General features: G+C 73.1%; 53 protein-coding genes and 2 tRNA genes (2 of these 55 cut by a window edge). 43 read left to right on the forward strand and 12 right to left on the reverse strand.

Going from position 1 to position 57290, the window contains the following annotated elements:
• Window positions 1-432, forward strand: partial view of an ABC-F family ATP-binding cassette domain-containing protein gene (locus tag JQN72_RS00285; protein WP_204133150.1) — the final stretch only. 1395 nt of this gene lie to the left of the window's left edge; the window shows 432 of its 1827 coding nt (coding positions 1396-1827); its start codon lies beyond the left edge, outside the window; the stop codon is at window positions 430-432.
• Between the two features lie 86 nt (window positions 433-518).
• Here JQN72_RS00285 and JQN72_RS00290 read toward each other — a convergent pair whose 3' ends face one another.
• Window positions 519-1019, reverse strand: coding sequence for a MarR family winged helix-turn-helix transcriptional regulator (locus JQN72_RS00290; protein WP_204133151.1), 501 nt, complete (start codon window positions 1017-1019; stop codon window positions 519-521).
• Window positions 1020-1102: 83 nt separating this feature from the next.
• On the opposite strand from JQN72_RS00290, the gene JQN72_RS00295 reads away from it, so the two are divergent.
• On the forward strand, window positions 1103-1912 hold the full coding sequence (locus JQN72_RS00295; RefSeq protein WP_204133152.1) for a methyltransferase domain-containing protein: 810 nt from the start codon (window positions 1103-1105) through the stop codon (window positions 1910-1912).
• 13 nt (window positions 1913-1925) lie between these two features.
• Here JQN72_RS00295 and JQN72_RS00300 read toward each other — a convergent pair whose 3' ends face one another.
• Window positions 1926-2537 carry a TetR/AcrR family transcriptional regulator gene (locus JQN72_RS00300; RefSeq protein WP_204133234.1) on the reverse strand — a complete coding sequence of 204 codons (612 nt, stop codon included), beginning with the start codon at window positions 2535-2537 and terminating at the stop codon, window positions 1926-1928.
• A 264-nt stretch (window positions 2538-2801) separates the two neighbouring features.
• On the opposite strand from JQN72_RS00300, the gene JQN72_RS00305 reads away from it, so the two are divergent.
• The 4 genes from JQN72_RS00305 to JQN72_RS00320 all read left to right on the forward strand — a co-directional run bounded on the left by JQN72_RS00305 (window position 2802) and on the right by JQN72_RS00320 (window position 6028).
• A tRNA-Gln gene (locus JQN72_RS00305) sits at window positions 2802-2880 on the forward strand.
• Window positions 2881-3169: 289 nt separating this feature from the next.
• Window positions 3170-3427: a hypothetical protein gene (locus tag JQN72_RS00310; RefSeq protein ID WP_204133153.1), complete on the forward strand. Its 258-nt coding sequence runs from the start codon at window positions 3170-3172 to the stop codon at window positions 3425-3427.
• Window positions 3428-3548: 121 nt separating this feature from the next.
• On the forward strand, window positions 3549-5027 hold the full coding sequence (gene glmU / locus JQN72_RS00315) for a bifunctional UDP-N-acetylglucosamine diphosphorylase/glucosamine-1-phosphate N-acetyltransferase GlmU (protein WP_204133154.1): 1479 nt from the start codon (window positions 3549-3551) through the stop codon (window positions 5025-5027).
• Window positions 5024-6028: a ribose-phosphate diphosphokinase gene (locus tag JQN72_RS00320; protein ID WP_307812307.1), complete on the forward strand. Its 1005-nt coding sequence runs from the start codon at window positions 5024-5026 to the stop codon at window positions 6026-6028. The genes glmU and JQN72_RS00320 overlap by 4 nt, the downstream gene beginning before the upstream one ends.
• Window positions 6029-6043: 15 nt before the next feature.
• Here JQN72_RS00320 and JQN72_RS00325 read toward each other — a convergent pair whose 3' ends face one another.
• Complete coding sequence (locus JQN72_RS00325) at window positions 6044-6814, reverse strand: IclR family transcriptional regulator (RefSeq protein WP_204133155.1); 771 nt, start codon at window positions 6812-6814, stop codon at window positions 6044-6046.
• 121 nt (window positions 6815-6935) lie between these two features.
• Between JQN72_RS00325 and JQN72_RS00330 the strand changes: the two genes are divergently transcribed.
• Genes JQN72_RS00330 through JQN72_RS00355 form a run of 6 tightly spaced genes read left to right on the forward strand, consistent with a single transcriptional unit; the run spans window position 6936 to window position 15086 of the window.
• Window positions 6936-9098 (forward strand): malate synthase G, encoded by a 2163-nt coding sequence (locus tag JQN72_RS00330; RefSeq protein WP_204133156.1) that lies wholly within the window; start codon window positions 6936-6938, stop codon window positions 9096-9098.
• The gene (locus tag JQN72_RS00335) at window positions 9098-9520 is read left to right on the forward strand and encodes a heme-binding protein (protein ID WP_239099889.1); all 423 of its coding nucleotides are present in this window, start codon (window positions 9098-9100) and stop codon (window positions 9518-9520) included. Before JQN72_RS00330 ends, JQN72_RS00335 begins: the two co-directional genes overlap by 1 nt.
• A gap of 13 nt (window positions 9521-9533) precedes the next feature.
• A complete protein-coding gene (locus JQN72_RS00340) occupies window positions 9534-10997 on the forward strand; it encodes an FAD-binding oxidoreductase (protein ID WP_204133158.1) in 1464 nt (487 codons plus the stop codon).
• Window positions 10997-12244: an FAD-binding oxidoreductase gene (locus JQN72_RS00345; RefSeq protein WP_204133159.1), complete on the forward strand. Its 1248-nt coding sequence runs from the start codon at window positions 10997-10999 to the stop codon at window positions 12242-12244. The genes JQN72_RS00340 and JQN72_RS00345 overlap by 1 nt, the downstream gene beginning before the upstream one ends.
• Window positions 12244-13623 (forward strand): (Fe-S)-binding protein, encoded by a 1380-nt coding sequence (locus tag JQN72_RS00350; protein ID WP_204133160.1) that lies wholly within the window; start codon window positions 12244-12246, stop codon window positions 13621-13623. Before JQN72_RS00345 ends, JQN72_RS00350 begins: the two co-directional genes overlap by 1 nt.
• 2 nt (window positions 13624-13625) lie before the next feature.
• Window positions 13626-15086 carry an Nramp family divalent metal transporter gene (locus JQN72_RS00355; RefSeq protein ID WP_204133161.1) on the forward strand — a complete coding sequence of 487 codons (1461 nt, stop codon included), beginning with the start codon at window positions 13626-13628 and terminating at the stop codon, window positions 15084-15086.
• Window positions 15087-15133: 47 nt separating this feature from the next.
• Here JQN72_RS00355 and JQN72_RS00360 read toward each other — a convergent pair whose 3' ends face one another.
• Window positions 15134-15694, reverse strand: coding sequence for a CGNR zinc finger domain-containing protein (locus JQN72_RS00360; protein WP_204133162.1), 561 nt, complete (start codon window positions 15692-15694; stop codon window positions 15134-15136).
• Window positions 15695-15820: 126 nt separating this feature from the next.
• On the opposite strand from JQN72_RS00360, the gene JQN72_RS00365 reads away from it, so the two are divergent.
• The 6 genes from JQN72_RS00365 to JQN72_RS00390 all read left to right on the forward strand — a co-directional run bounded on the left by JQN72_RS00365 (window position 15821) and on the right by JQN72_RS00390 (window position 22204).
• Window positions 15821-16783 (forward strand): DMT family transporter, encoded by a 963-nt coding sequence (locus JQN72_RS00365; protein WP_204133163.1) that lies wholly within the window; start codon window positions 15821-15823, stop codon window positions 16781-16783.
• A gap of 201 nt (window positions 16784-16984) precedes the next feature.
• Complete coding sequence (locus JQN72_RS00370) at window positions 16985-17665, forward strand: 50S ribosomal protein L25/general stress protein Ctc (RefSeq protein ID WP_204133164.1); 681 nt, start codon at window positions 16985-16987, stop codon at window positions 17663-17665.
• Window positions 17666-17747: 82 nt separating this feature from the next.
• Window positions 17748-18350 carry an aminoacyl-tRNA hydrolase gene (gene pth / locus JQN72_RS00375; protein WP_204133165.1) on the forward strand — a complete coding sequence of 201 codons (603 nt, stop codon included), beginning with the start codon at window positions 17748-17750 and terminating at the stop codon, window positions 18348-18350.
• Between the two features lie 397 nt (window positions 18351-18747).
• Window positions 18748-20178 carry a sugar transferase gene (locus tag JQN72_RS00380; RefSeq protein WP_307812310.1) on the forward strand — a complete coding sequence of 477 codons (1431 nt, stop codon included), beginning with the start codon at window positions 18748-18750 and terminating at the stop codon, window positions 20176-20178.
• A 70-nt stretch (window positions 20179-20248) separates the two neighbouring features.
• Complete coding sequence (locus JQN72_RS00385; RefSeq protein WP_204133167.1) at window positions 20249-21271, forward strand: glycosyltransferase; 1023 nt, start codon at window positions 20249-20251, stop codon at window positions 21269-21271.
• Between the two features lie 3 nt (window positions 21272-21274).
• Window positions 21275-22204 (forward strand): sulfotransferase, encoded by a 930-nt coding sequence (locus JQN72_RS00390; protein WP_204133168.1) that lies wholly within the window; start codon window positions 21275-21277, stop codon window positions 22202-22204.
• A gap of 40 nt (window positions 22205-22244) precedes the next feature.
• On the opposite strand, the gene JQN72_RS00395 is transcribed toward JQN72_RS00390, so the two are convergent.
• Window positions 22245-23189: a glycosyltransferase family A protein gene (locus tag JQN72_RS00395; RefSeq protein WP_307812311.1), complete on the reverse strand. Its 945-nt coding sequence runs from the start codon at window positions 23187-23189 to the stop codon at window positions 22245-22247.
• 55 nt (window positions 23190-23244) lie between these two features.
• Window positions 23245-24246, reverse strand: a complete 1002-nt coding sequence (locus JQN72_RS00400; protein ID WP_204133169.1) for a hypothetical protein — start codon at window positions 24244-24246, stop codon at window positions 23245-23247.
• 99 nt (window positions 24247-24345) lie between these two features.
• Between JQN72_RS00400 and JQN72_RS00405 the strand changes: the two genes are divergently transcribed.
• The 9 genes from JQN72_RS00405 to JQN72_RS00445 all read left to right on the forward strand — a co-directional run bounded on the left by JQN72_RS00405 (window position 24346) and on the right by JQN72_RS00445 (window position 37496).
• Complete coding sequence (locus JQN72_RS00405) at window positions 24346-25905, forward strand: lipopolysaccharide biosynthesis protein (protein ID WP_204133170.1); 1560 nt, start codon at window positions 24346-24348, stop codon at window positions 25903-25905.
• 93 nt (window positions 25906-25998) lie between these two features.
• Window positions 25999-27486: an O-antigen ligase gene (locus JQN72_RS00410; protein WP_204133171.1), complete on the forward strand. Its 1488-nt coding sequence runs from the start codon at window positions 25999-26001 to the stop codon at window positions 27484-27486.
• Complete coding sequence (locus JQN72_RS00415; RefSeq protein WP_204133172.1) at window positions 27483-29624, forward strand: Wzz/FepE/Etk N-terminal domain-containing protein; 2142 nt, start codon at window positions 27483-27485, stop codon at window positions 29622-29624. Before JQN72_RS00410 ends, JQN72_RS00415 begins: the two co-directional genes overlap by 4 nt.
• A 1-nt stretch (window position 29625) precedes the next feature.
• Window positions 29626-30813 carry a hypothetical protein gene (locus tag JQN72_RS00420; protein ID WP_204133173.1) on the forward strand — a complete coding sequence of 396 codons (1188 nt, stop codon included), beginning with the start codon at window positions 29626-29628 and terminating at the stop codon, window positions 30811-30813.
• Window positions 30806-31675, forward strand: coding sequence for a sulfotransferase (locus JQN72_RS00425; RefSeq protein ID WP_204133174.1), 870 nt, complete (start codon window positions 30806-30808; stop codon window positions 31673-31675). The genes JQN72_RS00420 and JQN72_RS00425 overlap by 8 nt, the downstream gene beginning before the upstream one ends.
• 8 nt (window positions 31676-31683) lie before the next feature.
• Window positions 31684-32460, forward strand: coding sequence for a hypothetical protein (locus JQN72_RS00430; protein WP_204133175.1), 777 nt, complete (start codon window positions 31684-31686; stop codon window positions 32458-32460).
• Window positions 32457-33419, forward strand: coding sequence for a hypothetical protein (locus tag JQN72_RS00435; protein WP_204133176.1), 963 nt, complete (start codon window positions 32457-32459; stop codon window positions 33417-33419). The genes JQN72_RS00430 and JQN72_RS00435 overlap by 4 nt, the downstream gene beginning before the upstream one ends.
• Before the next feature lie 490 nt (window positions 33420-33909).
• Window positions 33910-36795, forward strand: a complete 2886-nt coding sequence (locus tag JQN72_RS00440) for a PKD domain-containing protein (RefSeq protein ID WP_204133177.1) — start codon at window positions 33910-33912, stop codon at window positions 36793-36795.
• Complete coding sequence (locus tag JQN72_RS00445; RefSeq protein ID WP_204133178.1) at window positions 36792-37496, forward strand: hypothetical protein; 705 nt, start codon at window positions 36792-36794, stop codon at window positions 37494-37496. Before JQN72_RS00440 ends, JQN72_RS00445 begins: the two co-directional genes overlap by 4 nt.
• Here JQN72_RS00445 and JQN72_RS00450 read toward each other — a convergent pair.
• On the reverse strand, window positions 37450-38346 hold the full coding sequence (locus JQN72_RS00450) for a glycosyl hydrolase (protein ID WP_204133179.1): 897 nt from the start codon (window positions 38344-38346) through the stop codon (window positions 37450-37452). The genes JQN72_RS00445 and JQN72_RS00450 overlap by 47 nt on opposite strands.
• 76 nt (window positions 38347-38422) lie before the next feature.
• On the opposite strand from JQN72_RS00450, the gene JQN72_RS00455 reads away from it, so the two are divergent.
• The 13 genes from JQN72_RS00455 to JQN72_RS00510 all read left to right on the forward strand — a co-directional run bounded on the left by JQN72_RS00455 (window position 38423) and on the right by JQN72_RS00510 (window position 51470).
• Complete coding sequence (locus JQN72_RS00455; protein ID WP_204133180.1) at window positions 38423-38764, forward strand: hypothetical protein; 342 nt, start codon at window positions 38423-38425, stop codon at window positions 38762-38764.
• A 383-nt stretch (window positions 38765-39147) separates the two neighbouring features.
• Entirely contained in the window at window positions 39148-42738 is a 3591-nt protein-coding gene (mfd, locus tag JQN72_RS00460; RefSeq protein ID WP_204133181.1) for a transcription-repair coupling factor, read from the forward strand.
• 11 nt (window positions 42739-42749) lie between these two features.
• On the forward strand, window positions 42750-43283 hold the full coding sequence (locus JQN72_RS18085) for a hypothetical protein (RefSeq protein WP_239099890.1): 534 nt from the start codon (window positions 42750-42752) through the stop codon (window positions 43281-43283).
• Window positions 43280-44230: a MazG family protein gene (locus JQN72_RS18090; RefSeq protein WP_307812313.1), complete on the forward strand. Its 951-nt coding sequence runs from the start codon at window positions 43280-43282 to the stop codon at window positions 44228-44230. The genes JQN72_RS18085 and JQN72_RS18090 overlap by 4 nt, the downstream gene beginning before the upstream one ends.
• Before the next feature lie 50 nt (window positions 44231-44280).
• Complete coding sequence (locus JQN72_RS00470; protein WP_204133183.1) at window positions 44281-45261, forward strand: carbohydrate kinase family protein; 981 nt, start codon at window positions 44281-44283, stop codon at window positions 45259-45261.
• Complete coding sequence (locus JQN72_RS00475) at window positions 45258-46187, forward strand: pseudouridine-5'-phosphate glycosidase (RefSeq protein ID WP_204133184.1); 930 nt, start codon at window positions 45258-45260, stop codon at window positions 46185-46187. The genes JQN72_RS00470 and JQN72_RS00475 overlap by 4 nt, the downstream gene beginning before the upstream one ends.
• A gap of 253 nt (window positions 46188-46440) precedes the next feature.
• Window positions 46441-47730: a phosphopyruvate hydratase gene (gene eno / locus JQN72_RS00480; protein ID WP_204133185.1), complete on the forward strand. Its 1290-nt coding sequence runs from the start codon at window positions 46441-46443 to the stop codon at window positions 47728-47730.
• Between the two features lie 156 nt (window positions 47731-47886).
• Entirely contained in the window at window positions 47887-48333 is a 447-nt protein-coding gene (locus tag JQN72_RS00485; protein WP_204133186.1) for a septum formation initiator family protein, read from the forward strand.
• Window positions 48330-48860, forward strand: a complete 531-nt coding sequence (locus JQN72_RS00490) for a DUF501 domain-containing protein (RefSeq protein WP_307812316.1) — start codon at window positions 48330-48332, stop codon at window positions 48858-48860. The genes JQN72_RS00485 and JQN72_RS00490 overlap by 4 nt, the downstream gene beginning before the upstream one ends.
• Window positions 48857-49804, forward strand: coding sequence for a Ppx/GppA phosphatase family protein (locus JQN72_RS00495; RefSeq protein ID WP_204133188.1), 948 nt, complete (start codon window positions 48857-48859; stop codon window positions 49802-49804). Before JQN72_RS00490 ends, JQN72_RS00495 begins: the two co-directional genes overlap by 4 nt.
• A gap of 86 nt (window positions 49805-49890) precedes the next feature.
• Window positions 49891-50223, forward strand: a complete 333-nt coding sequence (locus tag JQN72_RS00500) for a PadR family transcriptional regulator (protein ID WP_204133189.1) — start codon at window positions 49891-49893, stop codon at window positions 50221-50223.
• Entirely contained in the window at window positions 50220-51266 is a 1047-nt protein-coding gene (locus JQN72_RS00505) for a hypothetical protein (RefSeq protein WP_204133190.1), read from the forward strand. Before JQN72_RS00500 ends, JQN72_RS00505 begins: the two co-directional genes overlap by 4 nt.
• A gap of 129 nt (window positions 51267-51395) precedes the next feature.
• Window positions 51396-51470 (forward strand) — tRNA-Leu (locus tag JQN72_RS00510).
• 77 nt (window positions 51471-51547) lie between these two features.
• Here the strand turns inward: JQN72_RS00510 and JQN72_RS00515 are convergent.
• From JQN72_RS00515 to JQN72_RS00525, 3 genes are all read right to left on the reverse strand, one after another.
• On the reverse strand, window positions 51548-51829 hold the full coding sequence (locus JQN72_RS00515) for a hypothetical protein (RefSeq protein WP_204133191.1): 282 nt from the start codon (window positions 51827-51829) through the stop codon (window positions 51548-51550).
• Complete coding sequence (locus JQN72_RS00520; RefSeq protein ID WP_204133192.1) at window positions 51826-52338, reverse strand: hypothetical protein; 513 nt, start codon at window positions 52336-52338, stop codon at window positions 51826-51828. Before JQN72_RS00520 ends, JQN72_RS00515 begins: the two co-directional genes overlap by 4 nt.
• Window positions 52339-52405: 67 nt before the next feature.
• Window positions 52406-53065, reverse strand: a complete 660-nt coding sequence (locus JQN72_RS00525) for a DJ-1/PfpI family protein (protein ID WP_204133193.1) — start codon at window positions 53063-53065, stop codon at window positions 52406-52408.
• A 122-nt stretch (window positions 53066-53187) separates the two neighbouring features.
• Here JQN72_RS00525 and JQN72_RS00530 point away from each other — a divergent pair, with 122 nt between their 5' ends.
• The 3 genes from JQN72_RS00530 (at window position 53188) to JQN72_RS00540 (ending at window position 55569) form a co-directional block, all read left to right on the forward strand.
• On the forward strand, window positions 53188-54129 hold the full coding sequence (locus JQN72_RS00530; protein WP_204133194.1) for a GlxA family transcriptional regulator: 942 nt from the start codon (window positions 53188-53190) through the stop codon (window positions 54127-54129).
• Between the two features lie 211 nt (window positions 54130-54340).
• The gene (locus JQN72_RS00535) at window positions 54341-55231 is read left to right on the forward strand and encodes a Bax inhibitor-1/YccA family protein (RefSeq protein ID WP_239099893.1); all 891 of its coding nucleotides are present in this window, start codon (window positions 54341-54343) and stop codon (window positions 55229-55231) included.
• Window positions 55228-55569 carry a hypothetical protein gene (locus JQN72_RS00540; RefSeq protein WP_204133195.1) on the forward strand — a complete coding sequence of 114 codons (342 nt, stop codon included), beginning with the start codon at window positions 55228-55230 and terminating at the stop codon, window positions 55567-55569. Before JQN72_RS00535 ends, JQN72_RS00540 begins: the two co-directional genes overlap by 4 nt.
• A 25-nt stretch (window positions 55570-55594) precedes the next feature.
• Here the strand turns inward: JQN72_RS00540 and JQN72_RS00545 are convergent, their stop codons facing one another.
• Both JQN72_RS00545 and JQN72_RS00550 read right to left on the reverse strand, forming a co-directional pair.
• Window positions 55595-56818: an acetyl-CoA C-acetyltransferase gene (locus tag JQN72_RS00545; RefSeq protein ID WP_204133196.1), complete on the reverse strand. Its 1224-nt coding sequence runs from the start codon at window positions 56816-56818 to the stop codon at window positions 55595-55597.
• A 144-nt stretch (window positions 56819-56962) separates the two neighbouring features.
• Window positions 56963-57290: the 3' end of an SGNH/GDSL hydrolase family protein gene (locus JQN72_RS00550; protein WP_307812317.1), read on the reverse strand. It continues 671 nt past the right edge of the window; only the last 328 of its 999 coding nucleotides appear in the window; its start codon lies off the right edge, out of view — the gene reads right to left on this strand; it ends in the stop codon at window positions 56963-56965.

Here is a 57290-nt window from a genome sequence, read left to right on the forward strand (position 1 = left end):
GTCGTCGTCTCGCACGACCGGTACCTCCTCGAGCGGGTCTGCGACCGTCAGCTCGCGCTGCTCGGGGACGGCCGGCTGCGTGACCTGCCCGGCGGGGTCGAGGAGTACCTCCGGCTACGGCACGCGCTCGTCGAGGAGGGGGAGGGCTCCCGTCCGGCGACCGCGATGCCCTCCGTCCCGGCCCCGGCCCCGGCGCAGGCGGTGGACGGACCGACTCCCGCGCAGGCGAGGGAGGCCCGCAAGGTGATGGCTCGCGTCGAGAAGCAGCTGGCCAGGCTCACCGAGCGCGAGGAGCGGCTGCACGCAGCGATGGCCGACGCCGCGACCGACCACGGGAAGGTCCTCGAGCTGACTCGTGAGCTGCGTGAGGTCGGCGAGGAGAAGGACGCCCTCGAGCTCGAGTGGCTCGAGGCGGCCGACGTCGTCGGCTGACCGTCCACCCCGACCCCGGCTCCGTGGTCCGCCCGGGACGCGACGGCCCCCGCCCCGGAGCGCGGACGCCCGGAGCGGCCCGGGGGTCAGGTGCGCCCGGACTCGAAGGGGGTGAGCAGGCGGCGCAGCAGCGTCGACAGGACGGCCTGGTCGTCGTCGTCGAGCTCGGCGAGGAGCTCGCGCTCGCCGGCGAGCAGCTGGGCGAGGGCGTCGTCCACCGCGCTCATCCCCTCCTGGGTGAGCCGCACGAGGACGCCCCGGCGGTCGCCCGGGTCGGGGTGGCGCTCGACGAAGCCTCGGGCGGTGAGACGGTCGACACGGTTGGTCATCGTCCCGCTCGTCACGAGGGTCTCGGCGACAAGGTTGCCGGGGCTCAGCTCGTAGGGAGCCCCGGTGCGACGCAGCGCGGACAGGACGTCGAACTCCCAGCCCTCGAGCCCGGTGCCGGAGAAGGCGCGGCCGCGCGCGAGGTCGAGGCGGCGGGCGAGCCGGGAGACACGGGAGAGGACCTGGAGCGGGGAGACGTCGAGATCGGGTCGTTCTCGACGCCAGGCGGAGACGATACGGTCGACGTCGTCAGCGGACATGGCCGAATGCTACTCCTCGTCAAGTATCTTGACATCGAGATATATCGGATGCATGCTGGCGGGCGACATCGAGGAGGATGGCCATGCGGACCACGGTGAGCTGGGACCCGAGCGCCTACGGGCAGTTCGCTCAGGAGCGGTCGAGGCCGTTCGACGACCTCGTGTCGCGGGTCGGTGCGGACGAGCCCGGGATGGTCGTCGACCTCGGTTGCGGCAACGGTCCGATGACGCTGCTCCTGGCCGAGCGCTGGCCCCAGGCCCGGGTCGTCGGCATCGACTCCTCGGAGTCGATGCTGGAGGCTGCCCGGTCGCTGGACGCCCGGGACCGTGTCGAGTGGGTGCAGGCCGACCTGCGCGACTGGGACCCGGCGTCCCTCGGCGAGGCGCCCGACGTCATCGTCACGAGCTCCACGCTCCAGTGGGTCCCCGGGCACCTCGACCTCGTCGGCCCGTGGGTGGAGGCACTTGCCGACGACGGCTGGCTCGGGCTCCAGGTGCCGGGCAACTTCGACGCGCCGAGTCACTCCCTGATGCGGGAGATCGCGGCCGGACACCCGCGCGCAGGCGAGCTCACGGCGGCACTCGACGTGCCGTCGGTCGGTGAGCCGGCGACGTACCTGCGCCTCCTCGTCCGGCTTGGGTGTGCGGTCGACGCGTGGGAGACCACCTACCTCCACATCCTCGACCCCGACGCCCAGGACGAGAACCCGGTGCTGTCGTGGGTGACCGCGACCGGGCTGCGACCGGTGCTGGACCTCTTCGAGGACGACGACGACCGCGCCGCGTTCGTCGACCCCTACGCCGCGGCGCTCGCCGAGGCGTACCCGCGGTCGTCGGCCGGGGTGATCTTCCCGTTCCGCCGGGTCTTCGCCGTCGCGCACCGGGTCCGCTGAGGCGGCGTCGCGGTCAGCCCTGCTCGAGGGTCTCCGGGGTGAGCTCGGGCTTCGGCTCCAGGCCGGTGAGCCCGTTCCACGCGAGGTTGACGACGTGGGCCGCTACTTCGTGCTTCTTGAACTTGCGGTTGTCGAGCCACCACTGACCGGTGAGCGCCACCATCCCGACGAGCATCTGCGCGTACATGGGTGCGGCCTTGGGGTCGAGCGAGTGCTTCTTGAACTGGGCGGCGAGGATGTGGTCGACCTGGCTCGAGATGTCGCTCATCAGGCTCGCGAAGGAGCCGGTGGCCTGCCCGGCCGGGCTGTCCCGCACGAGGATCCGGAAGCCGTCGGTGTTGTGCTCGACGTAGTCGAGGAGCGCGAGGGCGGCGCGCTCGATGAGCTGGCGTGAGGTGCCGCCGGAGTCGAGGGCGTGCGTGACGCCACCGAGGAGGGCTTCGATCTCGCGGTCGACGACGACCGCGTAGAGCCCCTCCTTGCCGCCGAAGTGTTCGTAGACCACCGGCTTCGAGACGCCCGCAGAGGAGGCGATCTCCTCGATGGTGGCACCCTCGAAGCCCTTGTCGGCGAAGTGCTTCCGGCCGATGCCGATCAGCTGCTCGCGCCGTTCGCGGCCCGTCATGCGGGAGCGAGAGGCGCGGCTCTTCTTCCCCCCGTTGTGTTCGCTCACCCGCACATTGTGCCCCCGGGTGGTGGTCCGGTACGGGATGGGGTCGTGCGGCGCGTGGCCGTCCGATGGCCCGACGAGGGTGCGCGACATGCGGACGTCGGGCGCTCGCCGTCGGCATGTCGCGCGCCCTCGCCGGGTGGGTGGGCGGACTGCGGGCGGTCGGTCGGCGCGTGGTGCTGGACTACCCTCGACGGAGCCGCCCCGTGGGGGTGGCGGTCCCCGGTTGGTCTGCTGGCAGGGCCCGCCTGACTTTGAATCAGGACAAGCGACGTAGGTTCGATTCCTACCCGGGGAGCGGCAGCGGCCGAGCTGGCGAGGCCGTGCCGAGCCCCCGGGGAGGAATCTGGGGAGCGCCGGTCGGGGCGGCGACGGAGGAGCCGGGCCGACGGCGCGGCGCCTACCCGGGGAGCGGCAGCGGCCGAGCTGGCGAGGCCGTGCCGAGCCCCCGGGGAGGGATCCAGGGAGCGCCGACGAAAGGCCCGCATCCATCCCCGCCGGTCACGTTCCGCGAGATCGCATCGTCCGTTCGGACGATTTTGGTGGCATGATATCCGAAACGGACGGCATCGGCGGACGGAGATGGTATGGGCACCCAGATGGTCAACGAGGCGCTCCGCTGGATCTTCTGGGGGCTCCTCTACCTGGCCGTGACGCTGACCTCGATGGTGTTCTTCTTCGGTGTGCTCTCCGGCCACGTCTCCGGGCCGGTCCGCTGGGCCATGCTGGGCGTGTTCCTCTTCGGGATCGCCCTCGACATCCGGCAGAAGGTGCGTCGCCGCCGCGAGACCCCGAGGCGCCCGCCCGGTGGCGGCCACCTCGCACCGTCCCCGTCCCGGGTCTGAGCGTCGCAGCCCACCCGGGGCGGTGGCCCCGACGGGCGCGACGGCCGCGTCCGCAGCGGTGCCGTCGCGCCGGTACAGTGACGACGTCCGCTGCCGTCACCTCCTGCAGGAGACCCACCGCGTGAACGCGACCCCGGCCGCCGTCATCGTCCTCGCCGCAGGCGAGGGGACGCGGATGAAGTCCTCGACCCCCAAGGTCCTCCACCGCATCGGTGGGACCACGCTGCTCGGGCACGCCGTCCGGGCGGCCCGGGCCACCCGCGCCGAGCACGTCTCGGTGGTCGTGCGGCACGCACGGGACCGGGTCGTCGAGTTCTGCGCCGCGTTCGACGAGACGCTGGTCATCGCGGACCAGGACGACGTCAAGGGCACCGGCCGGGCGGTCGAGTGCGGGCTGGACGCCCTGCCGGCCGGGCTGTCCGGGACGGTGCTCGTCACGTACGGCGACGTCCCGCTGCTCTCCGGCGACACCCTCGTCGCGCTCACCGAGGCACACGCCGCGTCGGGTAGTGCGGTCTCCGTCGTCACGGCCCATCTCGACGACCCGACGGGCTACGGACGCGTCGTCCGCGACGCCGAGGGGCACGTGGCGCGGATCGTCGAGCAGAAGGACGCCAGCGAGGAGGAGCTCGCCCTCACCGAGATCAACTCCGGCATCTACGCGTTCGACGCCGCGATGCTGCGCGAGGCGCTCGCGCAGGTCGGCACCGACAACGCGCAGGGCGAGAAGTACCTCACCGACGTCGTCGGCATCGCCCGCGCTGCCGGGCGGGGCGTCAGCGCCCATGTCGTCGACGACCGCTGGCAGACCGAAGGCGTCAACGACCGGGTCCAGCTCGCCGCCCTCGGGGCGGAGCTCAACCGCCGCGTCTGCGAGCGGCACCAGCGGGCCGGGGTGACGATCGTCGACCCCGCCACGACGTGGGTCGACGTCGACGTCAGCATCGGCCAGGACACGACCGTGCTGCCCGGGACCCAGCTGCTCGGTGCGACGACCATCGGCGCCGGCGTGACGGTGGGCCCGGAGGTCACCCTCACCGACAGCGAGGTCGGGGACGGCGCCGAGGTCACCCGGGCCGTGGCGAACCTCGCCGTCATCGGTGCGGGCGCGACCGTCGGTCCCTACAGCTACCTGCGCCCGGGCACCCGGCTCGGGGCCGGCGGCAAGATCGGCGGTTTCGTCGAGACGAAGAACGCCGAGATCGGCGACGGCGCCAAGGTGCCGCACCTGACGTACGCCGGGGACGTGACGATCGGGGAGGGCGCGAACATCGGGGCCGGGACGATCTTCGCCAACTACGACGGGGTGGCGAAGCACCACTCGCGCATCGGCGCGCACAGCTTCGTCGGGTCGCACACCGTCGTCGTCAGCCCGGTGCAGGTGGCCGACGGGGCGTACGTCGCGGCCGGCAGCGCCCTGACGCAGGACGTCGAGCCCGGGCAGATCGCCGTCGCGCGGGCCCGTCAGCGCAACGTCGACGGCTGGGTCGAGCGCGCCCGGCCCGGTACCCGTACGGCCGACGCCGCGGCGCGAGCCGGGGCCGCCGTCGGCGCCGACGACACGGACGACCTGCCGACCCCGGAGGGCCCGAGCACGTGAGCAACGCCAACCGACCGCCGTCGGCCAACATCCGCAAGCGTCCGAAGAAGCAGCTCATGGTCTTCTCGGGGCGTGCCAACCCGGGGCTGGCGCAGGAGGTCGCCGCGCAGATCGGAACCGAGCTCGTCCCGACGAGCGCGTACGACTTCGCCAACGGCGAGATCTACGTCCGGTTCGAGGAGTCGGTGCGCGGGTCGGACGCCTTCGTCATCCAGAGCCACACGAGCCCGATCAACGAGAACATCATGGAGCACCTGCTCATGGTGGACGCGCTCAAGCGGGCCAGCGCCAAGCGGATCACCGTGGTCATGCCGTTCTACGGGTACGCGCGGCAGGACAAGAAGCACCGTGGCCGCGAGCCGATCAGCGCCCGGCTCGTGGCCGACCTCTTCAAGACGGCCGGTGCGGACCGGCTGATCTGCGTCGACCTGCACACCGACCAGATCCAGGGGTTCTTCGACGGCCCGGTCGACCACCTCATGGCGATCCCGGTGCTCTCGGAGTACGTCGCCCGTCGCTACGGCGGGGAGGACCTCGCGGTCGTCTCGCCGGACGCCGGACGGATCAAGGTGGCCGAGCAGTGGTCGAAGCGGCTCGGTGGCGCGCCGCTGGCCTTCATCCACAAGACCCGCGACATCAACCGGCCGAACGAGATGGTCGCCAACCGTGTGGTCGGTGACGTCGACGGCCGGGTCTGCGTGCTGGTCGACGACATGATCGACACCGCGGGGACCATCACGAAGGCGGCGGACGCTCTCAAGGACGCCGGCGCCAAGGACGTGATCATCGCCGCGACGCACGCGATCCTCTCGGACCCGGCGGTCGAGCGGCTGCAAGCGTGCTCGGCACGGGAGGTCATCGTGACGAACACGCTGCCGATCCCGGCGGAGCAGGAGTTCGACGGGCTGACGGTGCTGTCCATCGCGCCGCTGATCAGCGCGGCGGTCAAGGAGGTCTTCGAGGACGGCTCGGTGACGAGCCTCTTCGGCGGCCGGGCCTGACCGGTCCCCGGGGCGCTACCCCCCAGTGTGGTGGCCCTCGCCCAGGGCCGCCGCGGCACCGAGGATGAGCGGCACCGCACGCTCGACGAGCTCGTCGGTCATCCGGGTCACGGGCCCCGAGACCGAGAGGGCGAGCCAGGGGAGGGGGTCGCCGAGCGCGACCGCGACGCAGCGCACCCCGATCTCCTGCTCCTGGTCGTCGACGGCGTAGCCCCGCCTGCGGACCAGCTCGAGGTCGGCGAGCAGGGCGTCCTCGGTGACGAGGGTGTGCACGGTGCGTGGGGTCAGGCCGACCCGGCGGACGAGCTCGAGGGCGCGGTCGTCGGGCATCCGGGCCAGCATCGCCTTGCCCACGCCGGTGCTGTGCAGGTCGACCTGCCGGCCGACCTCGGTGAACATCCGCATGGTGTGACGCCCGGGGGCCTGTGCGACGTACTGGGCGTGCGCGCCGGAGAGCGTCGCGAGGTTGGCGGTCTCGCCGAGCGCGTCGACCAGCCGGGCCAGCACCGCCTCGGAACCGGCACCCGCGAGGGACCCGGCGGCGGTGCCCAACGGCACGAGACGGGAGCCCAGGGCGTAGCGGCGGTCCGGCGCCTGGCGCATGTACCCGCGCGAGACCAGGGTCCGCAGCAGCCGGTGCGTCGTGGGCACCGGCAAGCCCGATGCCGCGGCGATCTCACCGACGGAGAGCTGGCCCCCGTGCCGGGCGACGGTCTCGAGGACGTCGAGGGCGCGGTGCAGCGCCTGCACGCCGTCGGCCCGGGCCGACCGTCCGTCATCGTCCATGCGGGGTCCTTGCCTGTTGACACCTGGTCTGCGGCTGTCTAGTTTCGAGATACAGATTCAGTATTCCACGATACGAAACGTCGCACGAGCATTACCTGCGGGCGGCGGAGCAGGAGACGCGATGGAGCGGGTGACGGTCGGCGGGCTGCAGGTGGCGCCGGAGCTCCACCGGTTCGTCGTGGACGAGGCCCTGCCGGGCACCGGCCTGGACCCCGCCCGGTTCTGGGCAGGGCTCGCCTCGATCCTCGCGGACCTCGCCCCCCGGCAGCGCGAGCTGCTCGCCCGCCGCGACGAGCTCCAGCACCGGCTCGACGACTGGCACCGGGAGCACCCCGGCCGTCCCGACCCGCAGGCCTACGCAGCGTTCCTGCGCGAGATCGGCTACCTCCTCGACGAGCCCGAGCACGTGGAGGTGACGACCGACGGGGTGGACGACGAGGTGGCTCGCATCGCCGGCCCCCAGCTCGTGGTCCCGCTGCTCAACGCACGTTTCGCGACCAACGCCGTCAACGCTCGCTGGGGGTCGCTGTACGACGCTCTCTACGGCTCCGACGTCGTACCGCAGGACGGCGACCTCGCGCCGGGTGAGGAGTACAACACGACCCGCGGCGACGAGGTGATCCGCCGGGGCCGCGCCTTCCTCGACGAGCACTTCCCCCTCGAGGAGGGCTCGCACGCCGCCGCCGAACGCTACGCCGCGGACGACGACGGGCTCGCCGTGACCGCGAAGGGCGAGGTCCGACGGCTCGCCGACCCCGGCCAGTACGTGGGCCATCGCGGCGCCCCGGACGCCCCGGAGGCCGTCGTCCTCGTGCACCACGACCTGCACGTCGAGGTCCAGGTGGACCCGGAGGACCCGGTCGGGGCGAGCGACCGTGCCGGCGTCAAGGACCTGCTCCTGGAGTCGGCCGTCTCGACGATCATGGACCTCGAGGACTCGGTCGCCGCCGTCGACGCCGCCGACAAGGTGCTCGGCTACCGCAACTGGCTGCACCTGATGGACGGCACCCTCGCCGAGGAGGTCACCAAGGGCGGGGAGACCTTCACCCGGGCGATGGCCCCCGACCGCACGTGCACCGGGCCGGACGGCTCCGAGGTCGTGCTGCGGGGTCGCTCGCTGCTCTTCGTCCGCCAGGTCGGCCACCTCATGACGAGCGACGCGGTGCTCGACGCCGAGGGCCGGGAGGTGCCCGAGGGCATCCTCGACGCGGTGATGACCGCGCTGGGCAGCCTGCGTGACCTCCGGGGCGCGACCGAGCGGCAGAACTCGCGCACCGGCGCGATGTACGTCGTCAAGCCCAAGATGCACGGCCCCGACGAGGTGGCGCTCGCCGTCGAGGTCTTCGAACGCGTCGAGCGGCTGCTCGGCCTGGAGCCGCGGACGGTCAAGGTCGGCATCATGGACGAGGAGCGCCGCACGTCGCTCAACCTCAAGGCCTGCATCGAGCGGGCTCGCGACCGGGTCGTGTTCATCAACACCGGGTTCCTCGACCGGACCGGCGACGAGATCCACACCTCGATGCACGCCGGCCCGGTGGTCCGCAAGAACGCGATGAGGGGCACGACGTGGATCGAGGCCTACGAGGACCTCAACGTCGACATCGGCCTGGAGTGCGGGCTGCTCGGCCGGGCCCAGATCGGCAAGGGCATGTGGCCCGCCCCCGACTCCCTCGGGGCGATGGCGGAGACGAAGGTCGGGCACCCCCGGGCGGGCGCCAGCTGCGCGTGGGTGCCGTCGCCGACCGCGGCGACGGTCCACGCCCTGCACTACCACGAGGTCGACGTCCGGGCGGTGCAGGAGGAGCTGGCCGCCGCCGGTCGCCGCGGCCGGCGCGAGGACCTGCTCGTCGTCCCGCTCGGCGACCCGGACGGGTGGTCCGCCGAGGACCGCCAGGAGGAGCTCGACAACAACCTGCAGAGCCTGCTCGGCTACGTCGTGCGGTGGGTCGACGCAGGGGTCGGCTGCTCCAAGGTGCCCGACATCACGGGGGAGCCCCTCATGGAGGACCGGGCGACGTGCCGCATCTCCGCCCAGCACGTCGCGAACTGGCTCACCCACGGGGTCGTCGACGCGGAGCAGGTCGAGGAGACGCTGCGCCGGATGGCCGCCGTCGTCGACGAGCAGAACGCGGGGGCCGAGGGCTACGAGCCGATGGGCCCCACCTTCGACGGCCCGGCCTTCCGGGCCGCCTACGACCTCGTGTTCGAGGGAGTCGACCAGCCGAGCGGGTACACCGAGCCGATCCTGCACCGGCGCCGCCAGGAGAGGAAGGAGAGCCGATGATGGACCTGGAGACCGCACGCGGCATCGTCGCCGCTGCCCGGGCGCACGGCCGCGACGCCGGCCTGAAGCCGCTGACCGTCGTCGTCCTCGACGCCGGTGGCCACCTCGTCGCGGCCGAGCGGGAGGACGGCTCGTCCATCGGGCGCGTCCAGGTGGGCGTCGGCAAGGCCTACGGCGCCCTGGCGCTCGGGATGGGGTCGCGCGGGATCATGGCACGCGCCGAGCAGCAGGCGTACTTCGTCTCCTCGGTCACCTCGGCGCTGGGTGGCGCGCTCGTGCCGGTGCCGGGAGGTGTGCTCGTCACGGACGACACCGGAGCGGTGCTCGGCGCCGTGGGGGTGACCGGCGACACCTCCGACCACGACGAGGAGGCGGCGGTCGCCGGGATCACGGCCGTCGGGCTCCGGGCCCGGGTCGACTGAAGGGGCGGGGCCGATGACCAGAGGACTCGACGCCGTGGCCGACCTGGCGCGGCGTCTCCTCCCGGCCGACGCGGTGATCACCGACCGCGCCCGGCTCCGCACCTACGAGTGCGACGGGCTCGCCCACTACCGGGTGACCCCCGGGCTCGTCGTGGTCCCGCCCGACGCGGGGTCGCTCGCGGCGGTCGTCGCCGCGTGCAACGAGCACCGTGTGCCCTTCGTCGCCCGGGGTTCCGGGACCGGCCTCTCCGGTGGCGCGCTGCCGCACGCCGACGGAGTGCTGGTCGTGACCTCGCTGCTCCGTTCGATCCGGGAGGTCCGGCCCGAGGACCAGCGGGCCGTGGTCGAGCCCGGGGTCATCAACCTCGACGTCACGCGGGCGGCGACGCCCGGCGGGTACTACTACGCACCGGACCCCTCGAGCCAGCAGATCTGCTCCATCGGCGGCAACCTCGCCGAGAACTCCGGCGGCGCCCACTGCCTCAAGTACGGTTTCACGGCCAACCACGTGCTGTCGGCCGAGCTCGTCACCCCGCAGGGCGACATCGTGCGCCTGGGTACCGACGCGCCCGACGCCCCCGGGTACGACCTCCTCGGTGCGGTCATCGGCTCCGAGGGGACGCTCGGCGTGGTGACCGAGGCGACGCTGCGCCTGGTGCGCCTGCCGGAGGCGGTCCGCACCGTCCTCGTCGGCTTCGGGTCCACCGACCAGGCGGGTCACGCGACGTCGGCGATCATCGCCGCCGGGATCGTGCCGGCGGCCATCGAGATGATGGACGCCCTGGCCATCGAGGCGGCCGAGGCGGCGGTGCAGTGCGGCTACCCCGACGGGGCCGGCGCAGTGCTCGTCATCGAGCTCGACGGCCCGCAGGCCGAGGTCGAGGCCGAGTACGCGCAGGTCGAGCGGATCTGCCGGGAGCACGGAAGCACCGAGCAGCGGCTCGCGACCGACCCGGCGGACCGTGCGCTGATCTGGAAGGGGCGCAAGTCGGCCTTCGCGGCCGTCGGACGGATCAGCCCCGACTACATCGTCCAGGACGGTGTCATCCCGCGGACCGCCCTGCCCGAGGTGCTGCGGGCCATCGACGAGGTCTCGCGCAGCTCGGGCGTCCGGGTCGCCAACGTCTTCCACGCGGGGGACGGCAACCTCCACCCGCTGGTCCTCTTCGACGACGCCGTCCACGGGGCGGGGGAGGCGGCCGAGGAGGTCAGTGGCGCCATCCTCGACCTGTGCATCGAGCACGGCGGCTCGATCACCGGCGAGCACGGGGTGGGTGTCGACAAGGCGAAGTACATGCCGCGGATGTACGGCGAGGACGACCTCGACACCATGCAGCTGCTGCGGTGTGCCTTCGACCCCGACGGCATCGCCAACCCGGGCAAGGTGTTCCCGACGCCGCGCCTGTGCGGGGAGGTGCCCGGCCGGCGCAAGGGTGTCCACCCGGCGCAGGCGGCCGGTCTGGCCGAGGTCTTCTGATGGTCGCGACGGCCCTGGGGGAAGCGGCTCGCGCCGCGGTCGGCTCGGCGTGCGAGGTCAGGGAGGCGACCGGGGACGACGCGGTCGACGGCACACCCGCGGGGCTGGTGGCGCGGCCCGCCGACACGTCCGAGGTCGCGGAGGTGATGCGTGCCAGTGCCGCGCACGGCCTCAGCGTCGTCTCGCGGGGGGCCGGGACGAAGCTGGCGTGGTGCCCGCCGCCGGAGTCCGCCGACCTCGTGCTCGACCTGACCGCCATGGACCGGGTCCTCGACCACCAGGCGGGTGACCTCATCGTCGAGGCGGAGGCCGGCACACCTCTCGCCGCCGTGCGGTCCGTGGTCGGGGAGCAGGGCCAGCGTCTCGTGGTGGACGAGACGACGCCCGGGGCGACGGTGGGGGGCAGCCTGGCCGCACACGCCTCCGGGCCGGAGCGGATGCTCGCCGGGACCGCCCGCGACCTCCTCATCGGGATGACCGTCGTGCGCGCCGACGGTGTCGTCGCCCGGTCCGGCGGCCGGGTCGTGAAGAACGTCGCGGGCTACGACCTCGGCAAGCTGCTCGTCGGGTCGTTCGGCACGCTCGGTGTCATCACCCGGGCGACCTTCCGCCTCCATCCGGCCGCCGAGACGGAGCGCTGGGTCTCGGTTCCGGTGGCGGACGCCGACGCCGTGCACCGCCTCACCCATGCCGTGGTCCATGCGCAGGTCGTGCCCGCGGCGGTCGAGGTGGACCTCGGCGGTCCCGCACGCGACGCGGCCTCGGGGTCGTTCACGGTCCAGCTCGGGGGCCGGGCGACCGGTGTCACCCGGCGCGCGGACGCGGTGGCCCACCTCTTGGGCGGCGGCGCCGAGGTCGCGCAGAACGCCCCGGACGGCTGGGGGAGGTACCCCTGGGCGCCGGACGAGGTCGGGCTCAAGCTCACCTGCGTGCTGTCGGGGCTGCGCGACGTGGTCGCGGCGGCGGCCGGGGCCGGGGCACGGGTCCGCGGCTCGGCTGGTTCCGGCGTGCTGTACGCCGCGCTGCCCGTCACCGCCGCGGGCGGCGTCGTCGCCGCGGTGGACCGGCTGCGCGCCACCTGCGTCGCCCGTGGCGGGTCCGCGGTCGTCCTCCAGGCGCCACCGGACGTCGAGCGGTCGTGCGACCCGTGGGGCCCGGTCCCGGCCCTGGACCTGATGCGCCGGGTCAAGGAGCGCTTCGACCCCGACCGGCGGATGGCGCCGGGCCGGTTCGTGGGAGGGATCTGATGAGCACCGACCACCGCGACCAGCCGGATGCCCCCGCCACCGGGTCGGTCGTCGACGTCGACGGACCGGTCCCGGGCGGGGCGTTCGACGAGCACCACCCCCCGGACGCCGCCCTCGTCGGCGACTGCGTGCACTGCGGGTTCTGCCTGCCGACGTGCCCGACGTACGTGCTGTGGGGAGAGGAGATGGACTCCCCGCGCGGCCGGATCCACCTCATGAAGCAGGGCCTCGAGGGCGAGCCGATGACCGACTCGATGGTCGCGCACTGGGATGCCTGCCTGGGGTGCATGGCCTGCGTCACGGCCTGCCCGTCCGGGGTGCAGTACGACGTGCTCATCGAGCAGACCCGGGCCCAGGTCGAGCGGCGGCACGAGCGCGGCCGCGCCGACCGGGCGTTACGCAGCCTCGTCTTCGCGATCTTCCCCCACCCGCGCCGGCTGCGGCTGCTCCGTGGCCCGCTGCGGGCCCTGCAGGCCGCGGGCCTCGACCGGGCGCTGCGCCGGACCGGTCTGCTCGAGCGGCTCTCGCCGCAGCTCGCGGCGATGGAGGGGCTGGCGCCCCGGCTGGGCCGCGCCGAGCGCCTCCCGTCGTTCCTGCCCGCCCTGGGCGCGCGTCGCGGCGTCGTCGGACTCCTCACCGGCTGCGTGCAGGGCGCGTTCTTCCCCGGTGTCAACGCCGCCACCGCACGCGTGCTGCAGGCCGAGGGGCTCGACGTGGTGGTCCCGCGGGCGCAGGGGTGCTGCGGGGCGCTCTCGGCGCACAACGGGCGGGACGACGAGGCGCGCTCCTACGCCCGGGGCCTGGTGGACGCGTTCGACACCAGCGGCGTCGACCACGTCGTCGTCAACGCCGCGGGCTGCGGCTCGACGATGAAGGAGTACGCCGCGCTGCTCGCCGACGACCCCGAGTACGCCGAGCGGGCCCGGACCTTCGAGGCACGGGTGCGCGACGTCTCCGAGCTCCTCGACGAGCTCGGGCCGGTCGCGACCCGCCATCCGCTGGACGTCACCGTCGCCTACCACGACGCATGTCACCTCTCCCACGCGCAGGGAGTGCGGGCCCAGCCACGGCGCCTGCTGCAGGCCGTCCCGGGTCTGGAGCTCCGGGAGGTCGCCGAGGCCGAGCTGTGCTGCGGGTCGGCCGGGATCTACAACATCCTGAGCCCCGGCCCGGCCCGGGAGCTCGGCGACCGCAAGGCGGCGAACATCGTCGCGACCGGCGCCGACGTGCTCGTCACGGCCAACCCGGGATGCCTGATGCAGGTCGCCAGCGCCATCGAGCGCTCGGGGCACCCCATGCGGCTGCTGCACACCGTCGAGCTGCTCGACGCCTCGCTCCGGGGAGCAGGACTCCCCGGTCAACCGGACGAAGGAGTCTGACCATGGCCGAGACCGATCAGGTCGACAGGGGAGACCTGGCACACGAGCTGCCCAGCGCGCACGTCGAACCCGCGCGGTACGCCGACCTCCCCGAACCGGTGCCGCTGAAGAAGATCCTCGGGCCCAGCGTGCTGCTGCTGGCCGGCGCCATCGGGTCCGGTGAGTTCGTCCTCTGGCCCTACATCACCTCCCAGGTCGGCCTGACCCTCGTGTGGCTGACCCTCCTCGGCGTGACCACGCAGTACTTCCTCAACATGGAGATCGAGCGGTACACCCTGGCGACCGGGGAGACGGCGGTCACCGGCTTCACCCGGCTGTGGCGGCCGTGGGGCCTGCTCTTCATCGTCATGACCGTGGTCCCCTGGGCCTGGCCCGGCTGGGCGACCGGCGGCACCACCACGCTGAGCTTCGTGTTCGGCTTCTCGGCCGACGTCATCCCGTACCTGACCATCGGCGTGCTCGTGCTCATCGGTGCGGTGCTGACGGCCTCACCGGTCGTGTACCGGACCGTCGAGAAGATCCAGTTCTTCATGGTGGCGCTCATCGTGCTGTTCGTGCTCTACGCGATGCTCTTCCTCATCGGGGGCGAGGGCTACGCCGGGCTCGCCACGGGCTTCGTCTCCGTGGCGGAGATCCCCGACGGGATCGGCACGATCGGCACGGCGACCCTGCTCGGCGCGATCGCGTTCGCGGGCGCGGGCGGCGCGATGAACCTGGCCCAGTCGAACTGGATGCGCGACAAGGGCCTCGGGATGGGGGCCAGGCTGCCGAAGGTCGTCTCACCGTTCACCGGGGAGGAGATCGCGGCTCCGACGACGGGCTACTTCTTCAAGCGCGACCCGGAGAACATGCGGCGTTGGAACGCGTGGTGGAAGCTCGCGCACCGCGAGCAGTTCACGACGTTCTTCGTGATCGGCGCGGTGACACTGTTCGTCTTCATGGCGCTCACGTTCGTCACGGTCGACCAGGGGCTCTCCGAGGAGAGCTTCGACTTCATCAGGGTGCAGGGCGACGCGCTCGGCGACCTCCAGGGCGCCTGGCTGTCCACGGCGTTCTGGCTCATCGGAACCGTCGTGCTCTTCTCCACCAACCTCGCCGTGCTCGACATGGTCGGCCGGATCACCGCCGACATCCTCAAGACCGGGCCGCTGCGGAACAGCACGAGGTGGAGCGAGAGCAAGCTCTACTTCGCGGTCGTCTGGCTCGAGATCGCGTTCGGCTCGGTGATCCTGCTCTCCGGCATCACCCAGCCCGTCCTGCTGCTCGTCATCGCGTCCTCGCTCAACGGGATCGTGATGTTCGTGTACTCGGCGCTGCTCATCCAGCTCAACCGGTTCACGCTGCCGCGTGAGATCGGGCTGAAGGGCGGCCGGCTCGTCGTGCTCGGCTGGGCGGTGCTCTTCTACGGCGGGTTCTCCGTCGTCCTCGTCATCGACCAGGCGAAGACCCTGACCGGAGGCTGACGCGGCGAGGCGACCCCCGGTGCCGGGCGGCGCCGGGGTCGCCTCGGTCATCCCTCGGGCTGTCGCTGCTTGCGGGCGCGGTAGGCGGCGACGTTCGCCTTCGTCCCGCACGTCCCGTCGCAGAACTTGCGCGACCGGTTGCGGGAGAGGTCGACGTAGACGTCGTCGCAGTCGTCGGCGCTGCACACCTGGAGGCGGTCGCGCTCCCCGGCGCGGATGACGTCGACCATCGCCATCGCGACCTCGACGGCGACCCGGTCGGCGAAGGGGGCGTCGTCGTCGGTGGCGTGGATGTGCCAGCCCTGGTCGTCGTGCTCGACGAGCCGGGGGAGCGCGCTGCCCTCCGCGAGCAGGGCGTTGACCTCCGCGACCTGCTCCTCGAGCGGGGCGACCCAGACGCCGCGGACGCGCTCGCGGACCCGGTGCAGGTGCGCGACGTCGGCCTCGTCGTCCGGGATGCCTCCGGTCCACCCCCACTCCTCCATCCAGGCGAGGACGGAGGGCAGGTCGGGCAGCTCCTCCTCGCCGCTCGACCCGTGTCCCGGGGCGGTGTTGCACAGGACCGCCGTGTGGCGCAGGACGAGGTCGGTGTCATGGGTGAAAACCATGTTGACTCCTGACGTATTCGTGCTCTAGCGTCAGGGTCAACATACACAATGACTCCTTACACCAGGGGTGGCTGCGTGCCGCCTCGCCGGCCGGGGAGTGTCCGGAGGGAGGTTCGGATGGTCGAGATGGTCCGTCGCACGCTGGGTGTCGGTCTCGTGGCGATGCTGCTCGGCAGCTTCGCGTTCGGGACGTCGGGCCCGTTCGCCAAGTCGCTCATCGACAGCGGCTGGTCGCCCGGTGCCGTCGTCCTCGTGCGGATGGCCGGAGCCACGCTCCTGCTCCTGCCGGTCGGCCTCTGGACCATCCGGCAGGACCTGGGCGTCCTGCGCCGCGAGCTGGGGCTGCTCCTCTGGTACGGGCTGCTGGCCGTGGGTGCGGCCCAGCTCGGCTACTTCCAGGCCATCGAGCACCTCACCGTCGGGGTCGCGCTCCTCATCGAGTACCTCGGGATCGTCGTCGTCGTGCTCTGGGTCTGGATGCTCACCCGTCGGCGCCCCCACGTGCTGACGGCGGTGGGGGTCGTCCTCGCGGTCGTCGGCCTCGGCCTCGTCCTCGACCTCTCCGGCCGGTCGACCCCGTCGCTGGTCGGCGTCGCCTGGGCGGTCCTCGCGGCGGTCGGGCTCGCCGGGCACTACGTCCTCGCGGGGCGCGAGACGCATCTGCCGCCGCTCACGTTCGCCGGGGCCGGTCTTCTCGTCGGGTCGCTCGTGCTGCTGGCGCTCGGCACCCTCGGGATCATCGACCTGCGCGTCGGTGCCTCGGTCGTCGACCTCTCCGGGTCGGCCGTGCCGGCCTGGGTCTCGCTCGCCGAGCTCGTCCTCGTCGCCGCGGCGGCCGCCTACGTCCTCGGCGTGCTCGGCACACGGCACCTGGGGTCGACACTCGCGTCCTTCGTCGGGCTCACCGAGGTGATCTTCGCCGTCCTCGTCGCCTGGGTGGTCCTCGGCGAGCTCCCGGGTCCGTGGCAGCTCGCCGGCGGGGTCGTCATCCTCGGCGGGGTCCTCGCGGTCCGGCTCGGCGAGGCCCGCCACGAACGACGGCGGACCGGCGGTGCCGTCGATTTCGAGGTTCCGGCGCCGGTCGCCTAGACTCGCGGGGTTGCCTCGGCGAGGGACGTCGCACCGGACGAGGGAGTCCGGCAGCCAGAGTGGTGGCTCGACCGTCCGTGATCGACGCTGGCGGCAGGCGAGCCCTCCGGGCCTCGCGGGCCGTTCGTGCGCCGGTCCGGTGCCACGCCCCGCGTCGAGGACCGACACCCGTCCGTTCCCGAACCATTCCCAGGAGTTCCCGTGTCCACCGAGGTCACCCGGCTCGTCGTCGAGCAGCGCACGCAGTTCGGCAAGGGCGCAGCCCGCAAGATCCGCCGCGCCGACAAGATCCCCGCCGTCATGTACGGCCACGGCACGGCTCCCGTGCACATCACGCTGCCGGGCCACGAGGCGATGCTCGCGCTCAAGCACACCAACGCCCTGCTCACGCTCGTCATCGACGGCGAGGAGCACATGGCCCTGGCGAAGGACGTCCAGCGCGACCCCATCAAGCCGATCATCGAGCACGTCGACCTCGTCGTCGTGCGCAAGGGCGAGAAGGTCACCGTCGAGGTGGGTGTCCACGTCGAGGGCGAGGCCGCGCCGGAGACCGTCGTCACCACCGCCCTCACGACCCTCGAGGTCGAGGTCGAGGCGACGAACATCCCCGAGTGGGTCACCGTCTCCGTCGAGGGCTTCGAGGCCGGGACCCAGGTCCTCGCGGGCCAGGTCGAGCTCCCCGAGGGTGCCGAGCTCGTCACCGACCCCGAGTACCTGGTCGTCAACGTCACCCAGCAGCAGTCGCAGGAAGAGCTCGAGGCCGAGCTCGAGGACGCCGAGGCCGAGGCCGGCATCGAGCGCGAGGAGTCCGACGAGGAGGCCGCCGAGGGCGAGTCCGCCGAGGACGCCGGCGCCGAGGGCGAGTCCACGGACGAGTCCTGAGCGCTCCCGCTCCGCACGGGGCCCGGTCCGCCACGGACCGGGCCCCGTCGTGCGTCCCCGTCCGGATGGCAGGATCGGTCCCGTGAGCGACTCCGCACCCTGGCTCGTCGTCGGCCTCGGCAACCCGGGACCGCAGTACGCGGGCAACCGGCACAATGTCGGGGCCATGGTGGTCGAGGAGCTGGCCGGCCGCACCGGGACGAGCCTGCGCACCCACAAGGCCCGGGCCTCCGCGGCACAGGTCCGGGTCGGCACGGGACCCGGGGGAGTGCCCGGCCCGCGCGCCGTCCTCGCCGTCCCCGGCTGCTACATGAACGAGTCCGGCGGGCCGGTCAAGGCGTTGCTGTCGTTCTTCTCCGTGCCCGCCGAGCGGCTCGTCGTGGTCCACGACGAGCTCGACATCGACCCCGGGGTGGTCCGGCTCAAGCGCGGTGGGGGCGAAGGCGGGCACAACGGGCTGCGCTCGGTGAGCTCGGCGCTCGGGTCCCGGGACTACCACCGGGTGCGCGTCGGCATCGGCCGGCCGCCGGGCCGGATGGACCCCGCCGACTACGTGCTGCGCGACTTCTCACCGACCGAGCGCAAGGACCTGCCCTTCACCGTGGGGGACGCGGCCGACGCCGTCGAGCAGCTCGTCACCGTCGGCCTTCTCGAGGCGCAGCAGCGGGTGCACGCACCCCGTTGACCTGCGCGGTCCGGGAGGCCGTTCGGTGGGCGGCGACGGCCGTACGCGGCCGGGACCGCGGTGGGGGTGACCCCGGTGTGGTGCCTGCGCCGGGGCCGGGGTGGTGCCGCCACCACTATCCGGGGATGACGCTTCCGGGGGGCCGCACGTTGTGGCTACAGTGGCCGACATCCGTAGCGAGCGGTGCAGGGCCGTTCGTCACGGGAAGTACTGATGCAGGCGAGTCCCACCGCTTCCGAGCGGCGGTGTCCGGCCTGATATAGCGCTTCGAACTCCATCGATTGCAGGGGTCGACGGTTCGATGAGTATTACTCAGAGCGTTGGCGCGCGCCCGTGGACACCTCCACGTCAGCGCCGAGCTCACATTGACCTGGCCGCATACGGCCATGCCCGGGTCGTGCACGGGCTCGCCGCCTGGGAGCGGCGTCACCACCTCAGGGCCTTCGGGCTCGACATCCTCGCCGCGGTCGCCGCCGTCGTGGGTGCTCTCGTCGGGCGCGACGCGCTCCTCGGGTCGCACGCGGTCCTCGACGACCCGTCCACGCCGTTGCGCGGGGCGCTGCTCGTGGCGGCCTGGCCGCTGCTGCTCGCCCGGCACGGTGGGTACGCGTCGCGGTACGTCGGCGCGGGCACGGAGGAGTACCGGGCCGTGACCCGGGCCGCCCTCGCGCTCGTCGCGCTCGTCGCGTTCATGTCGTACGCGCTGAAGCTCGAGTTCTCGCGCGGAGTGCTCCTCCTGGCGGTGCCGGTCATGGCGGGTGCGACGCTCGTGCTGCGCTGGATGCTGCGCCGCCGGCTGGCGGCCGCCCGCGAGAGGGGCAGGTTCCTCAGGCCCACCGTGCTCGTCGGTGAGGCGCACGCGGTCCGGGACGTCCTCCAGCGCATCGGCGCTGATCCCCGGACCACCGGGATGCGGGTGTCCGGGGTGTGCGTCAGCGACCCCCACGACCCCGTCCTGGCCAGCGACGAGTTCGTCGGGGTCCCCGTCCTCGGGGACGAGGCCTCGGCGGTCGAGGCCGTCGAACGGGTCGGTGCCGAGGCGGTCGCCGTCGCGAGCAGCCCGACGATGTCGGGCCACGCGCTGCGGCGGCTCGGCTGGGCGCTGGAGCAGAGGGACGTCGACCTGCTCGTCGCCCCGGGCGTGGTCGAGGTCGCGGGGCCGCGGCTCACGATGCGCCGCGCGGCCGGGCTCCCGCTGCTGCACGTCGAGCGTCCCGTGCTCAGCGGGATCCGGTACGGCCTGAAGCTCGCCGGCGACCGCGTGCTCGCCGCGACCGCGCTCCTCGTGATGTCGCCGCTCTTCCTCCTCGTCGCGCTGCTGGTCAGGCTCGACTCCCGCGGACCGGCGTTCTTCCGCCAGGACAGGGTCGGTGAGGGCGGACGCATGTTCTCGATGCTCAAGTTCCGCACCATGGTCCCGGACGCGGAGGCCCGCCTGGAGCAGATGCGCGAGGGGCACGACGGCAACGCCGTGTTGTTCAAGCGGCGCAAGGACCCTCGTGTCACCCGGGTCGGGGCGTTCCTACGGCGGTTCTCGATCGACGAGCTCCCGCAGCTGTTCAACGTCGTGCGCGGCGAGATGTCACTGGTGGGTCCGCGGCCTCCGCTGACCCGCGAGGTCGACGAGTACGAGAACGACGTCGTCCGCCGCCTCCGGGTGCGGCCGGGCATGACCGGCCTGTGGCAGGTGTCGGGGCGCAGCGACCTCTCGTGGGTCGACTCGGTCCGTCTCGACCTCTGGTACGTCGACAACTGGTCACTCGCGCTCGACGCCCAGATCCTGCTCCGCACGGCCAAGGCGGTCCTGCGCGGGCAGGGGGCCTACTGATGCGCATCCCTCCCCAGGTCGCCGTGTCGCGGCGTCTCCCCTCCTGACCGGCAGAAGGACGAGTTCCCCCATGTACCACCGCACCCCCCACCGGGGCCGCAGGGCCTTCGGCTCCGGCGACGGCCCCACCCTCCTCGTCGCGTCCACGGGCGGCCACCTCGAGGAGATGGTCCGGCTGCGCGAGCGGATGGGCCCCCAGCTCGGCGAGGTCGAGTGGGCCACGTTCGACGACGACCAGTCGCGCGGGGTGCTCCACGGGGAGGTCGTCCACCACGTCGCGTACATCCCTCCCCGCGGCTACCGGGAGCTGCTCCGCGCGGGCCTTCCCACCATCCGGATGCTGCGGCGCGGGGGCTACCGCGCCATCGTGTCCACCGGCGCCGGTGTCGCGCTGCCGTTCTTCGCGGCCGGGCGGGCGCTCGGCATCCCGTGCCACTACATCGAGAGCGCCGCACGGGCCGACAAGCCGAGCCTCACCGGATCGCTCGCCGAGCACATCCCGGGTGTCCGGCTGTACAGCCAGTACGAGACCCTCGCAACGGGCCGGTGGAGCTACGCCGGGTCGCTGTTCGACGGCTACGAGGCGGAGAGCGCGCAGGCGGCACCCCGGGGTGACCGCGGCGCGCAACGGGTCGTCGTGTCCCTCGGCACGATGCGCACCTACGGCTTCCGACGCGCGGTGGAGCGGCTCGTCGAGACCCTCCCGGAGGTCACCTCGGCCGACGCCGAGGTGCTCTGGCAGACCGGTGCCACCGACCTCGCCGGCCTCGGGGTCCGGGGACGCGGCCTCATCCCGGCCGACGAGCTACGGGCGGCGGTGGCCGAGGCCGACCTCGTCGTCGCCCACGGCGGCATCGGCTCGGCACTCATGGCCTTGGACTCCGGGCACGCACCCGTCCTCCTGCCTCGTCGGGCCCGGCACCACGAGCACGTCGACGACCACCAGTCCTACATCTGCCAGGCGCTCGACGCGCGCGGCATCGCCGTCGGCCGCGAGGTCTCCGACCTCGGGGTCGAGGACCTGTGGCGGGCCTACAACACCCGGGTCGGGGTCAGCGGCGACCCCGCCCCTCTCACCTTGAAGGTGGCGTAGCAGATGGGAGTCGACACGATGGTGGAACCGGTCCGGATGCGGCACCCCGTGCGTGGGCTCGCCCCGGTGCTCGTCACCGGCATGCCCCGGTCCGGCACGACCTGGCTCGCCCGGCTGCTCGCGCAGGCCCCGGGTGCCGCGATGACCGGCCGGGAGCCGATGAACCCCCGTGGTCGCCAGTACGCCCTGGGCGGGACGCTCGAGGGCTGGGCCCGGCTGTGCGAGCCCACGCCGCTCCAGGAGCGCACACTGCGCCGTGCCTACCGGGGGACGACGCCGTTCGTCTACAGCCGGTACGGGGTGCGTCAGTCGGCCGCCCTCCTTCCCGGGACGCGGCGGATCGTCAAGGACCCGTTCGCCCTCCTCTCGATGCCTGCCGTGCACGCGGCCACCGGGGCACGGCCGGTCCTCATCCACCGGCACCCCGGGGCGATGCTCACGAGCTACCGGCGGATGGGATGGCTGCCCGACCTCGAGGAGCTCGCCCCGATCGTCGCCCGCTACGAGGCGCAGCGCGATCCGGAGGACCCCGTGGTTCCTCGTCTGCCCGCGGACGCCGCGGCCGACAGCGCGACGGCCATGGGGTGGTTCTGGGCGGCGCTGTACGCCATGGCCCTCGCCGACCTCCGGCACGTCCCGAACGTCGTCGTCGTCGCCCACGAGGACGTCGCGAGCGACATCGCGGTCTGCCGGGCGCTGCACTCCGAGCTCGCGCTCCCGTGGGGCTCGGCTGCCGCTGCCGAGCTGGCGCGCAAGGGCACCGGCCGGGTCACGAGCACCGGGCTGCACAACTTCGAGCGTCCGCCGGCCGAGGTCGCGTTCGCCTGGCGCGGACAGCTCGACCCGGCGGAGGTCGAGGAGGTCGAGGAGATCACCCACGACGTGCGCGAGCGGCTCGCCCAGGCCGACTTCATCGTCACTCCGTGGCCCTGACACACCCCCTGGCCGTCGGGGCGCAGTCAGGGTCGGCTCGCTAGACGCCGTGCCCGCGCCGGTTCAGCTCACGCTGGATCCACTCGCCGGGGACCCCCGCGAGCACGAGCAGCGCGAGCGGCCACCGGCGCTCACGCGGGTTCCGCCGGGCGCAGCGCCACGTCCATCGCAGGGCCTCACGGCGCTCGCCGAGCACGGCGTGCCCGAACGCGAGCTTGCCGTACTGCAGGCCGGCCCCGACCCGGTCGGCCTCGATCTCGGGATGGTTCGCGAGGAGCCACGCGTGCGCCTCGTTCTTGTCCCGCCAGGCGTCGTTGAAGTACGACGACGCCCCCCATCGGATGCCGACGAGCGGCTCGTCGACGTGGGCGATGGGCGCGCTGCGCGCGGCCCGGATGAGGAGGTCCCAGTCCTCGGCCATGCTGCGGGGGAGGGACTCGTCGACGAGCCCGATGCCGCCCAGCAGGGCCTCGCGTCGGAAGACGAACGAGGACGAGTGGAGCATCGCCATCCGGGACCGGGCCATGTCGTGGATGGTCACGGTCTCCCGCCCCGCGAGCCGGACGGTGGCGCGGTCCCCGAAGTCGACCCGCATCGCGGTGGTCGCGAGCTCGGCGTCCGGTTCGGCCAGCAGGCGGTCCATCTGGCGGGCCAGCTTGCCCGGGAGCCAGACGTCGTCGTCGTCGCAGAACGCCACGAACTCGGTGTCGAGGGCCAGGATGCCGGTGTTGCGCGACCCGGCCAGCCCGGGCGTGCGGTCGTTCGTCGTGACCACCACCCGGCGGGTGGGGTCGTCGAGCCCGAGGGTGTGGTCGGGCTCGCTGCGGTCGAAGACGAGGACGACGTGGATCGGCCCCGGGTAGTCCTGCTCGAGGATCGAGCGCAGCGCCTCGCGCATCAGCGCCGGCCGGTCGTACGTCGCGAGCACCACGCCGACCGCGGGACGCCGGTCCGCGACCTCGTCGGCAGCGTCGTTCGTCGTCACGCTGAGATCCTCTCCGATCAGGGGGCCGGTCCGCAGGCCTTCCGCGGCGGGCAGTCTACGGAGCGGCGTCGACCGGGAGCCGCGCGAACACCTCGGACGCCGCCAGCCCTCTCAGCGTGTCGCGCATGGTCGGGTCGTTCGAGTACCGGAAGTCGCACGTCCCGGAGTAGTCCCACAGCCCGAGCGCACGGATGCGCGGACGCTCCCGGAGCATCGCCGGGATCTGGGCGTACCACTGCTGACGGGTCATGGGCGCGTCCTCCGCGAGAATCCCGCCGAGCTCGCTCACCATGAGGGGCTTCTCGGGGTCGATGCCGTGGCGCGGGCCCTCGACCTCCAGCCAGTCGTGGAAGACGTCGACGGCCTCGCCCACCGTCGTGGACGGCTCGAGCGGGTCGCACCCGGAGCGGGTGTAGGCGTCCCAGCTCACCCAGTCGACGACGTCGTTGCCCGGCCAGAACTCGCCGACGTGGTGCAGGGTGTCCTCCAGGGCGGCCGCGACCCACACCCAGACCGCGTTGTCGGCGCCCTCCTCGTGGAAGATGCCGTGGACCCGGCGCCACGCGGCCACGAAGTCCTGCGGGGTACCGCGGCCCTGCTTCTTCGGCAGGTCCATCTCGTGGTCGTAGGTGACCATGACGGGCGCGTCGAGGGACGCGATGCCGCGGGCCTGGTCGCGCAGGCGGTCGTCGTGCAGCCCGGCCGCGACGTCGGCCCAGGTGTGGTCCGTGGGGGAAGGCCCCACACGGGTCTCGATGTTGAGGTGCAGAGCACGTCCGGAGTCGACGAGCGCGCGCTCCTCGTCGGTGGGCACGGTGTCGTCCAGACCGTGGAAGCGGTACACGAGGTCGTACGGACGACCCGCGAACCGCTCGGCCTCCGCGAGCGACCCGAGGTCGGGCCGCTCGGAGGTGACCCCGAGCAGGACGCCACACGGTGACGACCCGTCGTCGGCCAGCGCGCACCTGTCGCCGCGGAGCACGAGGTAGCCGGCCAGGACGGCCCCGAGGGCCACGGCGGAGACGAGCCCCACGACGACCATCCGGGACGCGGACACGCTGGCCTCCTGGGCTGGACGAGGGACGTCCGAAGTGTAGGTGGCGGCGCCGGCCGACCCGGCGCCGCATCCGTGGGAGGGCATGCCACCCTAGGGCCCGTGAGCGACGCCGACCGCACCCGCCCCCAGGCGGCGGAGGCCGATCCGCCGAGTGGTGGCGCGGTCGGGCGGGTCGCGCGAGGTGGGGCGGTGAACCTCGTGGGCGCCGCGTCCTCGGCGGTCCTCGGCTTCGCGCTGACGACCCTCGTGGCGCGGGGCCTCGACGACGGCGTCGCGGGGGTGTTCTTCACGACCACCTCGGCCTTCATCGTCGCGGTGGCGCTGGCCGACCTCGGGGTGAGCACCGGGCTGGTCTACTTCATCTCCCGCGCGCGGACGGTCGGCACGGCCGACCAGGTCCGCGGGTTCGTGCAGGTCGCACGCGGCCCGGTGCTCGTCGTGGCCGCCACCACCGGACTCGTCGCCCTGGTCGCCGCGCCCGTGCTCGGCGGAGTCATCGGCCCGGACCGGCCGGACGCCACGGCGGCCGCGCTGCGCTGGCTCGCGCCCTTCCTCGTCGTGGCCGTCGTCGAGAACCTCGCGGTGTCCGCGACGCGGGGGACCGGGACCATGCGGCCCACCGCCGTCACGACCCTCGTGCTGCGTCCGGTCGCCCAGCTCGTCCTCGTCGGGGTGGCGGTGCTCGCGGCGCGTCCCGACCTCGTCGTCCCCGCGTGGGCGGTGGGGTACGTGGTCTCGGCCGTCGTCGCCGTCGTGTGGTCCCGCCGGCTGCTCGGCTTCGACGTCCTGCGCCCGGGAGGAGGTCCCGGCCCCCGGGGCGAGTTCTGGCGCTTCACGTGGCCGCGGGCGGTCATGGCCGCGGCCCAGGTCGCCATGCAGCGGCTCGACGTCGTCCTCGTCGGCGCACTCGCCGGCGCGGTGCCCGCCGCCGTCTACGCCGCCGCGACACGGTTCGTCGTCGCGGGCCAGATGGGGGCCCAGGCGGTCGGGCTCGCCGCACAGCCCCGCTTCGCCGCGCTCTTCGCCGTCGGGGACCTGGCCTCCGTCCGGGCGCTGTACCGCGTCTCGACCGCGTGGCTCGTCCTCATGACCTGGCCGCTGTACCTCGTCCTCGCCGTCTACGCCGACGTCGCCGTGCGCGTGTTCGGCGCCGGGTACGAGGGCGGCGACGTCGTCGTCACGGTGCTCGCGGCGGCCTTCATGCTCGGTGCCCTCCTCGGCATGGTCGACGTCCTCCTCGTGATGTCCGGGCGGACCACGTGGACCCTGGTCAACACGCTCGTCGGGTTCGCCACGCTCGTCGTGCTCGACCTTCTCCTCGTTCCGGCCCACGGCGTGCTCGGGGCAGCGTGCGGATGGGCCGGCGCGATCGTGCTGCGCAACGTGCTCGCCGCCGTCCAGGTCCGGGTGGCGCTCGGCGTCGACGCCGTCGGCACGCCACTCGCCACCGCCGTCCTGCTCGCCGGGGGCGCCGTCGGCGTCCCGCTCGTCGGGGCCCGCGCCCTCGTCGACTCCGCACCGCTCGCGGCCCTGCTCGCGGGCATGGTCGCGCTGCCGCTCTACGCCGCCGGGTGCTACGTCGCACGCCGGCAGGTCCACCTCCCCGAGCTCGCGCAGGCGCTGCGGCGCCGGGACGGGCGTGCCCCCGCCACCGGGTGAGCCCTCCGACCGTGTCCCGTGCCGGTCGATCCTGTCGTAGCCTGGCTGGCGGGCCGGCCGTGGGCCAGATCGCCGAGCAGGGAGACGCCGACCATGAGCACGACCGTGCTGGACCACGTGGGTCCGGCCGCACGCCGCTCCGGCGTGCCCGCACGCGGTGCCCGGACGCGGACCCGGCGCAACCCCGCGTGGATGCTCACGCTGCTCGTCGCGGGGTACCCGGTGTTCTGGGTGCTCGGGCTCTCCCAGTTCGCGATGACGATCATGGCCGTCCCCATGCTGGGGGTGCTCCTCCTGCGGAGGCCGATCCGCCTGCCGCGCGGGTTCGCGGTGTGGGCGGTCTTCCTCGTGTGGAGCGCCATGGGCATCCTGCTGCTGGGTGTCGACCCGCCGGGTTACGTCCCGAGCTCGGCCGCGTCCCGCCTCTTCGGGTTCGGGATGCGCGAGCTGTCCTACCTGTCGACCACGGTGCTGCTGCTCTTCATCGGCAACCTCGACGAGGACGAGCTGCCTCGCGACCGGATCCTGCGGCTCGGTGGGTGGTTCTTCGTCGTCGTCGTCGCAGGTGGCGTGCTGGGCCTGCTCGCCCCGACGTTCAGCTTCACGTCGCTGTTCGAGATGGTCCTGCCCCGCTCCATCAGCGAGCAGTTCTACGTGCAGAACCTCGTGCACCCGCGCGCGGCCCAGCTCCAGGCGGTCCTCGGCGACCGCACGCCGCGTCCGGCGGCACCCTTCGCGTACACGAACGACTGGGCCTTCCACCTGACGCTGCTCGGCGTCTTCTTCGTCGCGACCTGGCGCTACGCGCGTGGGGTCCTCGCATCCCTCGCGTGGCTCCTCGTGCTCGTGGCGGGCGCGGTGACACTCGTGTACTCGCTGAACCGGGCCGCCTGGCTCGGCGTGGCCGTGGGGGTGTGCTTCGTCGGGGTGCGCCTGGCGCTCCGAGGCCGGTTCGCGCTCGTCGGTGCGCTCGCGCTCGCCGTCGCGATCGGGCTCGGCACCGTCGTCACGACGCCGCTCGGGACGGTCGTCGAGCAGCGTCTCGCGGCCGGGCGCAGCGACACCATCCGCGAGTTCACCGCGCGCAAGGCCTTCGAGCTGTCGGCGCGCTCGCCCCTCGTCGGTTTCGGGAGTACCCGGGCCACCTACGGGTCGGCGGCGTCGATCGCGGTGGGCAAGAGCAGGGAGTGCCCGCAGTGCGGCAACGCGAGCATCGGGATGAACGGCTTCCTCTACCGGCTCCTCGTCACCACCGGGTACGTCGGAGCAGCGCTCTTCTTTGCGTTCGGTGTCGTCATGTGGTGGCATGCGCGCTCCCGCCGCACGGTCATGGTCTCCGCGGCGACGACCGTGCTCGTCATGACGGCGTTGTTCAGCCTCTTCTACGACGTGTCCACGGGCATGCTCGTCCCCACCCTCGCGCTCGGTCTGCTCTGGCGGGAGTCGCGAGCCTCGTCCCACCGGCCCGGCTCTCCCGGGTCGTCACCCGCCGACCTGGGGAGGTCCCGTACCATGACACGCCCGGAGCGCACTCCGCCACCGCTGCTCCTCCCCGACGTCCGAGAAAGGCCTCGTCCGTGAGTGTGCCGAGAAGCGAGGCCGACATCGAGGTCGCCGACTACGCCGCCGTGGTCCGGCGCCGCTGGCGGGCCATCCTCCTCGGGGTCGCCGTCGGGGTGCTGAGCGCCGTCGTCGCCGTCCTCGTCCTCCCGAAGACGTACACCTCCACGGTCTCGGTCCAGGTGCAGTCGGTCGGCGAGGACGGTGCGGTGCAGAACGGCCGGACCTCCTCGGCGCTCAACCTCGACACCGAGGCCCAGATCGTTCGCTCCACCGCGGTCGCCCAGCTGGCCCTCGAGCAGCTCGGCCCGGGGGTCGACGACTCGTCGCGGTCCCTCGCCCAGCACGTCTCGGTCACGGTGCCCCCCAACACCTCGGTCCTCAACATCTCCTACAACGCCACGTCGCCGCGCGCCGCCCGGGACGGCGCCCAGGAGTTCGGTGAGGCCTACCTGACGAACCGGCGGGACGTCGCGGACCGGCGGACCTCCGCCACCCGCGAGAGCATCCAGAAGCAGGCCGACGACGCGCGCGAGCAGCTCACCACGGTCGTGGACCGGCTCAACAAGCTGCCCAAGGACAGCCCGGACATCCCGATCGTGTCGTCCCAGCGGGACCTGCTGATCTCGCAGATCGGGCGCCTGGAGTCCGAGCTCCTCCAGCTGCGGACCGCGACGGTGAACCCCGGCGACATCATCACCGAGGCCCAGCTCCCGTCCACGCCGTCCACCCCGAACGTGCCGATCCTGACCGTGAGCGGGCTGGTCGGAGGCCTCGTGCTCGGGCTCATGCTGGCGTTCGGCCTCGACCGCGCGGACAAGCGGGTCCGCGGGCGCCGTGACCTCGAGCGCCTGGGTCTCGACGCGCTCGTCGAGCGGGTCGACGTCGGCCGTCCCGGGGAGCTCTGGGCCGCCGGCTCCGGGGCGCGGAACACCGAGACGCTGCGCCAGCTCCGCAACGGTCTGCTCCCGCAGCTCCACAGCGAGGAGGGCGAGGTGCTCGTCGCGGGCGTCAGCGACGACGACACCGGCTCCGCGGTGTCCTTCCACCTCGCGGAGGCCCTGGCCCGCAGTGGCGTGGACGTCGTGTACGTGTGCGCGAACCCCTTCCACTCCGTCATCGGTGAGGAGCTCGTGGCCGCGGGGCGGCCCGGGCTGGCCGAGCTGGTCCGTACCGAGGCCACGGCCGCCCAGGTCGCCGTCCCGGTCCCGGGCATCGAGAACCTGCGGGTCGTGACCCAGGGCTCCAGCCCGTCGCTGTCCCTCGAGCTGCTGCAGACCCGGCGCACCCGCGAGGCCTTCGCCGCTCTCGCCGCCTCGACGCAGGTCCTCGTCATCGACGTCGCCCCCACGGCCGTCAACGCCGACGCGCAGTCCCTCGCGGCGCTGGGCTACGGGGTGCTTCTCGTGACCACTGCCGAGTCCTCGCAGCGGCAGGAGGTCGTCGACGCCCTGGACCAGCTCTCACACGTGTCCGCGGTCGTCCTCGGCGCCGTCGTCGCGACCGTCCAGGACGAGCCGGGAACGACCCCGGCCACACCGATCATCACGCCGAGTGCCAGCCTGTCGGAGCTCATGGGGGTCCCGCACACCGAGACCGGCGAGGGCCACGAGCCGGACCCGGACGACCCCGCGGCCGACGCCGACGCGTCCCACGACGCGGCGGTGGACGACGACGATGCCGAGGAGCCGGCCACGGAGGGCGAGAAGCCGCAGGCCCAGGCGCCGGCCACCGAGGGCGAGGAGCCGGAGCCGCGGCCTCGGACGCCCGCCCCCGAGGGGCGCGGGACCGTCGAGGACGACGCGCACGGCCGGGGTGGCACGGTGGGCGACGAGCCGCCCGTGCCCGAGCGCCCCGTCGACGAGCCTCCCGCGCAGGAGCCGTCCGCCGAGCAGCCTCCCGCGCAGGAGCCGTCCGCCGAGCAGGCTCCCGCGCAGGAGCCGCCCGCCCCGGCGCCCGTCCCGGCCGCCACCAACGCCGCCGCCCGGCCCGTCCGGCCGGCCTCGGACGCCGGCTCCGTCGGCGGCGTCGCGGCCACCGATGCCCACGCGCCGCGGTTGCGCGGCCCGAGAGGGCAGGCGATCCGGCGTCTCGGGTCCAAGCGTGCGCGACGGCGCGGTGGCGGCCAGGGCGGGAACGCCTGGTCCACGAACACCTGACATGGCCGACGACCCGGACGTGGGCACCGACGTCATCTCCGTCCTGGGCCGCCTGTACCCCGAGCCGCAGCCGGTGCCCAGGGGCTCCCGGGGCGGGGACCTGCTCGCGCTGCCCTCGCTCGCCGAGGCCCGTGTCGTCCTCCCGGCTGCCGCGCCGCTCGCCTCCAGTGCGCTGCGGCACAGCCGCCGGACGGTCGGCCGCACCGACCGCGTCCGGACGACCGGGATGTCCTTCGGGCTCCGCCTCGGCGCAGGACGCCTCGTGGGCTCACGCGTGGCCCTGACGGGCGCGGGGCAGGGTATCGACGGGGCCCTCGCCGAGGTGTTCGGGCACCCGGTCGTCACGGGGATGTTCCTCGGCCCCCCGCGCGCCAACCGCAAGCCGGTGCTGCAGGTCCTCGACGCCGCCGGCCGCGTGGTGGGCTTCGCGAAGGTCGGCATCACCCCCCTGGCGGCGGCACTCGCGGCGCGGGAGGCCGAGACGCTGCGGATCCTCGGGTCGGCGGACCTCGGCGTCGTCGACCCGCCCCGGCTCCTGGCCGAGCTCGAGTGGGACGGCCTGCCGGTCGTCGTCCAGTCGGCCCTCCCGGTGTGGGAGCAGGGTCCCGGCCTGGACCACGAGCTGTTCCGGGAGGCGATCCGGGACATCGCCGACACCGGGCCCCGGTGGAACGGGCAGTGGCGCGACTGCGCCTACCGGGGCACGCTGCGGGAACGGGTGGCTGCCGTCGAGGACCCCGAGCTGCGGGCACTGGCGGCAGGCGTGCTCGACAGCCGGGTCCCGGACGACCTCGAGCTCTCCACCGGCGCCTGGCACGGCGACCTCAGCGCCTTCAACGCCGCGACCACGGCCGCGCGCCGGGTCCTCGTGTGGGACTGGGAGCGCTACGAGCAGGGGGTTCCCGTCGGGTTCGACGCCCTGCACCACGTCTTCCTCCCGATGCTGCGCGAGCGGTCCCCGCGTGTCGAGCCCGCCGTCGCGCTGCTCCATCGCGCACCGTCGCTGCTCGGCCCGCTCGGCGTCGGCCCCTCTGCCGCCGCGGGCGTCGCGACGCTCTACCTGGCCGAGCTCGCGGCGCGGTTCTCCCGGGACCAGCAGGGCCGCACCGGGACTGCCGGCGGGGACCCCCGGCACTGGATGCGTCCGCTGGCCGCGACGGCCCCGTCCTCGAGGAGCGCCGATGGCTGAGCGCGGACCCGCGGCGCAGTGGGCCCACGGACGCGCGCGCCGGGCGTCGGCCGTGGTGGGACGTCTCACGGCGTCGTCCCGGATGGAGCCGGACTTCCTCGTCGTCGGGGCGCAGCGCGCCGGCACGACGTCCCTCTACCGCACGCTCACGCGCCATCCGGACGTCCTCCCGGCCGGGCTGCACAAGGGCGTCCACTACTTCGACACGGCCTACGACCGCGGGCCGCAGTGGTACCGGGCGCACTTCCCCCTGCGGGCCACCGCCGCCCGGGTCGCCCGGCGGACGGGCCGGCGCCCGGTGACCGGCGAGGCCAGCCCGTACTACATGTTCCACCCGCTCGCGCCCGAGCGGATCGCGCGGGACCTGCCGCACGCCAAGGTCGTCGTCATGCTCCGAGACCCGGTGGAGCGCGCGTACTCGGCGTACACCCACGAGTCCGCCCGGGGCTTCGAGACCGAGTCCTTCGAGCGGGCGCTCGAGCTCGAGCCCGAACGGCTGGCCGGGGTGGAGGAGCGCTTCGCCCGCGACCCCCACCACGTGTCGCTCGAGCACCAGCACAACGCCTACCTCTCCCGCGGGCACTACGCCGAGCAGCTGGAACGGCTGGCGGCCCATCTGGGGCGGGACCGGATCCTCGTCGTCGACAGCGACGAGCTCTTCCTCGACGCCGGGCCCGTCCTGCGGGGCGTGGGCGACTTCCTGGGGCTCGGCCCATGGGACTCGCAGACGTTCGAGAAGCGCAACGCCCGTCCCCGGCGCTCCCTGGAGGGCGCGCTGCGCGAGCGCCTCGAGTCCTACTTCGAGGATCACGACGAGCGCCTGGCCGCGTGGTGGGGCCGGACACCGAGCTGGCGCGGCTAGGCCCGGGGATGGGTTCCACACCGCTCCGGGTGACGAGCACCCGGGTCGCCGCCGTGGCGTACGGCCTCGGGGTGCTCGCCCTGCTCGTCGTCGTCACCGGTCTGCACCGTGCGATCCTCCCGGGCGGGCTCGCGGGTCAGGTCGGGCACAACAGCGAGGCCCTCGCCTACGCCCTGTCAGCGGCGGCGCTCGTCCAGTACGCCCGTCCCGCCGCGCTACGAGCCGCCTCCCGTCCGGCGGCAGCCGCGGTCGGCACCCTGGTGCTGGCCGGCGTGGGGTGTGCGCTGCTGCTCGGTCCGTGGCCGTCGTCCGTCGTCACGCTCAACGAGTCGGCCTTCGGGGTGGCGCTGCTCTGGCCGTACCTCCTGCTGCCCCGGCCGCTGCGGTACGCGCCACTGGTCACCCTGGGGGGACTTCTCGTCGTGGCCCTCCTCTTCGACACCCGGATCGTCCTGGACCAGGCCGAGAGCATCGTGCCCGCGCTCCTCGCCCCGATCGCCCTCGACGTCGCGGACCGCACCGTCCTCGAGCCGGAGCGGCCGGACCGCCCCGTCCTGCGGCTCGTGTGGATCGGGGCGCTCCTCGTGCTCGCCGTGTCGGTGAACCTCGCCGCGCGGTGGGCACGCCAGGACCTCGCCGGTCCGGTCGACTCCGTCATCGACTACGGTCAGCGTGCCGCCGAGGCCTACTACGGATGGGTCATGATCCACGTCTTCTTCGGGTACCTGCTCCCACCACGGCTGCGCCGCGACGAGCGGTCCGGACCCACGGAGGTGTCGGCATGAGCGCGGGACGCGTCGTCTACGTCGGGGGGATGGGCCGCAGTGGCTCGACGCTCCTCGAACGGGCCCTGGCCCAGCTCCCCGGGGTCTGCGGGATCGGGGAGACCGTCTACATGTGGCAGCGGGGCGTGGTCAACGACGAGCGCTGCGGCTGTGGGGTGGCGTTCTCCCGCTGCCCGTTCTGGACCGAGGTCGGCGAGCGTGCCTTCGGAGGCTGGGCGAACGTCGACACCGACCACGTGGCCGCGCTCCGCCGCAAGGCCGACGACGTCAAGCACGTCCCGGGACTCCTCCTCGGCGTGCACACCGCGTCCTGGCACCGCGCGGCCGCCGAGTACGTGTCGTACTACGAACGGCTCTACGCCGCGGTGCGCGAGGTGTCCGGGTGCGACGTCGTCGTGGACTCCTCGAAGGTCACCTCGCTGGCCTACCTCCTGGCCCGCTCACCGCGGGTCGACCTGTCGCTCGTCCACATCCTGCGCGACCCGCGCGCCGTCGCGTACTCGTGGACCAAGGTCGTGCGGCGCCCGGAGGTCACGGACTCCGAGGCATACATGCCCCGGTACTCGCCGACCTACATGGGTGCGCTGTACAGCGGGCACCACGTGCTGCTCGAGGCACTGCGGCTGCGGGGTGTGCCGACGCTGAACCTCCGCTACGAGGACTTCGCCGACGCGCCGGAGGTGGCGGTGCGCCGCACGGCGGCCTTCGCCCACCTCGAGTACGACCGCGATGCGGTGTTCGGCGCCGACGACCGCACCCTGCGGCTCGAGACCGTGCACACCGCGAGCGGCAACCCCTCGCGGTTCCGCACCGGAGCGGTCGACGTCCGGCGTGACGACTCGTGGACAGAGCGGATGCCGTTGCGGCAGAAGGCGGTCGTCTCGGCCCTGACCTCTCCCTTGCTCGCGGCGTACCGCTACCGGCCGGTGTCCCGGAACGCCGCCACGCCGCGCGGCTGACGGTCCCGGACCGGACCGTCCGCCGCGCGGCTCGGGAGATGGTCCCGCCGGGGGTCTTGCGGATTCGGCGGGGTGAAATATCATGACTTCCCAGTCGCCGCGACCGGTGCAGGGCTGATCGCGACGCGAAGATCGACGGGAGCAGGGCCCGTTCCGACGGACCTCGCCCCCGACCACTTCGAACTCCATCGATAGCAGGGGTCGACGGTTCGATGAGCAGTGCTCTGGGCGTTAGTGCGCGCCCGACGGGTACCCGTGTCCCGGGTTCCCCACGGACGGCCGGGTGCGGCCGTCATCACCCATGCCCGGACGGGCGCTCCACGGCCATGTGCCGACGGCCGGCGGACGCACGGCGTCCTTCTCTCGCGGCCACCGCACTCCAGCTGACGCAGCACGTCGGCGTCGCCTCCCTGGCACCGACGGACCGGGCGTCCTCCCCGGTCCGAGCCTCCTCCCGCAGCTGCTGCGGCCGTGTCTCCCGGAGCTAGCCATGTCCACTCACGTTCGACGACCACTCGCACTGCTGCTCGCGGCGGTGACGTTCCTCGGGATGCTCTCCGTCGCGAGCACCACCGCCGTGTCGGCACCGCAGCACGACAGCGTCGTGTCGGCCGAGCCCGCCACCGGCACACCCGCCGTCGACGACGGGTCCGTGCTGGGCATCGCCCAGACGGGCAGCACCGTCGTCGCCGTCGGGAGCTTCACCGGTGTCACACCGCCCGGCCGCTCGAGCGTCGCGCGCGCCGGCGCGTTCGCGTTCAACGCCTCGAGCGGGGCCCTCGTCGGCGGGTTCGCCCCCACCTTCGACGGGTCGGTCGAGGACGTCCTCCCCGGCCCCACGACCGGGACGGTATACGTCGCGGGCCGGTTCACCCGGGTCAACGGCCAGGTCGCCAACCGGATCGCGCTCCTCGACGTCTCCACCGGCCAGCTGGTCGCGGGCTTCTCCACACCGGGGATCAACGGCGTGGTCAACGCGATCACCCGCGCGGGGAACCGGCTGTACGCCGGAGGGAACTTCACGGCGGCGGGCAACCGCCCGCACGGCGGTCTCGCCGCCTTCGACGCCACCACCGGCGCCATCGACCACTCCCTCTCGGTGCAGGTGGACGGCCACCACAACGACTCCGGCTCCGGGGCGCAGGGCGCCATCGGCGTGCGTGACCTCGACGCCGTCCCCGATGGCTCACGGCTCGTGGCGATCGGCAACTTCAAGACCGTCGACGGTCTGCCTCGCGACCAGCTCGTCGTCGTCGACCTCGGGTCGAGCCCCGTGGTGGCCCCGACCTGGCGCACCCGCCGGTACGAGCCCTACTGCTTCAACTGGGCCTTCGACACCTACATGCGCGGAGTGAGCGTCTCGCCCGACGGCTCCTACTTCGTCGTCGCCACGACCGGTGGGCCCTCCGCGGGGACGTTGTGCGACGCTGCCGCGCGCTTCGAGGTCGGCGCCTCGGGCGACGACATCCAGCCGACCTGGGTCAACGCCTCCGGTGGTGACACCCTCTGGGGGGTCTCCGTCACCGAGACCGCGGTCTACGTCGGAGGTCACCAGCGCTGGATGAACAACAGCTCCGGTGCCGACGAAGCCGCCCAGGGTGCGGTGCCGAGGCCCGGCCTGGCGGCGCTCAACACCGAGACCGGCGTCCCGATCTCGTGGAACCCGGGGCGCAACCCCCGCGGCACGGCCGTGTACGCCCTGTACCCGACCGCCACCGGCCTCTGGATGGGCAGCAACACCGACTGGGTCGGCAACTTCGAGTACCGCCGGCCGAAGCTCGCGTTCTTCCCGCTGGCAGGTGGGAAGCCGGAGGCGTCGGACGCCACACCGGGTGTGCCCGGGACCGCCTACATCGGTGGCGGAGGGTCCGATCCTTCCGGGGCGAGCGCGCTGCGGGCGGTCGAGCTCACGACGCGCGGCGCGGGGAGCCCCCGGGACGTGTCCGACCAAGGGATCGACTGGACGCAGGTCCGGGGCGCCTTCGTCGCCGGCGGCAGGCTCTGGTACGGCAACCGCTCGGGTGACCTGCGCTCGCGGTCCTTCGAGGACGGCGCACTCGGCGCCGAGAAGGTCGTCGACCCGTACGACGACCCGACCTGGGCGGGGGTCGACACCGGCAGCGGCAACACCTACGACGGCAAGGACGTCGCGCTCTACCGCCAGATGAGCGGTGTCACCGGCATGGCGTACGCGGACGGCCGGCTGTACTACACCCGGTCGCGCAACCCGAACCTCTACTGGCGCTGGTTCAACACCGACAGCGGGATCATCGGCTCGGAGGTCTTCACGGCCAACGGTGGGCGCTCGTGGCGCGGCACGTCCGGGATGTTCGTGGCCGGCGGGCAGCTGTACTTCGTCTCCTCCGACGGCACGCTCGACCGCATCGCGCTGACCGACGGTGTGCCGACCGGGTCCCCGACGACCGTCGACGGCCCGGCGGACTCCGGCACCGACTGGCGTGGGCGGGCGCTGTTCCTCACCGCCACCGCGGCGCTGCGGGAGAACACGGCCCCCACGGCCGACTTCACGGTGTCGTGCGTCGACCTCACCTGCGACGTCGACGCCTCGGGCTCGGCGGACGCCGACGGCACCATCGAGTCCTACGCCTGGGACTTCGGGGGGGCCACCGCCAAAGGGCGGACGGCGCGGCACACGTTCGCCGACCCCGGCACCTACGCCGTCACCCTGACCGTCACCGACGACCGCTCCGGCACCGACACCACGACCCGGCAGGTGACGGTCGAGGTGACGCCGCCGCCGGAGCAGCCGATCCGCTTCGTCGACGCCGGCGGCTCGGCCGCCAACGTGCAGTCCCCGGCCGTCACGGTGCCGGCGGGTGCCGAGGCGGGCGACCTGCTGCTCCTCACGGCGACCGTGAGCAGCAGCCCCGTCGTCGCCGACCCCACCGGGTGGACGCTCGTGGGGCGCAAGGAGACGACCGGCATGACGACGCTCGTGTGGAGCAGGACCGCCGCCGCCGGAGACGCCGGCAGCGATGTCCGGCTCACCTTCCAGGACCGCCGCAAGTCGGCGCTCGCCGTCACGGCCTACCGCAACGTGGGAGCCGTCGGCCAGACCGCGACGGTGGTCGACGCCGCGACCTCGACGCACTCGGCGCCCTCCGTGACGGTGCCCAACGGATCGTGGGTCGTCTGGTACTTCGCCGACAAGTCGCCGGACACGGAGTCGTGGACGGGAGGCACAGGGGTCACCGGGCGCCAGAAGGTCTACTCGACGGGCGGCGGCCGGGTGTCGGCGTTCGTCGGCGACACGGCCGGTCCGCGCTCGGGCGTCGTCGAGGAAGTCACGGCCAGGACCGACGTCCAGAGCAGCCGGGGCATCGCGTGGTCCATCACCCTGGAGGCGAGGTCATGAGGACGTCGGGGACGACACCGGTCACGCCGCGACGGTTCCGTCGAGCGAGGGTCGCGCTGGTCACCGCCCTCGTCCTCGGGGTCGCGGGCTGCAGTGACGGAGGCACCCCGGACGCCGCCTCCACGTCGGGGAGCGCGTCGGCGTCCGGCGCGGTCGGCCCCACGTCGCCGGGGCCCGAGCGCACGTCGCCGGGGCCCGAGCGCGGGACGGGCACGGACGCCCCGGCGGACCCGGCGACCCCCGCGGAGGCCACCGAGGCCGCCGAGCCGTCCGGTCCCGAGGCCGAGTCCGCCGAGCCCGGGAAGGACGGTCGCCAGACGGCCGTCTTCGGGCGGGTCTCCGGAACGAGCGACGGGTCCTGCGTCGCCGTCGGCGACCACCGCGACCTGCGCTCGGGCGACGTGGTCGGCGGGCCGTTCGACGAGGCGCGCAAGGCCTGGGGCACGACGCGGGCCGACCTCGACCCGGAGTCCGTCCGCCTCTACTGGGTGCCGATGCACACCGCCGAGATGGCGGGCGTCACGGTGGTGGCCCAGCACGAGGAGTCCGGCGAGAAGGTCACGGCGAGCCGTGACTCCTTCGGCGACGCCGAGCAGTGGAAGTACTACGTCACCGACCTCGAGCTTCCGGAGGCCGGGGAGTGGCGGATCTCCGTCACCGCCGGCAAGGACCGGGGCTGCTTCCGGATGACGCTGCACTGAGGAGGTCACACGCGCCGCGTCGCTGGTTGGGTAAGGTCGTCCGGAGCCGACCCTCGAGGTCCAGGACGGCCGAGCGCCGCACATCGGGCAGCGACCAGCCGTCCTCGACGAGACCTGCCAGCGCCCGGTACTCGCTCGCCCTGCTCAGTGACCAGCGGCAGTCGGCGTTGCTCGGGTTGGTCGGGGGGTGCTGGAAGTAGAACGCCGAGACGAAGTACGCCCGGTTGGCCTTGAGCCAGGCGTACCCGTCGTGGAGCCACCTGCTGCGGTCCACCGAGCTGTGCGCCGCGAACTCGGGCAGGGATGCTTTCTTCTGGCGGGCCTTGGCGAAGGCGAGCACGCCGCTCGCCACCGTGGACAGCGACACGTTCTTCCCGGTGCCTTCGCCGCAGACGTCCCAGTTGTAGGCGTCGGCTCCGACGATGTCGATGTACGCGTCGCCGGGGTAGTAGCGCGGGGCGTAGTTGCTGGCCGTCGGATTGGCCCGGTAGCCCCAGTCGGTGGCCTGGAAGACCCACAGGACGTTCTTGACGCCCTGTTGCCGGAAGGTGGTGACGACCTTCCGGTAGGCGGCCTGGTACTCCTCCGGCGTGCCGAGGTAGCGCTTGGTCTTGGTCTCGGGCTCGTGGCCGAAGGCGACCTGGATGCTTCCGCCGCGGGCCTTGATGGTGCGTGCCCACCGGATCATGTCGTTGTGCAGACTCGAACCCGGTGCGGCGTTGGCGACGGTGCGCCAGGAGAGGCCGCTGGCGTTGACGGTGATCATCTCGCCCGTCGGGACGCCCTTCTGGAAGTGGCCGTAGGAGTGTCGAGGAAGGGTGGCGCCGACCGCCGAGGACAGCGTGGTCACGTCGCCGACGCTGCCGAGCAGGAGGCGACCGGCTGCGCTCGCCGCGACGATCTCGGTGGCCTCCGCAAGGGCTTGCGTGTCGGCCGTCCCGCTCGGGGTCGAGACCGTCGGTGCGGGTGCGGGCTCGTCGGCCACGGGGGCGGGGGCCGGTGTCGCGGCCGCGGGTGCCGAAGGGCTGGACGATGTCGTCGGCGCGGTCGTGGCTCGGCCGGGTTCCGGTGTCGGCGACGGCTCGGACTTCGCGGCCGGTGAGGACGAGTGTCCCGGGGTGGCCTCCGGCCCGAAGGCAGCAGGGACGGCGGCGTGGGATGGGACCGACCCGGAGGGTGGGGTGCCTGCGGGAGTGGCGGGCGTCGAGGCCGTCGCGGTGACGGCCTCCGGAGCCTCGTCGGGACTGCTGGCCACGGTCAGGGGCTGAGGAGCCGCGAGGGAGACGGCCACAGCCCCCACGAGGACGGCGGCTGCCGCTCGGAGGGAAAGGTGTGGGGCTGGGGAGAGGGACATCACGGCTCCAGCACGGCGCGACCCACCGCGCGAAGTGTCCGGGCAGGGTGACCGGACAGTGGGGTCACGACCGCGCGGGTCACAGGGGAGAGGGAGGTGCGCGGCTGGCGTGGACGCTAGTACGGGCAGGGACCGAAGATGGGGACCAACGGGCATTTATTCGCCTTTCGGCCGATATGTGTCGAACCTTCGAGGTATTTCTCACGTTTTTGCATTTCACCTTCCGGCGAATGGTGTATGCCGGAGGAGGGCGCCGGTCGGGGGCTGTCGGCGGGGCGGACTACGCTGGCGTCCGACATGCCATCGCTCTCCTCGTTGCGCTCCCGGGTCGCCGCCCTCCCCGCCATCTCCGCCCTGTCCGAGGCCCTCGACGTCCCGTCCGCCGAGGTCGAGGCCTCCGCCCCTCCGGGGGCGAGGCATGCCGTCCTGGCGGCGCTCGCGCCGCGCGGCTCCGGGGCGCCGGTGCTCGCGGTCACCGCCACGGGCCGGGAGGCGGAGGACCTCCACGCCGCGCTCGCCACGTCCCTCGGCCCGGACGCCGTCGGGCTCTTCCCCTCGTGGGAGACGTTGCCGCACGAGCGCCTGAGCCCGCGCAGCGACACCGTCGGCCAGCGTCTGTCGGTGCTGCGCCGGCTGGCCCACCCCGACGCCGGCGACCGGACGCACGGGGCGCTCTCCGTCGTCGTGGCGCCGGTGCGGGCCGTGCTCCAGCCCGTCGCCAAGGGACTCGGCGGCCTCCGTCCGGTCGCGTTGTCGGCCGGCGACGACATGCCGCTCGAGCAGGTCGTCGAGGACCTCGCGGCCGCGGCGTACGCCCGCGTCGACCTCGTCGAGCGCCGCGGGGAGTTCGCGGTGCGCGGCGGCATCCTCGACGTCTTCCCGCCCACCGAGGAGCACCCGCTGCGGCTCGAGTTCTGGGGAGACACCGTCGAGGAGATCCGCTGGTTCAAGGTCGCCGACCAGCGCTCCCTCGAGATCGCCGAGCACGGGCTGTGGGCGCCGCCGTGCCGCGAGCTGCTGCTCACGTCGGCTGTCCGGGAGCGGGCCGCGGCGCTCGCCGACCGGCTGCCCGGCGTCGCCGACATCCTCGACCGGCTGGCCCACGGCATCGCCGTCGAGGGGATGGAGGCGCTCACCCCGGCCCTCGTCGACGGGATGGAGACCCTTCTCGAGGTGCTGCCGCGGGACGCGGTCCTCGTCGCGTGCGACCCCGAGCGCATCCGCACCCGGGCGCACGACCTCGTCGCGACGAGCGAGGAGTTCCTCGAGGCGGGGTGGGCCAACGCCGCCGGTGGGGGTGCCGTCCCCGTCGACCTCGAGTCCGTGCTCGGGACGGCCTCCTTCCGCACCATCGCCGACCTGCGCGAACAGGCCCGCGACCTCGGCATCCGCTGGCTCGACCTCACCCCGTTCTCCGGGGACGGCGAGGACGGCCTGCGCGACCTCGGGCTCGTCGCGTCGCCCACCTTCCGTGGCAGCACCGAGGACGCCGTGGACGAGCTGCGCCGGCTCGTCGCCGACGGGTGGTCGGTCCTCACCGTCACCGAAGGGCCCGGTCTCGCCAAGCGGGTCACCGAGGTGCTCGCCGAGCACGAGGTGTCGACCCGGCTCGCCGCGGACGACGCCGTTCCCGGCCCCGGGGTGGTCACCGTGACCACCGGTGCCGTCGCGGCGGGCTTCCTCGTCCCCGAGGACCGCCTCGCCGTGGTCACCGAGGCCGACCTCACCGGCTCGGCGGGGGGCTCGGGCACCTCGACGAAGGACATGCGCCGGATGCCGTCGCGGCGGCGCAACCAGGTCGACCCCCTCCAGCTCCGGCCCGGCGACTTCGTCGTCCACGAGCAGCACGGGGTCGGGCGGTTCGTCGAGATGGTGCAGCGCACCGTCCAGGGCGCCACCCGCGAGTACCTCGTCCTCGAGTACGCGGCCTCCAAGCGCGGCCAGCCGGGGGACCGGCTGTACGTGCCCACCGACCAGCTGGACCAGGTGACCCGCTACGTCGGCGGCGAGCAGCCGACGCTCAACAGGATGGGCGGCTCCGACTGGCAGCAGACGAAGGGGCGGGCGCGCCGCTACGTCAAGCAGATCGCGGCCGAGCTCATCCGCCTCTACTCGGCGCGGATGGCCACGAAGGGGCACGCGTTCGGCCCGGACACCCCGTGGCAGCGCGAGCTCGAGGACGCCTTCGCGCACGTCGAGACCCCCGACCAGCTGAGCACCATCGACGAGGTCAAGGCCGACATGGAGCGCGAGGTCCCGATGGACCGCCTCGTGTGCGGCGACGTGGGCTACGGGAAGACCGAGATCGCGGTGCGGGCCGCCTTCAAGGCGATCCAGGACGGTACCCAGGTCGCGGTGCTCTGCCCGACCACACTGCTCGTCCAGCAGCACGTCAACACCTTCGCCGAGCGCTACGCGGGCTTCCCCGTCGTGGTCAAGGCGCTCTCCCGCTTCCAGACCGACGCCGAGGCCACCGCGGTGCTCGCCGGGCTGGCCGACGGCTCCGTCGACCTCGTCATCGGCACCCACCGCCTCCTCGGCAAGGAGGTCCGGTTCAAGAACCTCGGGCTCGTCGTCGTCGACGAGGAGCAGCGGTTCGGGGTCGAGCACAAGGAGCGGCTCAAGGAGATGCGCACCTCCGTCGACGTCCTCGCGATGTCGGCCACGCCCATCCCGCGCACCCTCGAGATGGCCGTGACCGGCATCCGCGAGATGTCGACCCTCGCCACTCCGCCCGAGGAGCGCCACCCCGTACTCACCTACGTCGGCGCGTACGACGAGAAGACGCTCACCGCGGCCGTCCGGCGCGAGCTGCTGCGCGAGGGGCAGGTGTTCCTCGTCCACAACAAGGTGTCGACGATCGAGAAGGCCGCCGCCCGGCTGCGCGAGCTCGTGCCGGAGGCCCGGGTCGCCACGGCCCACGGGAAGATGGGGGAGCACCGTCTCGAGCAGGTCGTGCTCGACTTCTGGGAGAAGCGCTTCGACGTCCTCGTCTGCACGACGATCGTCGAGACCGGTCTGGACATCAGCAACGCCAACACGCTCATCGTCGAGCGAGCCGACCGGCTCGGCCTCTCCCAGCTGCACCAGCTCCGAGGGCGGGTGGGCCGGGGCCGGGAGCGGGCGTACTCCTACTTCCTCTACCCACCGGAGACCCCGCTCAGCGAGACCGCGCTCGACCGGCTCCAGACGATCGCGAGCAACACCGACCTCGGGTCCGGGATGCAGGTCGCCATGAAGGACCTCGAGATCCGCGGTGCGGGCAACCTCCTCGGAGGCGAGCAGTCCGGGCACATCGCCGGCGTCGGGTTCGACCTCTACGTGCGCCTCGTCGGCGAGGCCGTGGCCTCGTTCCGCGGCGACGGCGAGGAGCCGCCGGCCGAGATCAAGATCGAGCTGCCGGTCGACGCGCACCTGCCGCACGACTACGTTCCGCACGAGCGGCTCCGGCTCGAGATGTACAAGAAGCTCGCCTCGGTCGTCGACGAGGCTCAGCTCGCCGAGATCGAGGGCGAGCTCGTCGACCGCTACGGCACGGTGCCCGAGCCGGTGCGCAACCTCCTCGAGGTCGCCCGGCTCCGGACGGTCGCGCGCGCGGCCGGCATCGCCGACATCTCCGTGCAGGGGCCGAACATCCGCTTCGGCCCGGTCGAGCTGCGCGAGAGCCAGCAGCTGCGGCTGAACCGCCTCTACCCGCGCTCCGTCCTCAAGGCCGCCACCGGCAGCCTCCTCGTGCCCGCGCCGAGGACCGCGCCCGTCGGCGGCCGCCCCCTGCGCGACCGTGACATCCTCGACTGGGCCGCACAGGTCGTCCGCACCGTCGTCATGGACAATGTCGGTGAGGCCGCCCGCGCCGCGACCGCCCCGGCAGGTGGGGCGACCCGATGAAAGGACTGCTCGTGACCCTCCCGGTTCGCCGCCTCGTCGCGGCGCTCGCCCTCGGCGCCGCCCTGCTCACCGCCGGTTGCGGCAGCCTGGAGACCGACCGGGCCGCCACCGTGGACGGACGCGTCATCACCGAGACCGAGGTCAACTCGGTGATGGAGCAGATCAACGCGATGGACCCCTCGCCGGTGCAGAACCCCCTGACACCCGGGGCGGCGCTGACCCAGCTCGTCCGTTCGGCTCCCGCCCTGGAGTTCTTCGCCGAGAACGGGCTCGTGTCGTCGGAGTCCCTGGCCCGCACGCAGGCGCGCGACGGCGGCCTCGACGACCCGAGCGACGCCACGATCGAGATCCTGCGGTACTTCCACGCGCTGAACGTCGCCTCCTCGGGCCAGCAGTTCACCCAGGAGGACCAGGCGGAGTTCTTCCAGCGGATCAGCTCGCAGGAGGTCGACGTCAGCCCGCGCTACGGCGCGTTCGACCCGGAGACCCTCGCGGTGACCGCGACGACGCCGGAGTGGGTCGAGCCGTTCGCAGCCCCGCAGTGAGGGCCGGGCGGCTCGCGCTGCTCCTCACCTCGCCGCGGGTCCCGCCCGGCCTGCTGTCCCACGGTGCGTGGAGCGCTCTGGCCGAAGCCGGCCTGCGCCTCGCCCGGGACGTCGACGAGCCGGTCGTCGAGGCCCTGACCGAGGCCGGTCTCACCGTCGACACCGTCGGCGCTCTCGCCCCCGCCGGCCTGGCCCGCCGGCTCGTCTCGGCCGCCCAGGAGGGCGCGGACGTCGTGTGGCTCGGCTCCTCCGACGGCGACCCGGGGCTCTCCGACGCCATCGCCGCCGAGGTGTCGCGGATCGAGTCGCCCCCGGACGTCGAGGTCGTCGTCGGCTCCTGGGACGTCCAGGGCGGACGTCTGCTCGACGTCGTCGCCGCGATGGACCGGCTGCGCTCCCCGGGCGGGTGCCCGTGGGACGCCGAGCAGACGCACACCTCGCTCGCTCCCTACCTCGTCGAGGAGGCCCACGAGGTGCTCGACGCCATCGACGGCGAGGACCCCGCGGCCCTCGCCGAGGAGCTCGGTGACGTCCTGCTCCAGGTCGTGTTCCACGCCCGGGTCGCCGAGGACGCCGAGGACGGGCATGCCTTCGACATCGACACCGTGGCCGGGGTACTCGTCGACAAGCTCGTCCGCAGGCACCCGCACGTCTTCGCCGACGGCGACGCGAGAACTCCGGACGAGGTCGAGCAGGAGTGGGAGCGGATCAAGGCCGCCGAGAAGGAGTCGCGCGGAGGCGGGTACGACGAGGATCTCCTGCACGGCGTCCCGGCCTCGCTCCCCCCGGAGCTCGCCGCGCGCAAGGTGCTCGCCCGCCTCCGGCGGCGTGACCTGGTGGGCGACCCGGAGGCGATGGAACGGGTCGAAGCGGCCCGGGAGCGGCTGGCGGTGGCCGAGGAGGACGTCCGCGCCGCTCTGCGCGAGCTCGCCGACGGCCTGCGGTGACGACGGGCGCGGTGCACGGGGGCCACCACGAGGGGCTCTAGGCTGCTCCGGTGCCCAGCCCCCGTCGTGTCGTCGTCGTCGGCGGTGCGGTCGTCGACGTCAAGCTCCGCACGGCGGGACCGGCCGTCCTCGGGACGAGCAACCCCGGGATGATGGAGACGACGGTCGGTGGCGTCGGGCGGAACATCGCCGAGGGCCTCGCCCGCCTCGGCACCCCGACGGTGCTCGTCGCGGCGGTCGGCGACGACCCGGCCGCCGACGCGGTGCTCGCGCGCACCACAGCGGCCGGTGTCGGATGCGAGCACCTCGTCCGGTCCGCGCACCCCACCGGTACCTACACCGCCGTGCTCGACCACGCGGGTGACCTCGTCGTCGCCGTCGCCGACATGCGGGCCTCCGACGAGCTCACCGCCGACGACCTGACGGCCGTCCACACCCTTCTCGAGGGCGCGGGTGCGCTCGTCCTGGACGCCAACCCCCCGCCGGAGGTCCTCTCCCGGCTGGTCCAGCTCGCCCGCGACGCGGGCGTCCCCGTGGTGCTCGAGCCGGTGAGCGTCGCCAAGTCCGGGGCCCTCGCGGGCGTGCCGGCCCCGGACCGGCCGGTCGCGCTGGTGACGCCGAACGTCGACGAGCTCGCGGCGCTGGTCGGCCGTCCCGTCCCCGATGCCGAGACCGACGTCCTGGCGGCGGCCGGCGAGCTGCACCGTCGGGGCGTCTCCACCGTCTGGGTGCGCCGCGGGGCTGCCGGCAGCCTCGTCTCGACCACGGAGGACGGTGCCGTGCGCGCGGTCGCCGTCGGCACGACCGGCGGGCCGGTGGTCGACGTCACCGGCGCCGGGGACGCCATGACCGCGGGCTACGTCCACGCCCTGCTCGGAGGGAGCGGGGTCGTCGAGGCCGCGCGCGCCGGCCAGGTCTGCGCCGCCCTCACCTGCGCCTCGCCCGACACCGTCCGTCCCGACCTCACCGCGGCGCTCGTCGCCGAGCACCTCGGTCCCGCCGTTCCGCCCATCCAGGAGCTCAGCCCATGACCACCCGCACGCCGCATCCCGCCCTCGCCGTCGCACCGGAGGTCGCCGAGGCGATCGCCGAGGGCCGTCCGGTCGTGGCCCTCGAGTCGACGATCATCAGCCACGGGATGCCCTACCCCCAGAACGTCACGATGGCGCGCGAGGTCGAGGCCGTCGTCCGGGACGCCGGTGCCGTGCCCGCGACGATCGCCGTGCTCGGCGGTCGTCCGACTGTGGGCCTCTCCGCGGACGAGCTCGAGCTCCTCGGGTCCGACCCGGGTGTCCGCAAGGTGAGCGTCCGAGACCTCGGCCATGTCGTCGCCACCGGCGGGCACGGTGCGACGACCGTCGCGAGCACGATGCGCCTGGCGGGGCTCGCCGGCATCGAGGTGTTCGTGACCGGTGGGCTCGGCGGTGTGCACCAGGGGGCGGAGTCCTCGATGGACGTCTCGGCCGACCTCACCGAGCTGTCCCGGACGCGCGTCGCCGTCGTGTCGGCGGGTGTGAAGTCCATCCTCGACATCGGGCGCACCCTCGAGATGCTCGAGACCCTCGGGGTGCCGGTCGTCGGCCTCGCGACCGACGAGTTCCCGTCGTTCTTCTCGCGCTCGTCCGGTCTGCCGGTGCCCATGCGGCTCGACACCGCCGAGCAGGTGGCGGCGATGGTCCGGGCCACGTGGGACCTCGGGCTGGAGTCCGGGGTGGCCGTCGCGAACCCCGTGCCGGCCGAGGACGAGATGGCGCCCGCCGACATCGACGACGTCATCCGGCAGGCGCTCGCGGACGCGGACGCCGCGGGGGTCGTCGGGAAGGACATCACGCCGTACCTGCTCGGCCGGATCGTCGAGCTGTCGGACGGGCGGTCGCTGGCGACGAACATCGCGCTCGTGAAGCACAACGCCCGGGTCGGTGCCGCGGTCGCCGTGGCCCTGGCCGCCTCGCGCTGAGCTCGCTCGTCCGCTCGGCGGTCGCCGTCAGGACAGGTCGCATCGCGGCGGCCGGAGCTGCTCGTCGCCGCACGAGCTCGGCTCGGAAGCCTTCTCGACGGTTCCGAGCCGTTGCAGGCGGCTCGCAGGCGCGGACCCGGCGTCCGAGCCGGGTTGCGGCACCGGTACCACGGCGCGGGTCGCTCTGGGGTGACCTGCGCCACGAGGGCTAGGCTCGGAGATGAACCGATTCCCTTCCCCAGCAGGAGCTGTAGTGGCCAGCATCGATGCAGTAGGCGCGCGCGAGATCCTCGACTCGCGCGGCAACCCCACCGTCGAGGTCGAGGTCGCCCTCGACGACGGCACGGTCGCGCGGGCGGCGGTCCCGAGCGGCGCCTCGACCGGTGCGTTCGAGGCCGTCGAGCGCCGGGACGGCGACAAGGACCGCTACCTCGGCAAGGGTGTGGAGAAGGCCGTGGACGCGGTCATCGACGAGCTCGGGCCGAAGCTCCTCGGCTTCGAGGCGAGCGAGCAGCGTCTCGTCGACGCCGAGATGCTCGCCGTCGACGGCAGCGCGAACAAGGAGAAGATCGGCGCCAACGCCATCCTCGGCGTCAGCCTCGCGGTGGCCCGGGCCGCCGCCGACTCCGCCGACCTGCCGCTCTTCCGCTACGTCGGCGGGCCCAACGCCCACGTCCTGCCGGTGCCGATGATGAACATCCTCAACGGCGGCAGCCACGCCGACTCCAACGTCGACATCCAGGAGTTCATGATCGCGCCGATCGGCGCCGGGTCCTTCCGCGAGGCGCTGCGCTGGGGTGCCGAGGTCTACCACGCGCTCAAGTCCGTCCTCAAGGAGAAGGGGCTCGCTACCGGGCTCGGCGACGAGGGTGGCTTCGCGCCGAACCTCGAGTCCAACCGGGCCGCTCTCGACCTCATCGTCGAGGCGATCCAGCGCGCCGGCTACACCCCGGGCGAGCAGATCGCGCTCGCGCTCGACGTCGCCGCCACCGAGTTCTGCGAGGACGGTGGCTACGCGTTCGAGGGAGGCACCAGGTCGGCCGCCGAGATGGTCGACTACTACGCGGAGCTGGTCGACGCCTACCCGCTCGTCTCCATCGAGGACCCCCTCGACGAGGAGGACTGGGACGGCTGGAAGACCCTCACCGACCGGCTCGGGTCCCGGGTCCAGATCGTCGGAGACGACCTCTTCGTCACCAACCCCGAACGGCTCGCGCGGGGCATCTCGACCGGCACGGCCAACGCCCTGCTCGTCAAGGTCAACCAGATCGGCTCGCTCACCGAGACCCTCGACGCCGTCGACCTCGCCCACCGCAACGGGTACCGCTGCATGATGAGCCACCGCTCCGGCGAGACCGAGGACGTCACCATCGCCGACCTCGCCGTCGCCACGAACTGCGGCCAGATCAAGACCGGCGCCCCGGCGCGCTCCGAGCGGGTCGCGAAGTACAACCAGCTGCTGCGGATCGAGGAGGAGCTCGACGACGCGGCGCAGTACGCCGGCGTCGGCGCCTTCCCGCGTTTCGCGGCCCGTCAGGGCTGATCCGGAGCCCCGATGGCCGGCCGCTCGCCCCGTCCCGCGTCCCGTCCCCCGCACCGCGGGGCGGGGGCGCGGTCGGGTGCGCGTGGTCGGCCGGGTGGTGGGTCGGCGCCGCGGTCGGGCCCTCGCGGCTCCGCCACGTCCCCGACGACCGCCAAGGTGGTCCGGCGGCTGCCGTCGGGCTGGCGGGCCCGGGTCGGCGGAGCCGTGTCGAACCGGGTCGTCCGGCGCGGCGTCGTCCTCGCCTCCATCGGCGTCTTCCTCGCGGTGCTGCTGTCGTCGTCCGTGGCTGCCTGGCTGCACCAGCGCAACGAGATCGCCGCACTGCGGGACGAGGTGGCCGAGCAGGAGGCCGACGTCGCCCACCTGCGAGCGGAGCGGGAGCGCTGGAACGACCCGGCGTACGTCGAGCAGCAGGCCCGGGAACGGCTGAAGTTCGTCCGGCCGGGTGAGCGGTCCTTCACGGTCCTCGACCCCGAGACCGGCGACGAGGACGGCGGTCCCGAGGCCGCTCCGGGCACGGACCCCGACGTGCCGGTGCACCCCTGGTACGACACGTTGTGGCAGTCCGTTCGCACGGCGGACGCGCCCGGAGCCGGCCGGTGACCCCGCCGGAGCCGGCCCGCGCGACCGACTCCGACCTCGCAGCGGTCTCCCGCCAGCTCGGCCGCGAGGCACGCGGTGTGGCCGAGGTCGCGCACCGCTGTCCGTGCGGGGAGCCGGACGTCGTCCGGACCGAGCCGCGGCTGCCGGACGGCACGCCGTTCCCGACGTCCTACTACGCCACCTGCCCACGGCTCACCGGCGCGCTGTCCACGCTCGAGAGCCGTGGCGTGATGCGCGAGATGACCGAGCGGCTCGAGGCCGACCCCGACCTCCGCGCGGCGTACGAGGCGGCGCACGCCGACTACCTCGCGCGCCGTGCCGAGCTCGGCGACGTGCCGGAGATCGCCGGCGTCTCCGCCGGCGGGATGCCGGCGCGCGTCAAGTGCCTGCACGTCCTCGCGGCGCACGCGCTCGCCGCCGGGCCCGGGGTCAACCCACTCGGGGACGAGGCGCTCGACCTGCTCGACCCGTGGTGGCAGCGGCACCCGTGCACCGAGGCCACGGCGGACGCCGAGGCCCCGCGGTGAGCCGTCGGGTCGGCGCGGTCGACTGCGGCACGAACTCCATCCGCCTGCTCGTCGCGGACGTGGGGGAGGACGGCCTGCTCACCGACGTCGTCCGTCGGATGGAGGTCGTCCGGCTCGGTCAGGGCATCGACCGCACGGGGACGATCGCGTCCGAGGCGATGGAGCGCACGCTCGCCGCCGCCCGCGAGTACGCCGGGCAGTGCCGGGAGCTGGGGGCGGAGGCGGTGCGCTTCGTCGCGACGTCGGCGTCCCGGGACGCCCGCAACGCCGACGAGTTCGTCGCCGGCGTCCGGGAGGCGTTCGGTGACCTCGACGTCACCCCGGAGGTCGTGCCCGGCGACGAGGAGGCGCGGCTGTCGTTCACCGGTGCCACCGGCGACCTGCGCCGGCTCGGCATCCCCGGGCCGTACCTCGTCGTCGACCTCGGAGGCGGTTCCACCGAGCTCGTCCGGGGCACGGACGATGTCGAGGCCGGGCGGTCGGTCGACATCGGATGCGTCCGGATGACCGAGCGGCACCTGGCATCCGACCCGCCGACCGACGGCGAGGTCGTCGCCGCGCGGGCCGACATCGCGACGGCGCTGCACCAGGCCGAGGAGGTCGTCGACCTCTCCGGGCTCGGGGCGGTCGTCGGGCTGGCCGGGTCGGTCACGACGGTGACGGCGCACGCGCTCGGGCTCGGCACCTACGACCGCGACGCCATCCACCTGGCGAGGGTTCCGCTCGACGAGCACCGCGCCGCGTGCCGAGGACTGCTCGCGATGTCGCGCGAGGAGCGAGCGGCGCTGCCGTTCATGCATCCGGGTCGGGTCGACGTCATCGGGGCCGGGGCGCTGGTCTGGCACGAGGTGCTCGGCCGGGTCGCCCTGCGCTCGCCCGCTGCCGCGGTCGTCACGAGCGAGCACGACATCCTCGACGGCATCGCGCTGTCCGTCCCCGCCTGAGATCGGCACGACACGCCGTCGCTGTCTCCACGACGCACGGTACTGCGTAATCCGTAGTACCGTGCGTCGTGGAGAAGGGAGGCGTCATGGACGGCACACAGCTCGTCAAGGGCGTGCTCGACCTGGCCGTGCTGGCCGTGGTCGCGAGTGAGGACGGGTACGGCTACGACGTGGTCCGCCGCCTGCGGGACGCCGGGCTCGACGAGGTCGGCGACGCCTCCGTGTACGGGACGTTGCGGCGGCTGTACGCGGCGGGGGCGCTGACGTCGTACGTCGTGCCGTCCGAGGAGGGACCGCACCGGAAGTACTACGGCATCAACGCGGAGGGACGGCACATGCTGGAGACGCAGGCGAAGACGTGGGGCGGGTTCACCGCCACGATGGACGGGCTGCTCGCCGGGGCGGGGGTGGCGTCGTGAGCACCCCGACGCAGCCGGTCGTCGACTCCGGGACCGATGACGCTCGGGCCTACGTGCGGGCCGTCCGGGCCTGGCTGGACGACCTCCCGCCGGAGGACGTCGACGACCTGACCCTCGGCATGGAGGCCGACCTCGCCGAGCGGGCGGCCGAGGGCGGGGTGCACCTCGGCGCGCTCGTCGGTGAGCCCGAGTCGTACGCGGCCGAGCTGCGGGCCGCCGCAGGTCTGCCACCGCGGACGGCGGTGGAGGGGCCGTCGTCCCCGCCGTGGCACGCCGGGCTCGTGGTGGCGGCTCGCGGATGGGGTGCCGGGCTGCTAGAGCGAGCCCCATGGCTGCGCGACCTACGCCCGGTCTGGTGGCTGGCCCGTGGGTGGGCGCTCGGATGGTGCCTGGCCTCGGTGCTCTGGACGGGTCGCGTCGTTCTCCTGCCGACCCTGGGAGCTGTCGTGTCCTTCTGGCTCGGGCACAGGCTCGTCGGCGTGGGGAGGGCGGATGTCAGGGTGGTGACGACGAGCCTGAACGCCGTCGCCGCCCTGGTGCTCCCTGCGTCTCTGGGCTTCCTCGTCTACTCGGCGTCGCCCGACGTGTACGAGCCGTGGGTTCCGCCGGGAGTCTCGGTCGGTGGCTCGCAGGTCCAGGACCTCTACGTGTACGACGCGAACGGCGACCGGGTCGAGGGCGCGCGGATCTTCGACCAGGACGGGCAGGGTCTCTTCGTCGACCCCGAGATGCTCGCCTGGCAGGACGGCGTGCCCACGCGGCCGGACGGCACCGTGGACGTGCGCAGCGACGTCTTCCCCGTGGACCTGGGGAACGACGACCGCTGGGCCAACCCCTGGGGTGAGTGGGCCCCGCCGCTGACGCTGCCGCCCCTACCGGTCGTCCCGACGGCCGAGGCGGAGCCGACGGTGGGACCGTCGTCGTCGCCCGAGGCCACGTCGTCACCGACCCCCACGTCCGACCTCACGCCGGCTCCGAGCCGGACCCCGACACCCGGCGCCGTGCTGACGCCCGCTCCGACCCGCACCGCCGGAGCGGGCTGAACTCCCGTCGCGGCGGCCGGAGGTCCGCGACATGGCTGGAGGTCGGGCCAGGTGCCGGCCGCGCTCGAGACCGGAAGCGGTGGCCGGGGGCTCGCGCGCGTGTGGACGGGAGAGCGTTACCGTTGCTGCGCCCCCGTAGCCCAACCGGCAGAGGCAGGCGCCTTAAAAGCGCTCCAGGTGCGGGTTCGACTCCCGTCGGGGGCGCCGGCGCGCCCGACGGGAGAGAGGCGCTCGAACAGACCGTGGGTCACCGGGGATGCGGCGAACGGACCGGTGCGTGTCTACAGGTCGTCCAGCAGCCGCTGTTCCAGCTGCTCGGAGGAGGCGGTGCGGGACGCAAGGAGGCCGCCGATGCCTGGGATGAGCGCACACAGCCACACCCGATGGCCGGGACCTCGGACGAGAACGGCGGTGATGACCGTGACGGTGTAGGCGAGTCCGTGCACGGGACCGAGAAGTCGCGATATCTCCGACGCGTGGACAGTGGCGAGGTTGGCGAGCATCAGCGCGAGCGTGATGAGCTCTACGGCTCCGATGATCCGCAGGGTCTGCCGCGGGCTCATCGTCCGACCCCGGTGGTCGACCCGGGCCGGTAGATCATCAGCACGACGACGATCGCCCAGGCCAGGTTGAACATCCCCGTCGACATCGCGAGTCGGCGCGCGGCATCGCACCCAGCTCGAAGTCCGGCACCACTGTTCCGTGTCGCGTCGTCCGCTTCGCCCACACCGGCGTCGAGGGCGCTAACGACCTGCGCTTGACCCGGTAGGACGCGAGCGACGAGAAGAGCCGCAGCGACCACTGTGACGATCATCGAGACGATCAGCCATGCATCGCCGAGAACACCGATGCTTGCTCCGGTGGCGATCCCGAACACGGGGACGAGTGCCCCGACCACCGCGTAGACGCGCGTGATCCGGTGCAGGATGCGCACCACGGCACCCCTCGTCGCGTCGCCGGGTAGTGCCAGGGCGAGACGTGCGAACCTGGGGAACATGCTCGCGGCGACAGCGACCGGGCCGATGGTGATGATGGCCGCAAGCACGTGCACGGAGAGCAGGAACGCGCTCACGCGGGCGTCCGTTCGCCGGTGACGGTGCACATGGGGTGCGAGCTTCCGTTCCTGGAGATGACGTCGGTCAGGTCGCGAGCTGGCGCTCGCTCTGCACGGTGACTCCGCGCCGCTCGTACTCGAACAGCTCCTCGACGGCGCGCGCAGTCATCGAGCCGAACGTGCGTTCGAGCAGGTACAGGGCGACATCGAGACCCGAGGTGACGCCGCCGCCGCTGATGAGGTCGCCGTCGTCCACGACGCGTGCGCGGACGACGTTCACTCCGCTGGCATCGAGCATGTCGATCCCGAGCACGTGCGTGGTCGCCGTGCGCCCTTCGATGAGCCCGGCCATCGCGAGCGCGAGCGACCCTCCGCAGTAGGCCGCGACCGTGACGTCCGGATTGTCGAGTGCGCGTCCGATCAGGGGCATCGCGTCGCTGGACGCGAACCGGCCCAGAAGTACGGGGATGGTCTCGTCGCCGGCATCGGGGTCGCCGTCGACGGGGCCGACCGCTCCCGGGACGAGCACGAAGCCGGGCGTATCGGGATCGAGCGTCGTGGACGCCGCGAGTGATATCCCAGGGAGGCCGGAGCGCACGGGACCCGGGCCGCCTGCGCTGACGAGCTCGACCGCCAACGCTCCGCCGAGGACGCCGCTGCCCGCCATGAGCGCCTCGTACGGTGCGATGACATCGAGCGGGTCGAATCCGTCGAAAAGCACGAGCTGGGCGCGGAGCGGAGGCATGAATGGTTCCCTTTCGACGGATGTTCCCCCCAATCCTCGCCGCGTCCAGCCGGCTACCGCCATGACTATCAAGACATAGTTCGCCTGAATCTCGCCACGGCGTGAGGACCTATCCTGCCAGCATGTACACGGTCGTCGTGCTCGCTCTCGAAGACGCGATCGCCTTCGATATGGCCACTCCGATCGAGACCTTCGGACGCGTCCGGATTCCTGATGGGCGGCCCGGTTACCGGCTCGTCGTGGCCGGTCCCGAGCCGTCCGTCCAGGCCGGCCCCCTGCGGCTGGCCATCGACGAGGGACTGGACGCACTCGAGCGTGCCGACCTCATCGTCGTACCCGGTCGGAACGACCCTTCCCGCCTCTCGCCGGCCGAGGTCCTCGATGCTCTGCGGACGGCCGCGCAGCGCGGGACGCGGATCGCGTCGATCTGCGTCGGCGCGTTCACGCTCGCCGAGGCAGGCCTGCTCGACGGTCGGGATGCCACGACCCACTGGCTTGCTGCGGACGAGTTCGCGTCCAGGTTTCCGGCCGTCCGACTCGATCCCGATGTGCTCTACACGGACGACGGGGACATCCTCACCTCCGCCGGTGGGGCATCCGGTCTCGACCTCTGCCTGCACATCGTTCACCGGGACTACGGAACGGCGATTGCTGCGGACGCTGCCCGCCTGGCGGTGTCGCCGCTGCACCGCCCAGGAGGGCAGGCGCAGTACATCGTCCGCAACCGTCCGACCTCCCGGTCGTCGACTCTCGGGCCGGTTCTCTGGTGGGTCGAGACCAACGCGCACCGCGAGCTCGCCCTCGCGGACATCGCCGACGCGGCGGGCATGAGCGCACGCACACTGACCCGCAGGTTCAAGGACGAGACAGGGCAGAGCCCGATGCAATGGGTCTCAGGCGTGCGCCTTCGTCATGCGCAGGAGCTCCTGGAAACCACCGACCACACCGTGGACCGGATCGCCGCCGACACCGGGTTCCCGACGACGAGCAACTTCCGATCGCAGTTCGGTCAGTCCCTCGGGGTCACTCCGGGCGCGTACCGCAAGGTGTTCCGCCCCGGATGACCGCTGCCCGCTCGGGTGGGGACGCGAAGGACCGACCGTTCTCATGTCGAGCCCCACCGCGCGGAAGCCTTCGCGCCGTCTGCGCCAGGGAGCTCACGGGGGCCGAGAGGCGCTCGACGGAGAGAGAGCGGTAGTCCTCGCAGGGAGCGCTGTTGTCCACAAGGGCTCTCAGCGGGAACTCAGCAGCGTCGTCCTGCGTCTAGGCTGGTAGATGACGACGGTGACCATCACCGCCACGACCATCACGGAGGAACCGATGGCCAACAACCCGGCATTCAACCGCCTCGAGAAGGACGCACGTAGCGGCTACGCCGGCTTCCGTACCGGCCAGGGCTCGGCCCCTGCGGGTGCCACCCACGCCGCCACCGACGAGCTCAGCGCCCAACAGCTGCAGGAGATGTACAGCGCCCCGTCGGCGGTCCAGCAGGGCTCCGACCGCGTCGTCACCATGGACGACGTCATCATGAAGACGCTCGGCCTGTTCGCGCTCGTCGTCGGGTTCGGGGCCGTCGGCTGGGGCATCGCCGCCGCCAACCCGGCACTCGGCTTCATGGTGTGGATGGGCGGGATGGTCGCCACCCTCGTCCTCGGCCTCGTCATCGCCTTCAAGAAGGCTCTCAGCGTGCCGCTCATCGTCGGCTACGCCGTGGTCGAGGGGCTCTTCGTCGGCGCGGTGAGCCAGTTCTTCGAGCAGCGCTACGCGGGGATCGTCGCGCAGGCCGTCCTCGCGACCCTCGCCACGTTCGCCGGCATGTTCATCGCCTACAAGGTGGGTCTGATCAAGGTCACGCCGAAGTTCCGCCGGATCGTCACGATGATGATCTTCGGCTACGCGATCTTCGCCGTGGTCAACTTCGTCTTCGCGATGGTCACGAACACCGCCTTCGGGTTCGGCGGCTCCGGGTGGCTCGGCATCGGCATCTCGCTCTTCGCCGTCGGCCTGGCCTCGGTGTCCCTGGCGCTCGACTTCGACATGGTCGACACCGCGATCGCCACCGGGGCGCCGCAGAAGTACTCCTGGCTCCTCGCCCACGGCATCATCGTCACGCTCGTCTGGCTCTACATCGAGTTCCTGCGCCTCATCGCGCGCATGCGGGAGTGACCCGACCACGTCGCCACGACGGCGCCGGGGAGGCTGCGGCCACCTCGGCGCCGTCCGCGTCCCGCGACCCGGTTCCACGGCCGGTGCGCGACGACCTCGACCGCATCCGGCGTCGCTGGGCCGAGCTCCCCGTCGCGCGAGCGGAGCAGGCGGCGCCGGCTGTGCGCCGCCTCGTCGAGGAGGCCGCCGCGCGTACCGCCCCCGAGGTGCCGGTACCCGACCTCGGCGCCGCGGTCCTGCCGGACCAGCTCACGGTCGTCGTGTGGGACGCCTACGCACAGGGCCGGGGTGACGGCCTCGCCGAAGCAGTCTCCGCGCTACGCCGCGGTCTGCCCTGACGTCCGGAGCACGCGGCGTCGGCCGTCAGGTGAGCCGCTCGACGACGATCGCCATGCCCTGGCCGCCGCCGACGCACATCGTCTCCAGCCCGTAGCGGCCGTCCCGGGCCTCGAGCCCGTTCAGCATGGTCGTCATGATCCGGGTGCCCGTGGACCCGAACGGATGCCCGAGCGCGATGGCTCCGCCGTGCACGTTGAGCCGCTCCGGGTCCATCCCGAGGTCGTCCGCCGAGGCGAGCACCTGCGACGCGAACGCCTCGTTGATCTCGTAGAGGTCCATGTCCTCGACGGTCAGCCCCGCACGGCCCAGCGCCTGCCGGGACGCCTCGACCGGACCGAGGCCCATGACCTCCGGCGACAGGGCGGAGACGCCGGTCGACACGATCCGGGCCAGCGGGGTGAGCCCGAGCTCCTCGGCCCGGGTGTCACTCATGACGACCACCCCGGACGCACCGTCGTTGAGCGGGCAGCAGTTGCCCGCCGTGACCGTTCCCTGCTCCCGGAACACCGGCTGCAGGCCGTGGACCGCCTCGAGGGTGACCCCGGGACGGGGGCCGTCGTCGGACGACACGACGGTGCCGTCGGGGAGGGTGACCGGCAGGATCTCGCGGGCGAAGAAGCCGTCGGCGATCGCCTTCTCGGCCCGGTTCTGGCTCGTGACGCCCCACTCGTCCTGGCGCAGCCGGGAGATGCCGCGGGACGTCGCCACGTTCTCGGCGGTCTGGCCCATCGCGATGTAGACGTCGGGGAGCTCGCCGTCCTCCCGCGGGTCGTGCCACGGCGCGTTGGACGAGGCGGTCTCCACGGTGCGCGCTGCGGCGTCGGCGAAGAGTGGGTTCTGTGCCTCGCCCGTGCTGCCACCGGCGCCGGTGAAGCTCTCGTACTGGCTCACGCACTCGACGCCACCGACGACGAAGGTGCCCCCCTCGCCGGCCTTGACGGCGTGGAAGGCCATCCGCATGGTCTGGGTCGACGAGGCGCAGAAGCGGTTGACCGTCGCGGCGGGGAGGTGGTCCATCCCGGCGAGCACGGCGATGACGCGTGCCATGTTCGAGCCGTGCTTGAACGACGGATCGGCACACCCCCAGTAGAGGTCGTCGACGGTCTGCGGGTCGAGGCCCGGGAGCCGGTCCATCAGCCCACGGACCACCTGGACGGACAGGTCGTCGGGGCGCATCTCCCGCAGCGAGCCCTTGAAGGCCCGGCCGATCGGGGTGCGGGCGGTGGCGACGATGACGGCCTCGGGCACGGGTACCTCCTCGAACGGGCGAGCGGCCGGTCGTCCGGCTGAGCGCTCGCTCGGTGAACCGTCCCAGCGTAGGCGGGAGAGGCACCTCCCGCAGTGGGCTTCGTCGCGACGGGGCGTCCCTCGGCCCGCGGCGAGCCACGCAGGTCAGGCCGGCGAGCTCTCCGTCTCCGGACCACCGGCCACGGTCTCGTGTCGTGGGTCCTCGGCGGGCGGCACCGGACCGGGCCGACGACGCAGGAGGACGGCCCACCGGCCCCGTGGCCCGCGGCTCTCGCCGGCCACCTGGGTCGGGGCGACCTCGGTGCCCGCGGTACGCACCGCCTGCCCCGCGGCGACGGCGACCGGTCCGACGCGCTCGCCCCGCAGCGGCTCGGGCCGACGGTCCTCGGAGTCGGCGCCCCAGATCCGCAGCGCCGCGCAGACGCTCGGCAGCAGGGCTGCCGCTGCACGTGCGTACCCGACGGCCGAGGGG

It is taken from the genome of Phycicoccus sp. CSK15P-2 (assembly GCF_016888005.1).
In the GTDB taxonomy this organism is placed as follows: domain Bacteria; phylum Actinomycetota; class Actinomycetes; order Actinomycetales; family Dermatophilaceae; genus Phycicoccus.

Coding starts and splice junctions, on each gene's coding strand:
- JQN72_RS00435 (WP_204133176.1), top strand. CDS start 32,457: ATGAGCGCGGGACGCGTCGTCTACGTCGGGGGGATGGGCCGCAGTGGC.
- JQN72_RS00335 (WP_239099889.1), top strand. CDS start 9,098: ATGGACCTGGAGACCGCACGCGGCATCGTCGCCGCTGCCCGGGCGCAC.
- JQN72_RS00290 (WP_204133151.1), bottom strand. CDS start 1,019: ATGTCCGCTGACGACGTCGACCGTATCGTCTCCGCCTGGCGTCGAGAA.
- JQN72_RS00365 (WP_204133163.1), top strand. CDS start 15,821: ATGGTCCGTCGCACGCTGGGTGTCGGTCTCGTGGCGATGCTGCTCGGC.
- JQN72_RS00295 (WP_204133152.1), top strand. CDS start 1,103: ATGCGGACCACGGTGAGCTGGGACCCGAGCGCCTACGGGCAGTTCGCT.
- JQN72_RS00535 (WP_239099893.1), top strand. CDS start 54,341: ATGACGACGGTGACCATCACCGCCACGACCATCACGGAGGAACCGATG.
- JQN72_RS00430 (WP_204133175.1), top strand. CDS start 31,684: ATGGGTTCCACACCGCTCCGGGTGACGAGCACCCGGGTCGCCGCCGTG.
- JQN72_RS00475 (WP_204133184.1), top strand. CDS start 45,258: ATGACCACCCGCACGCCGCATCCCGCCCTCGCCGTCGCACCGGAGGTC.
- JQN72_RS00300 (WP_204133234.1), bottom strand. CDS start 2,537: ATGACGGGCCGCGAACGGCGCGAGCAGCTGATCGGCATCGGCCGGAAG.
- JQN72_RS00310 (WP_204133153.1), top strand. CDS start 3,170: ATGGGCACCCAGATGGTCAACGAGGCGCTCCGCTGGATCTTCTGGGGG.
- JQN72_RS00340 (WP_204133158.1), top strand. CDS start 9,534: ATGACCAGAGGACTCGACGCCGTGGCCGACCTGGCGCGGCGTCTCCTC.
- JQN72_RS00350 (WP_204133160.1), top strand. CDS start 12,244: ATGAGCACCGACCACCGCGACCAGCCGGATGCCCCCGCCACCGGGTCG.
- JQN72_RS00325 (WP_204133155.1), bottom strand. CDS start 6,814: ATGGACGATGACGGACGGTCGGCCCGGGCCGACGGCGTGCAGGCGCTG.
- JQN72_RS00345 (WP_204133159.1), top strand. CDS start 10,997: ATGGTCGCGACGGCCCTGGGGGAAGCGGCTCGCGCCGCGGTCGGCTCG.
- mfd (WP_204133181.1), top strand. CDS start 39,148: ATGCCATCGCTCTCCTCGTTGCGCTCCCGGGTCGCCGCCCTCCCCGCC.
- JQN72_RS00360 (WP_204133162.1), bottom strand. CDS start 15,694: ATGGTTTTCACCCATGACACCGACCTCGTCCTGCGCCACACGGCGGTC.
- JQN72_RS00445 (WP_204133178.1), top strand. CDS start 36,792: ATGAGGACGTCGGGGACGACACCGGTCACGCCGCGACGGTTCCGTCGA.
- JQN72_RS00425 (WP_204133174.1), top strand. CDS start 30,806: ATGGCTGAGCGCGGACCCGCGGCGCAGTGGGCCCACGGACGCGCGCGC.
- JQN72_RS00420 (WP_204133173.1), top strand. CDS start 29,626: ATGGCCGACGACCCGGACGTGGGCACCGACGTCATCTCCGTCCTGGGC.
- JQN72_RS00410 (WP_204133171.1), top strand. CDS start 25,999: ATGAGCACGACCGTGCTGGACCACGTGGGTCCGGCCGCACGCCGCTCC.
- JQN72_RS00440 (WP_204133177.1), top strand. CDS start 33,910: ATGTCCACTCACGTTCGACGACCACTCGCACTGCTGCTCGCGGCGGTG.
- JQN72_RS00530 (WP_204133194.1), top strand. CDS start 53,188: ATGTACACGGTCGTCGTGCTCGCTCTCGAAGACGCGATCGCCTTCGAT.
- JQN72_RS00330 (WP_204133156.1), top strand. CDS start 6,936: ATGGAGCGGGTGACGGTCGGCGGGCTGCAGGTGGCGCCGGAGCTCCAC.
- JQN72_RS00515 (WP_204133191.1), bottom strand. CDS start 51,829: ATGAGCCCGCGGCAGACCCTGCGGATCATCGGAGCCGTAGAGCTCATC.
- JQN72_RS00355 (WP_204133161.1), top strand. CDS start 13,626: ATGGCCGAGACCGATCAGGTCGACAGGGGAGACCTGGCACACGAGCTG.
- JQN72_RS00500 (WP_204133189.1), top strand. CDS start 49,891: ATGGACGGCACACAGCTCGTCAAGGGCGTGCTCGACCTGGCCGTGCTG.
- JQN72_RS00525 (WP_204133193.1), bottom strand. CDS start 53,065: ATGCCTCCGCTCCGCGCCCAGCTCGTGCTTTTCGACGGATTCGACCCG.
- JQN72_RS00390 (WP_204133168.1), top strand. CDS start 21,275: ATGGGAGTCGACACGATGGTGGAACCGGTCCGGATGCGGCACCCCGTG.
- JQN72_RS00385 (WP_204133167.1), top strand. CDS start 20,249: ATGTACCACCGCACCCCCCACCGGGGCCGCAGGGCCTTCGGCTCCGGC.